At 61.0% G+C, this 57,671-nt stretch carries 47 protein-coding genes, 1 tRNA gene, 2 rRNA genes and 1 pseudogene (2 of these 51 cut by a window edge); 15 read left to right on the top strand and 36 right to left on the bottom strand.

The window, feature by feature from the left end; genetic code table 11:
• The 5 genes from ACTG2G_RS09960 to ACTG2G_RS09980 all read right to left on the bottom strand — a co-directional run.
• Positions 1 to 661: the 5' portion of a PfkB family carbohydrate kinase gene (locus ACTG2G_RS09960; RefSeq protein ID WP_421386785.1), read on the bottom strand. Its footprint begins 179 nt before the window's first position; only the first 661 of its 840 coding nucleotides appear in the window; the start codon lies at positions 659 to 661; its stop codon lies off the left edge, out of view.
• A gap of 106 nt (positions 662 to 767) precedes the next feature.
• Positions 768 to 1,739, bottom strand: coding sequence for a LysR substrate-binding domain-containing protein (locus tag ACTG2G_RS09965; protein ID WP_005356189.1), 972 nt, complete (start codon positions 1,737 to 1,739; stop codon positions 768 to 770).
• A gap of 183 nt (positions 1,740 to 1,922) precedes the next feature.
• Positions 1,923 to 2,651, bottom strand: a complete 729-nt coding sequence (locus tag ACTG2G_RS09970) for a glutamine amidotransferase-related protein (RefSeq protein WP_005341988.1) — start codon at positions 2,649 to 2,651, stop codon at positions 1,923 to 1,925.
• 83 nt (positions 2,652 to 2,734) lie between these two features.
• Positions 2,735 to 4,231 (bottom strand): CoA-acylating methylmalonate-semialdehyde dehydrogenase, encoded by a 1,497-nt coding sequence (locus ACTG2G_RS09975; protein ID WP_421386783.1) that lies wholly within the window; start codon positions 4,229 to 4,231, stop codon positions 2,735 to 2,737.
• Between the two features lie 81 nt (positions 4,232 to 4,312).
• Positions 4,313 to 5,644 (bottom strand): aspartate aminotransferase family protein, encoded by a 1,332-nt coding sequence (locus tag ACTG2G_RS09980; RefSeq protein ID WP_421172642.1) that lies wholly within the window; start codon positions 5,642 to 5,644, stop codon positions 4,313 to 4,315.
• Positions 5,645 to 5,830: 186 nt separating this feature from the next.
• Between ACTG2G_RS09980 and ACTG2G_RS09985 the strand changes: the two genes are divergently transcribed.
• From ACTG2G_RS09985 to ACTG2G_RS10005, 5 genes are all read left to right on the top strand, one after another.
• Complete coding sequence (locus ACTG2G_RS09985) at positions 5,831 to 6,373, top strand: cupin domain-containing protein (protein ID WP_042012327.1); 543 nt, start codon at positions 5,831 to 5,833, stop codon at positions 6,371 to 6,373.
• Between the two features lie 125 nt (positions 6,374 to 6,498).
• The gene (locus ACTG2G_RS09990; RefSeq protein WP_421386781.1) at positions 6,499 to 7,995 is read left to right on the top strand and encodes an aldehyde dehydrogenase; all 1,497 of its coding nucleotides are present in this window, start codon (positions 6,499 to 6,501) and stop codon (positions 7,993 to 7,995) included.
• Between the two features lie 167 nt (positions 7,996 to 8,162).
• Positions 8,163 to 8,291: a hypothetical protein gene (locus ACTG2G_RS09995; RefSeq protein ID WP_265324673.1), complete on the top strand. Its 129-nt coding sequence runs from the start codon at positions 8,163 to 8,165 to the stop codon at positions 8,289 to 8,291.
• Positions 8,292 to 8,410: 119 nt separating this feature from the next.
• A complete protein-coding gene (gene rarD / locus ACTG2G_RS10000) occupies positions 8,411 to 9,334 on the top strand; it encodes an EamA family transporter RarD (RefSeq protein WP_216952315.1) in 924 nt (307 codons plus the stop codon).
• 129 nt (positions 9,335 to 9,463) lie between these two features.
• Positions 9,464 to 10,573 (top strand): YeeE/YedE thiosulfate transporter family protein, encoded by a 1,110-nt coding sequence (locus ACTG2G_RS10005; protein WP_421386779.1) that lies wholly within the window; start codon positions 9,464 to 9,466, stop codon positions 10,571 to 10,573.
• Between the two features lie 129 nt (positions 10,574 to 10,702).
• Here ACTG2G_RS10005 and mgtA read toward each other — a convergent pair whose 3' ends face one another.
• The 3 genes from mgtA to ACTG2G_RS10020 form a co-directional block, all read right to left on the bottom strand.
• Entirely contained in the window at positions 10,703 to 13,465 is a 2,763-nt protein-coding gene (gene mgtA, locus ACTG2G_RS10010; RefSeq protein WP_439985393.1) for a magnesium-translocating P-type ATPase, read from the bottom strand.
• Between the two features lie 1,221 nt (positions 13,466 to 14,686).
• Positions 14,687 to 15,781: a porin OmpA gene (gene ompA, locus ACTG2G_RS10015; protein WP_421231123.1), complete on the bottom strand. Its 1,095-nt coding sequence runs from the start codon at positions 15,779 to 15,781 to the stop codon at positions 14,687 to 14,689.
• Positions 15,782 to 15,907: 126 nt separating this feature from the next.
• The gene (locus tag ACTG2G_RS10020) at positions 15,908 to 16,474 is read right to left on the bottom strand and encodes a TetR/AcrR family transcriptional regulator (RefSeq protein ID WP_182963048.1); all 567 of its coding nucleotides are present in this window, start codon (positions 16,472 to 16,474) and stop codon (positions 15,908 to 15,910) included.
• A gap of 76 nt (positions 16,475 to 16,550) precedes the next feature.
• Between ACTG2G_RS10020 and ACTG2G_RS10025 the strand changes: the two genes are divergently transcribed.
• Positions 16,551 to 17,003 carry an HPP family protein gene (locus ACTG2G_RS10025; protein WP_227342965.1) on the top strand — a complete coding sequence of 151 codons (453 nt, stop codon included), beginning with the start codon at positions 16,551 to 16,553 and terminating at the stop codon, positions 17,001 to 17,003.
• Between the two features lie 49 nt (positions 17,004 to 17,052).
• On the opposite strand, the gene ilvA is transcribed toward ACTG2G_RS10025, so the two are convergent.
• The 5 genes from ilvA to ilvG all read right to left on the bottom strand — a co-directional run bounded on the left by ilvA (position 17,053) and on the right by ilvG (position 23,442).
• Positions 17,053 to 18,573, bottom strand: coding sequence for a threonine ammonia-lyase, biosynthetic (gene ilvA / locus ACTG2G_RS10030; RefSeq protein WP_439985394.1), 1,521 nt, complete (start codon positions 18,571 to 18,573; stop codon positions 17,053 to 17,055).
• A gap of 3 nt (positions 18,574 to 18,576) precedes the next feature.
• On the bottom strand, positions 18,577 to 20,418 hold the full coding sequence (gene ilvD, locus ACTG2G_RS10035) for a dihydroxy-acid dehydratase (RefSeq protein WP_113994435.1): 1,842 nt from the start codon (positions 20,416 to 20,418) through the stop codon (positions 18,577 to 18,579).
• 145 nt (positions 20,419 to 20,563) lie between these two features.
• Positions 20,564 to 21,508: a branched-chain amino acid transaminase gene (locus ACTG2G_RS10040; protein WP_088870379.1), complete on the bottom strand. Its 945-nt coding sequence runs from the start codon at positions 21,506 to 21,508 to the stop codon at positions 20,564 to 20,566.
• A 12-nt stretch (positions 21,509 to 21,520) separates the two neighbouring features.
• On the bottom strand, positions 21,521 to 21,799 hold the full coding sequence (ilvM, locus tag ACTG2G_RS10045; RefSeq protein WP_005342011.1) for an acetolactate synthase 2 small subunit: 279 nt from the start codon (positions 21,797 to 21,799) through the stop codon (positions 21,521 to 21,523).
• Positions 21,796 to 23,442 carry an acetolactate synthase 2 catalytic subunit gene (gene ilvG / locus ACTG2G_RS10050; RefSeq protein ID WP_421386775.1) on the bottom strand — a complete coding sequence of 549 codons (1,647 nt, stop codon included), beginning with the start codon at positions 23,440 to 23,442 and terminating at the stop codon, positions 21,796 to 21,798. The genes ilvM and ilvG overlap by 4 nt, the downstream gene beginning before the upstream one ends.
• A gap of 384 nt (positions 23,443 to 23,826) precedes the next feature.
• On the opposite strand from ilvG, the gene ACTG2G_RS10055 reads away from it, so the two are divergent.
• The 3 genes from ACTG2G_RS10055 (at position 23,827) to ACTG2G_RS10065 (ending at position 27,339) form a co-directional block, all read left to right on the top strand.
• On the top strand, positions 23,827 to 25,341 hold the full coding sequence (locus ACTG2G_RS10055) for a YifB family Mg chelatase-like AAA ATPase (RefSeq protein ID WP_439985395.1): 1,515 nt from the start codon (positions 23,827 to 23,829) through the stop codon (positions 25,339 to 25,341).
• A gap of 126 nt (positions 25,342 to 25,467) precedes the next feature.
• Entirely contained in the window at positions 25,468 to 26,367 is a 900-nt protein-coding gene (locus tag ACTG2G_RS10060; protein ID WP_139742472.1) for an acyltransferase, read from the top strand.
• 6 nt (positions 26,368 to 26,373) lie between these two features.
• Positions 26,374 to 27,339: an acyltransferase gene (locus ACTG2G_RS10065; RefSeq protein ID WP_201953900.1), complete on the top strand. Its 966-nt coding sequence runs from the start codon at positions 26,374 to 26,376 to the stop codon at positions 27,337 to 27,339.
• Here ACTG2G_RS10065 and ACTG2G_RS10070 read toward each other — a convergent pair.
• Positions 27,264 to 27,770, bottom strand: coding sequence for a DUF523 domain-containing protein (locus tag ACTG2G_RS10070; RefSeq protein WP_317103160.1), 507 nt, complete (start codon positions 27,768 to 27,770; stop codon positions 27,264 to 27,266). The genes ACTG2G_RS10065 and ACTG2G_RS10070 overlap by 76 nt on opposite strands.
• Complete coding sequence (locus tag ACTG2G_RS10075; protein WP_201953894.1) at positions 27,767 to 28,417, bottom strand: NUDIX hydrolase; 651 nt, start codon at positions 28,415 to 28,417, stop codon at positions 27,767 to 27,769. Before ACTG2G_RS10075 ends, ACTG2G_RS10070 begins: the two co-directional genes overlap by 4 nt.
• A gap of 74 nt (positions 28,418 to 28,491) precedes the next feature.
• Here ACTG2G_RS10075 and ACTG2G_RS10080 point away from each other — a divergent pair, with 74 nt between their 5' ends.
• Together ACTG2G_RS10080 and pncB are read left to right on the top strand one after the other, a co-directional pair.
• Positions 28,492 to 29,127, top strand: coding sequence for a nicotinamidase (locus ACTG2G_RS10080; RefSeq protein ID WP_005357452.1), 636 nt, complete (start codon positions 28,492 to 28,494; stop codon positions 29,125 to 29,127).
• A gap of 101 nt (positions 29,128 to 29,228) precedes the next feature.
• Positions 29,229 to 30,407, top strand: a complete 1,179-nt coding sequence (gene pncB / locus ACTG2G_RS10085) for a nicotinate phosphoribosyltransferase (RefSeq protein WP_042062464.1) — start codon at positions 29,229 to 29,231, stop codon at positions 30,405 to 30,407.
• Positions 30,408 to 30,479: 72 nt separating this feature from the next.
• Here pncB and ACTG2G_RS10090 read toward each other — a convergent pair whose 3' ends face one another.
• From ACTG2G_RS10090 to rph, 9 genes are all read right to left on the bottom strand, one after another.
• The gene (locus tag ACTG2G_RS10090; RefSeq protein WP_005339604.1) at positions 30,480 to 31,088 is read right to left on the bottom strand and encodes a thiol:disulfide interchange protein DsbA/DsbL; all 609 of its coding nucleotides are present in this window, start codon (positions 31,086 to 31,088) and stop codon (positions 30,480 to 30,482) included.
• Positions 31,089 to 31,225: 137 nt separating this feature from the next.
• Positions 31,226 to 32,215: a serine/threonine protein kinase gene (locus tag ACTG2G_RS10095; RefSeq protein WP_421236315.1), complete on the bottom strand. Its 990-nt coding sequence runs from the start codon at positions 32,213 to 32,215 to the stop codon at positions 31,226 to 31,228.
• A gap of 103 nt (positions 32,216 to 32,318) precedes the next feature.
• Entirely contained in the window at positions 32,319 to 33,770 is a 1,452-nt protein-coding gene (gene ccoG, locus ACTG2G_RS10100; protein ID WP_005357450.1) for a cytochrome c oxidase accessory protein CcoG, read from the bottom strand.
• Between the two features lie 155 nt (positions 33,771 to 33,925).
• Positions 33,926 to 34,189 (bottom strand): YihD family protein, encoded by a 264-nt coding sequence (locus tag ACTG2G_RS10105; protein ID WP_005339598.1) that lies wholly within the window; start codon positions 34,187 to 34,189, stop codon positions 33,926 to 33,928.
• 30 nt (positions 34,190 to 34,219) lie between these two features.
• On the bottom strand, positions 34,220 to 35,374 hold the full coding sequence (locus tag ACTG2G_RS10110) for a GGDEF domain-containing protein (RefSeq protein WP_005339596.1): 1,155 nt from the start codon (positions 35,372 to 35,374) through the stop codon (positions 34,220 to 34,222).
• A 127-nt stretch (positions 35,375 to 35,501) separates the two neighbouring features.
• A complete protein-coding gene (cueR, locus tag ACTG2G_RS10115; RefSeq protein ID WP_005356117.1) occupies positions 35,502 to 35,891 on the bottom strand; it encodes a Cu(I)-responsive transcriptional regulator in 390 nt (129 codons plus the stop codon).
• Positions 35,892 to 38,321, bottom strand: coding sequence for a heavy metal translocating P-type ATPase (locus ACTG2G_RS10120; RefSeq protein WP_421386754.1), 2,430 nt, complete (start codon positions 38,319 to 38,321; stop codon positions 35,892 to 35,894).
• A gap of 178 nt (positions 38,322 to 38,499) precedes the next feature.
• Entirely contained in the window at positions 38,500 to 39,165 is a 666-nt protein-coding gene (gene pyrE / locus ACTG2G_RS10125) for an orotate phosphoribosyltransferase (protein ID WP_421286503.1), read from the bottom strand.
• 75 nt (positions 39,166 to 39,240) lie between these two features.
• Positions 39,241 to 39,957, bottom strand: a complete 717-nt coding sequence (rph, locus tag ACTG2G_RS10130; RefSeq protein ID WP_005339589.1) for a ribonuclease PH — start codon at positions 39,955 to 39,957, stop codon at positions 39,241 to 39,243.
• A gap of 147 nt (positions 39,958 to 40,104) precedes the next feature.
• Between rph and ACTG2G_RS10135 the strand changes: the two genes are divergently transcribed.
• The gene (locus ACTG2G_RS10135; RefSeq protein WP_005342032.1) at positions 40,105 to 40,968 is read left to right on the top strand and encodes a YicC/YloC family endoribonuclease; all 864 of its coding nucleotides are present in this window, start codon (positions 40,105 to 40,107) and stop codon (positions 40,966 to 40,968) included.
• Positions 40,969 to 41,088: 120 nt separating this feature from the next.
• Here the strand turns inward: ACTG2G_RS10135 and ACTG2G_RS10140 are convergent, their stop codons facing one another.
• Positions 41,089 to 41,994, bottom strand: a complete 906-nt coding sequence (locus ACTG2G_RS10140) for a LysR substrate-binding domain-containing protein (protein WP_019446199.1) — start codon at positions 41,992 to 41,994, stop codon at positions 41,089 to 41,091.
• A gap of 120 nt (positions 41,995 to 42,114) precedes the next feature.
• Between ACTG2G_RS10140 and ACTG2G_RS10145 the strand changes: the two genes are divergently transcribed.
• Complete coding sequence (locus tag ACTG2G_RS10145; protein ID WP_439985396.1) at positions 42,115 to 43,221, top strand: S-(hydroxymethyl)glutathione dehydrogenase/class III alcohol dehydrogenase; 1,107 nt, start codon at positions 42,115 to 42,117, stop codon at positions 43,219 to 43,221.
• 48 nt (positions 43,222 to 43,269) lie between these two features.
• On the top strand, positions 43,270 to 44,106 hold the full coding sequence (gene fghA / locus ACTG2G_RS10150; RefSeq protein WP_439985397.1) for an S-formylglutathione hydrolase: 837 nt from the start codon (positions 43,270 to 43,272) through the stop codon (positions 44,104 to 44,106).
• Between the two features lie 50 nt (positions 44,107 to 44,156).
• Here fghA and ACTG2G_RS10155 read toward each other — a convergent pair whose 3' ends face one another.
• Positions 44,157 to 44,879, bottom strand: a complete 723-nt coding sequence (locus ACTG2G_RS10155) for a head GIN domain-containing protein (protein ID WP_421386751.1) — start codon at positions 44,877 to 44,879, stop codon at positions 44,157 to 44,159.
• Between the two features lie 394 nt (positions 44,880 to 45,273).
• Here ACTG2G_RS10155 and ovoA point away from each other — a divergent pair, with 394 nt between their 5' ends.
• Positions 45,274 to 47,424, top strand: a complete 2,151-nt coding sequence (ovoA, locus tag ACTG2G_RS10160; RefSeq protein ID WP_421386750.1) for a 5-histidylcysteine sulfoxide synthase — start codon at positions 45,274 to 45,276, stop codon at positions 47,422 to 47,424.
• Positions 47,425 to 47,503: 79 nt separating this feature from the next.
• Here the strand turns inward: ovoA and ACTG2G_RS10165 are convergent, their stop codons facing one another.
• From ACTG2G_RS10165 to rrf (ACTG2G_RS10210), 10 genes and pseudogenes are all read right to left on the bottom strand, one after another.
• Positions 47,504 to 48,454 carry a bile acid:sodium symporter family protein gene (locus ACTG2G_RS10165; protein ID WP_421386749.1) on the bottom strand — a complete coding sequence of 317 codons (951 nt, stop codon included), beginning with the start codon at positions 48,452 to 48,454 and terminating at the stop codon, positions 47,504 to 47,506.
• 293 nt (positions 48,455 to 48,747) lie between these two features.
• Positions 48,748 to 50,193, bottom strand: a complete 1,446-nt coding sequence (locus tag ACTG2G_RS10170) for an amino acid permease (protein WP_421386748.1) — start codon at positions 50,191 to 50,193, stop codon at positions 48,748 to 48,750.
• 166 nt (positions 50,194 to 50,359) lie between these two features.
• Complete coding sequence (locus ACTG2G_RS10175) at positions 50,360 to 50,698, bottom strand: tRNA-binding protein (protein ID WP_026080427.1); 339 nt, start codon at positions 50,696 to 50,698, stop codon at positions 50,360 to 50,362.
• Between the two features lie 76 nt (positions 50,699 to 50,774).
• On the bottom strand, positions 50,775 to 52,220 hold the full coding sequence (locus ACTG2G_RS10180; RefSeq protein WP_206877759.1) for an amino acid permease: 1,446 nt from the start codon (positions 52,218 to 52,220) through the stop codon (positions 50,775 to 50,777).
• 102 nt (positions 52,221 to 52,322) lie between these two features.
• Complete coding sequence (locus tag ACTG2G_RS10185; protein ID WP_421386746.1) at positions 52,323 to 52,778, bottom strand: beta-galactosidase subunit beta; 456 nt, start codon at positions 52,776 to 52,778, stop codon at positions 52,323 to 52,325.
• Positions 52,775 to 55,849, bottom strand: a complete 3,075-nt coding sequence (gene ebgA, locus ACTG2G_RS10190; protein ID WP_421386745.1) for a beta-galactosidase subunit alpha — start codon at positions 55,847 to 55,849, stop codon at positions 52,775 to 52,777. Before ebgA ends, ACTG2G_RS10185 begins: the two co-directional genes overlap by 4 nt.
• A 321-nt stretch (positions 55,850 to 56,170) precedes the next feature.
• Positions 56,171 to 57,135 (bottom strand): annotated as a pseudogene (gene ebgR, locus ACTG2G_RS10195) (transcriptional regulator EbgR).
• Positions 57,136 to 57,299: 164 nt separating this feature from the next.
• A 5S ribosomal RNA gene (rrf, locus tag ACTG2G_RS10200) occupies positions 57,300 to 57,414 on the bottom strand.
• 27 nt (positions 57,415 to 57,441) lie between these two features.
• Positions 57,442 to 57,517: transfer RNA gene (locus ACTG2G_RS10205), tRNA-Thr, on the bottom strand.
• Positions 57,518 to 57,563: 46 nt separating this feature from the next.
• Positions 57,564 to 57,671 (bottom strand): 5S ribosomal RNA (rrf, locus tag ACTG2G_RS10210) (it continues 7 nt past the right edge of the window).

Genomic DNA, 57,671 nt, shown 5'->3' on the forward strand with positions numbered 1-57,671 from the left:
CAGATACTGGCCGGGCGGCAACCCGGATCTGCTCATCGCCGTGGATGGCCACTGCGCCCGCCTTTCCTTCGGTCAGCACCAGCCATTCGAGCTGCTCCCCCGCCAGCTGGCGGGCATGCTGCCAGGGGTCGCTCACCTCGCCGAGATCGGAGCGGGAGGCCACCAGCACATGGCTGGGACGGCGCGCTTGGCCGCCCTTGGGATACTGGGCCACCACGAAGCTCTTGCCGAGCATCTGGCGCATGTAGCTGATGATGGCGGTGCCGGGATAGTTCACATAGAGGCAGTCGATCCCCTCCAGCGGCAGATCGCCGGGCAGGTCGGGACGCCGCGGGCGGCGCAGTATGGTGCGCTCGCCGGTGGAGTCCACCAGGATCAGCAGCTCGCCGGTCTCGCCGCCAAAGCGCTCCACATGGCTGCAATCCAGCCCGTAACCGGCCGCCTGCTCCAGCAGCCAGTCGCCGGTCTCGTCCAGCCCGATGCGGGAGGCGATGGTCACCTCATGGCCCGCCCACACCAGCCCGATGCCGGTGTTGGCGGCGCCACCTCCCAGCCTGCGTCCCTGATCCACATATTGCAGCCGAGCCCCCGCCACCAGCGGTTCGGAGAGGGAGAGCACATGATCACAGTTGAGATTGGCAAGCAGCAGAATGCGGGACATAGAGACCTCGGACGATGGAGATAGCCCAAAAGAGACAGGCTGAACCCCGAGTAGAGCCCAGCCTGACAGAAGAGACAACCGGCAGCGATCGGGAATCCGATCGGGATCAATAGATGGGCAGCTCCACCCCGGCCAGCAGCTCGTCGATGCGCGCCTGACTCGGCTGCTGCATCACGCTCTGGATCACCTCCTTGGTGAGGTGGGGTGAGAAGGAGCTGATGAAGTCATACATATAGTTCTGCAGCAGGATGCTCTTGCTGAAACAGATCTGCGCCGGGCAGGGCTTGAACAAGTGCTCCAGATTGATGGAGACCAGCCCGGGGCTGTCGGTGTCGTTGGCCACCAGCGAGGAGATGATGCCGATGCCAAAGCCCAGCTCCACGTAGCGCTTGATCACCCCGGCGTCCATCACCGTCATGTAGTAACTCGGGGTGAGACCGGCGGCATGGAATACCTCGTCCTGCACCTGACGACCAGTGGCGCCACTCTCGTAGCTGAGGATGGGGTAGTGACAGAGCTGCTCCAGGGTCGGCTTCTTCACCTTGGCCAGCGGGTGATCCTGCGGCACCACCAGCGAGAGAGTCCAGAGGTAGGCGGGCAGCGCGATCAGCTCCTTGTCGAAGCCAATCTCGTGGGCAACGATGGAGAAATCGGAGTAACCCTTGCTGATCTGCTCCTTGCTCGCCGACATTACCGGATGGAGGTGGAACGAGATCTTGGGATACTTCTTGGTGAAGTAGGTGACTGACTTGGGCAGCAGGTAGCGGGCGATGGTGTGGGTGGTGTGAATATTGAGGGTGCCCACGGTCGGGTCCAGATACTCGCGGGAGATCGCCTTGATCTTGCTCTCGATATTGAGCATCGCCTCGGCACACTTGATGATCTCTTCCCCCACAGGCGTAATGCGGTGCAGGTGCTTGCCACGGCGCTCGAAGATCCGCACCCCCAGCTCGCTCTCCAGCAGGCCAATCTGTTTGCTGACCCCCGGCTGACTGGTGAAGAGCGCATCGGAAGCCACGGACACATTGAGGTTGTGGTCCCGGATCGCGATCAAATACTTCAATTGCTGTAGTTTCAAGGCGTCACACTCTCACACTGGTTTGGCTCAGACAGCTTTGGCTCAGGCTGGGACGGCAATCAAGCCAGACAAACAGGCCGCCACATGGGCGGCCAGTGTACCATCCGATCCCGATATCTCCGCGCTTGATCCTTCATTTTGCTACAAAATCTAGCATCCGAAGGGGTCGCTGACAAACCGGGCTCAGGCCGCGCCAGCCCGCAGCGGCAGGATCCCCAGAAACTGCAGCAGCCACTGCATCATGGTCGCCGAATCCACCTCCCCCTCCAGCGAAGAGAGGCTGCTCTGGTAGCGCTCGTCGGGCAACAGGCCGCGGCGCCGCTCGATCAGCGCCCGGTTATACTCCACCGAGAACTCCGGATGCCCCTGAATGGCGACGATGTGATCACCCTGCAAAAACATGAAGTTGGGACAAAAATCGTTGCCCGCCAGTCGGGTCGCCCCCGGCGGCAGCAGTGCCACCTGATCCTGATGGCTGGCCAGAATGCGGATCTGATCCCGCGCTGGCGCCATCCAGGGCTCATCTGCCAGCATGGGATGCACCGACACTCCCAGCCCCCATCCCTTGGTGGACTTTACCACCTCGCCACCGAGCGCCTGGGCGATCACCTGATGACCGAAGCAGACACCTGCCAACTTGACGTCGGCATCGTGCGCCTGGCGGATCCACGCCCGCAGTGCCTGAATCCAGGGAATATCGCTGTAAGCATCGTGGCGCGAACCTGTGATGAGCCAGGCATCGCACTCGTGCAGATCCTCCGGCAACTCGCCATCGATGGCTGACCAGACCCGAAACTCCAGCTCGGGTGCCAGCGGCTGAAACCCCCTGATAAACATCTCGGAGTAGACGGGGCCAAAACGATCCGCCAGATCGGGATCCAGCCGGTCACAATCGAGAATTCCCAATCGCATCTGTTGTTCCTTTACAGAGTTCGCCCCCGCCAATCAACGACCGGCGGGGGCAAGAGGTTAGGCCATGAGCACACGCCAGCGCGTCACTTCATGGTCGGCATGGAGAACTCGGCACCACTGCGCAGGCTCTGGGGCCAGCGCGCCGTGACCGTCTTCATCCGGGTATAAAAGCGAACCCCGTCCGGCCCGTGCATGTTGAGCGGCCCGAAGATGGAGCGCTTCCAGCCGCCAAAGCTGTGAAACGCCATCGGCACCGGAATGGGAACGTTCACCCCTACCATACCGACCTGCACCCGCGCCGTGAAGTCCCGCGCGGTGTCGCCATCACAGGTAAAGATGGCGGTACCGTTGCCGTACTCGTGTTCGTTGATAAGGCGAAGTGCCGTCTCGTAGTCCGGTATCCGTACGATGGAGAGCACAGGGCCGAAGATCTCCTCGCGGTAGATGCGCATCTCGGGGGTCACCTCGTCAAACAGGCAGCCACCGATGAAGTAACCCTCGTCGTGGCTCAGCGTGCGGCCATCGACCCGCAACACTGCCCCTTCGGCCACCCCCTGATCCACGTAGCCGCGCACCTTGGCCAGATGCTCCTTGCTGATGAGCGGCCCCATTTCGTTCTCCGGGCTCTGGCCCAGCCCCGGGCCCACCCGCAGTTTTTCCACCAGCGGCGTCAGCTTGGCCACCAGCGCATCGGCGGTCTCGTCCCCCACCACCACGGCCACCGAAATAGCCATGCAGCGCTCACCCGCCGCCCCATAAGCAGCCCCCATCAGGGCGGAGACCGCCTGATCGAGGTCCGCATCCGGCATCACCACCATGTGGTTCTTGGCGCCGCCCAACGCCTGTACCCGTTTGCCGTGAGCCGAGGCGGTGGCATAGATGTACTGGGCGATGGGGGTGGAACCGACAAATGACACGGCACCTACTCGCGGGTCGGTCAGCAGCACATCTACCACCTCCTTGTCACCGTTCACCACGTTTAGCACGCCATCCGGCAGACCGGCCTCCTTGAGCAGCTCGGCCATCCGCAGCGAGAGGGAGGGATCCTTCTCGGAGGGCTTGAGAATAAAGGTATTGCCGCAGGCGATGGCGACCGGGAACATCCAGAGCGGCACCATGGCCGGGAAGTTGAACGGGGTGATACCGGCGCAAACCCCGACCGGCTGCATCATGGAGTAGCTGTCTACCCCACGGCCGACGTTGAGAGAGTGTTCCCCCTTGAGCAGATGGGGAATGCCGCAGGCAAACTCCACCACCTCCAGCCCGCGGGTCAACTCACCCTGCGCATCGGAGAAGACCTTGCCGTGTTCACGGCTGATGAGCTGGGCCAGCTCGTCCCTGTGCTGCTCCATCAACTCTTTGAAGCGGAAAAAGACCCGGGCCCGCACCAGCGGCGGGGTTTGCGACCAGTCGGCAAAGGCACGCTCGGCGATGGCGATCGCCTCCTGACACTCGGCGGCGCTGGAAAGCCCGACGCTCCCCTGCTGCTTGCCGCAGGCTGGGTTGAAGATGGCGCCCTGGCGCCCGCTACGACTCTCCTGCGGCTGGCCGTTGATGAAGTTGCTGACCCTGTATGTCATGTATCCTCCGTGATAATTGATGTGGTGATTGCGCTGAACAAGACAACGCAAGGCCCCGCCAGCGCGGGGCCATCAAATGGGTTAGGGTTGTGCCTGCAGGGCATCCTGCAGCAGGGTGAAGAGATCATCGATCTGGCTGCGCTCGATGATGAGGGGTGGCGACAGGGCGATGATGTCGCCGGTCACCCTGATCAGCGCCCCCTTCTCGAAGCAGCGGACAAACACCTCATAGGCGCGCTTGCCCGGCGCATCCGGCATGGATTCAAGTTCGATACCGGCCACCAGCCCGTAGTTGCGCACATCCTTCACATGCTTGCAGCCCTTCAGCGAATGGGCCGCCTCCTCCCAGTAGCCCGCCAGATCCGCGGCGCGGCTAAGCAGGTTCTCGCTGCGATAGATCTCGAGGGTCGCCAGACCCGCAGCAGCAGCCACCGGATGACCGGAATAGGTGTAGCCGTGGAACAGCTCGATAGCCCCCTTACCTGCCGCCATCATGTCGTCATAAATATGCTTTTGCACCAGCACAGCTCCCATGGGGATAGCGCCGTTGGTGAGCCCCTTGGCGCAGGTGATCATGTCGGGGATGACATCGAACTCCTGCGCGGCGAAGGGAGAGCCAAGGCGACCGAAACCGGTGATCACCTCGTCAAAAATCAGCAGGATGCCGTGTTTGGTGCAGATCTCCCGCAGCCGCTTGAGGTAGCCTTTGGGCGGCATCAGCACGCCGGTACTGCCGGCGATGGGTTCGACGATCACCGCCGCTATGTTGCTGGCATCGTGCAGAAAAACGATCTTCTCCAGCTCGTCGGCCAGCGCCACATCCTCCTCAGGCAACCCTTTGGTGAAGGCATTTTTGGCGATGTTGAGGGTATGGGGCAAATGATCCACCCCGGTCAGCAGGGAGCCAAACCACTTGCGATTGCCAGGAATGCCCCCCACCGAGATGCCGCCAAAGCCAACCCCGTGATAACCCCGCTCGCGACCAATCAGCCGGGTGCGGGTGCCCTGACCGCGAGCCCGCTGCCAGGCCAGTGCGATTTTGAGCGCGGTATCAACCGACTCTGAGCCGGAGTTGGTATAGAAGACATGGCCAAAGCCCTGGGGAGCGATCTCCACCAGCCGGTTGGCCAGCTCGAACGGCAACGGGTGGCCCATCTGGAAAGTGGGGGCGAAATCGAGGTGGGAAATCTGCTGGGAGACCGCCTCGGCAATCTCGCGCCGACCATGGCCCGCGTTGCAACACCAGAGTCCGGCAGTGCCATCCAGTATCTTGCGGCCATCCTCTGAGTGATAATACATCCCCTCCGCCGACTTCAGGATGCGCGGCGCCGCCTTGAACTGCTGGTTGGCGGTGAACGGCATCCAGAAGGCGGACATGTCGGAGGGAGTATTGATGTCGCTGATCGGTTTCATGGTCACCTCATCCTTAAGGTGTTTAGCAACTATTGGCCATTGCCTATTAAATTAAACACCTGAATCCATAAAAAAGGGCTCATTATCGCCCTGTCTGATGCCACCCCTAGCTAGATGACTCTACAGGGTGGTATAAGATATTTAACACAAATTTAATAATAGTAAACAGTCAAGGAGTGTCTATCGATGGATATCGGTCACCGTCTCAAGGCGGTTCGCACCAAGGCGGCCCTCTCCCAGCGCGAGCTGGCCAAACGCTCGGGCGTGACCAACGGATTCATCTCCCAGATCGAAAAGAATCAGGTGAGCCCGTCAGTTGCCTCCCTGCGCAAGGTGCTGGAAGGGATCCCCATGTCACTGGCCAGCTTCTTTACTGACGAGACCGAAATGGACTCCGAAGTGATCTTTCGCGCCGCCGATATGCCGGATCTCGGCACTCACCCCATTAGCTACCGGCTGGTGGGCCACAGCCGTGCCAACCGTGCCATCGGCATGTTGCAGGAGGTGCTGCCACCGGGCGCCGACACTGGCGACGACATGCTGAGCCACGAGGGTGAAGAGTGCGGCATCGTCATCAAGGGCGAGGTTGAAGTGACCGTGGGTGAGCAGATCTACCTGCTGACACCGGGGGACGGCTACTACTTCGACAGCCGCACTCCTCACCGTTTTCGCAATGTGGGCGAGCAGGAGTGCGTATTGATTTCGGCCAATACCCCCGCCAGTTTCTAACAGGGTGATAAGGGGCCAGCCAGCCGCCAATGTTTAATGAATTGTTACAAAATGGATTTACAAGTGGCAGGATGTTTAGCATATTGATACGCGGACAATGACTTTTGCCGGTTCAAGGAGTGAACATGAGTGACCTGACCCTGGCCCAGTGGCAACACAAGGCCGCCCATCTGACCCTGCCCTCACAAGCCTTTATCAACGGTAGCTATCGGGATGCCGTCAATGGTGCCACCTTCGACTGTATCAACCCGGCCAACGGCAAGCTGCTGACCAAGGTAGCAGCCTGCGATGCCGCCGATGCCGAGCTGGCGGTACAGGCCGCGCGTGATGCCTTCAACGACAAGCGCTGGAGCGGCCTGCCGCCGAAACAGCGCAAGCTGATCATGCAGCGCTTCGCCGAACTGATGCGTCTCAACAAGGTGGAGCTGGCACTGCTGGAGTCGCTGGACATGGGCAAACCCATCGGCGATGCCATGGGCTACGATGCCCCTGCCGCCGCCAACTGCATCGCCTGGAACGCCGAAGCGATCGACAAGATCTACGATCAAGTCGCGCCGGTCGAGGAATCCGCCCTGGCGCTGGTGACCCGGGAACCGCTCGGGGTCGTTGCCGCCATAGTACCGTGGAACTTCCCGCTGGTGATGGCCTGCTGGAAGCTGGGCCCAGCGCTCGCTACCGGCAACTCGGTCATTCTCAAGCCTTCCGAGAAATCCCCCCTGACCGCCCTGCGTATCGCCGGCCTGGCCAAGGAAGCGGGCATTCCGGACGGTGTGTTCAACGTGCTGCCGGGCTTTGGCCACATCGTGGGCGAGGCGCTGGCCATGCATATGGATGTGGACTGCATCACCTTCACCGGCTCCACCAAGATCGGTAAACATCTGGTGGAGTGCTCCGGCAAGTCCAACCTCAAGCGCGCCTTTATGGAGTGCGGCGGCAAGAGCCCCAACATCATACTGGCGGATGCGCTGGACCTGGATACCGCGGCCAAGAGCGCCGCTGGCGCCATCTTCTACAACCAGGGCGAGGTGTGTACCGCCGCCTCTCGCCTGCTGGTGCAAAACAGCATCAAGCCGCAATTTATGGAGCGACTGCTGGCCCATGCCCGCGAGTGGATCTCAGCCAACCCGCTCGACCCTGCGACCCGCATCGGCGCCATGGTGGATCACATCCAGATGGAGCAGGTGCTGCGCTATGTCGAGATTGGCAAGCAGGAGGGAGCCAAGCTACTGCTGGGAGGCAAACGCACCAATCTTGAGAGCGGCGGCTTCTATATCGAGCCCACCATCTTCGACGAGGTGACACCCGAGATGCGGATCTTCCGCGAGGAGATTTTCGGCCCTGTGCTGGCAGTGACCGGTTTCGACACGCTGGAAGAGGCCATTGCACTGGGCAACGACACCGACTACGGGCTGGCAGCAGCGATCTGGACCGCGGATCTCAACAAGGCGGTGAAGGGTTCCCGCGCCCTGCGTGCTGGCACCGTATTCGTCAACAACTGGGATGGCGGCGACATGACCATGCCGTTTGGTGGCTTCAAGCAGTCTGGTAACGGTCGTGACAAGTCGCTGCACGCGCTGGAGAAGTACACCGAGCTGAAAAGTACCTGGATCCAGCTCGAATAAAGGTATAAATAGCCATCATCATCAGCAATGGGGGAGAAATCCCCCCTTTTGCATTTTGGTCTTCCATCAGGCGGCACAATCGATATAATCATCAAATAAGCAAACCATTAAATATAAAGACAAAAATGCTATTTTTTCTGGGAAGCGTACTTTTTCTGGTGATCGGGTTGCCCCTGCTGTTTTTCGTGCTGGGGCACGGCGAGGCCTACGTGACCTGGGGCCCCTGGATCTCCGCCATCGCCCTGATGTTGTGGCTGTTGATGGACGTCGACAAGATCCGTCGCGGCAAAGGCTGACCAGCTTCCAACCGTATTCTCAAACTTCGTTTATTCGCTTCTTTCCTCGATAAAGGATCGCTACACTGATTTTTTTGCGATGTTTTCCCGCATCCAACGCATCAGTAAAGGTCATCCGCATGCCGCAACAGATCCAGCGCCAGGGCGTCATCTACGCCCTGTGCGCCTATACCCTTTGGGGCATAGCCCCCATCTATTTCAAGACCATCTCTGCCGTCCCGGCCGCTGAAATTCTGACCCACAGGATGATCTGGTCCTGCGTGCTGCTGATGGTGCTCACCCTGGCTGGCCGCCAGTGGCACAAGGTGCAGGCAGTGCTGCGTCAGCCAAAAGTGCTGCTCACCCTAGCTTTTACCTCGGTCACCGTTGGCGGCAACTGGCTGCTGTTTATCTGGGCCATCAACAACGGCCACATGCTGGATGCCAGCCTCGGCTACTACATCAACCCGCTGTTCAACGTGCTGCTGGGGATGGTGTTTCTGAGCGAGAAACTGCGCCGCCTGCAGTGGTGGGCGGTGGCGCTGGCCTTTGCCGGGGTGACGATCCAGCTTATCGCCTTTGGCTCCCTGCCCTGGATTGCACTGGTGTTGGCATCGAGCTTCGCCATCTATGGCCTGGTGCGCAAAAAACTGGCCCTCGATGCACTTACCGGTCTGCTGATCGAAACCATGATCATGCTGCCACCGGCAGCAATCTATCTGTGGGGCATTGCCGACAGCCCCACCAGCCATCTCACCCAGAACGACTGGCACCTCAACCTGCTGCTGATCGCTGCTGGCGCCGTCACCACAGCCCCTCTGCTCTGCTTCACCGCCGCCGCGACACGGCTCAAGCTCTCCACCCTGGGCTTCTTCCAGTACATAGGCCCCAGCCTGATGTTCATCCTCGCTGTCACTCTCTACGGCGAGGAGCTGGCAATGGACAAGGCTCTTACTTTCGCCTGTATCTGGAGCGCGCTGCTGATCTTCACGCTGGATGGGCTGCGCAACGGCAAGCGTCCTGCTGCAACGAGCAATATAAAGCCTTCAAAATCAAATCAGTAGCTAACAAAGTCATCAGAAGCGATATGCCATTTTCTCGCCCCCTGACCTGTTAAACCGGTAGCCTTGGACTCAATGTGGGAATAGGATCCGCACTCCCTATTCTCCATCCAGCTATAAGGAATTACAGCTATGACTCGAAAATGGTCGCTCCCCATCGTGGCAATCGCGGGGGGAGCGTTACTCTGGCTTGGCAACACCTTTGGTATGAAATGGGCCCTGATGGCCCTGATCGGATTCGGCTTTGGCTTCACCCTCTCCTTCAGCCGCTTCGGCATCGTGTTCGGTTGGCGCGAAATGCTGACCAAGCGCAACAGTTACTATGTGCGGGTTCACCTGCTCACCATCGCCATCGAAATTCTGCTGTTCACCACCTTCCTCTCCTTTAGTCACGCCCTGTTTGGCGATGCCATGGTGGGCAACGTGATGGCTATCGGCATTCCCTTCATCGTCGGTGCCTTCCTGTTCGGCATCGGCATGCAGCTGGCAGGCGTCTGTGCCACCGGCACTCTTTACTGCTGCGGCGAGGGACAACCCCGCTTCTGGCTGGTGCTGCTCTGCTACGGCATCGGCACCCTGATCAGCAACCAGTTCCGCCCCGAACTGGAGGCCACCTTCTCCAGCCAAGTGGTGCTGGCAAAAGACCTGACCGGCAATATCTGGAGCGGCATGCTGCTCAACCTGGCACTGGTCGCCGCGCTGTTCTTGCTGTTTCGCAAGAGCGAGCTAAAACGTACCGGCGAGCTCAAGCCCCTCTTCAGCGGCGGCAACCTGTTCTGGCGCGACGGCCGCTTCACCGTGCTGACAGGCGGCATCATCATAGCTCTGCTCAACTCCACTGTCGTCGCCCTGCACGGCTCGGCCTGGACCATCACCGGCGCCGTCTATGACATGGCGCTGCGCGGAGCCTCCCTGTTCGGTCTGTTCGAGGGCAACCCCAAGCTGGCCCAGCCGCTGTTCATCAACCCCATGGTCGGCATGTTCTGGCTCGGCATTCTGGGGGCCATGCTGGCGCGCTGCATCAGCGGTGGCGGCACCTTCGCCCCGATGCGGCTCGGCAACAGCCTGGCCTCCATCCTCGGCGGCCTGCTGATGGGGATGGGCGCCATGTACAGCGCCTGCAACCTCGGCGGCTTCTTCGACGGTACCGCCTCCGGCAGCCTGCACGGCTGGGTCTGGATGCTGATGGCCCTCGCCGGCAGCCTGATTGGTATTCGCTTGCGCCCGCTGTTCAAGATCTAAGCCACAGGCCGGTACTCGCCAACAAGGGAGTCGGGTCACACCAAATAAAGAGAGCCAGTCCGCTTGCGCGGGCTGGCTCTCTTTTTTCTGTCGCGCCGGGATCACCCCGGCCTTTTTGCTAACTCTTCATCAGAACCACTGGCCGTGGCGCTTGATGTAGATGGTCTTGACGGTCTGGGTCAGCCCCATGTAGGCCAGCATGGTAATCACCAACCACATGAAGTACTTGGGCCCATCCAGATTGATGAAACCGAAGTGCTCAGCCACAGGCGAGAAGGGCAGGTAGCAGCCGATGGCAATGGCGATCGAGGTGGAGAGCAGCACCGGCAGGGTAGCGGTACTCTGCAGGAACGGGATCTTGCGGGTACGCAGCATATGTACCACCAGCGTTTGCGACACCAACCCCTCGATGAACCAGCCGGAGTTCATGATGGCCTGACCGTTGACCAGCGGATCCATACTGCCGTTGGCGGTGGCATAGAGGGCGCCAGCACCGAACACGAACCACATCAGGCAATAGGTACTGATATCGAACACCGACGAGGTCGGGCCAAGCCAGAGCATGAAGCGCTTGATGTTGCTCGCCTCCCACTTGCGCGGTCGCTTGAGGAACTCGGGATCCATCTTGTCCCACGGCAGCAGCATCTGGGAGACGTCATACACCAGATTCTGGATCAGCATCTGCATCGCCAGCATGGGTGCCCATGGCAGCCAGGCGGAAGCCACCAGCACCGAGAAGACGTTGCCGAAGTTGGAACTGGCGGTCATGTTGAGGTACTTGAGGATGTTGCCAAAGGTCTCGCGCCCCTTGATCACCCCCTCCTCCAGCACCATCAGACTCTTCTCCAGCAGGATGATGTCGGCGGTCTCCTTGGCGATGTCGGCACCGCTGTCCACCGAGATCCCTACGTCCGCATCCCGCAGCGCCGGCGCATCGTTGATGCCGTCACCGAGGAAACCGACGGTGTTGCCGTTGGCCTGCAGCGCCTTAACCACCCGCGACTTCTGCAGCGGGGTGAGCTTGGCGAAGATGGTGGTCTGCTTGACTACCTCGCACAACGCCACGTCATCCATTCCTTCGATATCCTTGCCGAGCAGCGGTAAGCCGGGCTCCAGCCCTACGTCACGACACACCTTGCTGGTGATGATGGGATTGTCACCGGTCAGCACCTTGACCGCCACACCATAGTCGTTCAGCGCACGGATGGCCGGTGCGGCCGAATCCTTGGGCGGATCGAAGAAGGTGAGGAAGCCGCGCACCACCAGATTGACCTCATCACTGGTACGATAGCTCTGCTTGCACTCGCCTGCCGAGATCTCGCGGGTCGCCACGATCAATACCCGATAGCCCTCGGCATTGAACTCCTCGCTCTGGCGCAGCAGGGCAAGGCGATCGGCGTCGGTCAGATCCCGCACCTCCTGGCCATCGGCGATCTGGCTGGAGACGGCCAGCATCTCTTCCACCGCCCCCTTGGAGACCATCAGCTGCTGGCCACGCTCATCCTGTACGATCACCGACAGACGGCGGCGCACGAAGTCGAATGGCAACTCATCCACCTTGCTGTAACCAGCCGGCTTGCAGCCAGCTCCCAGCACATCGGCATGCTCGATCACCGCGATGTCCATCAGGTTCTTCATGCCGCTCTGATGATAACTGTTGAGCCAGGCCAGCTGCAGGATCCGGTCGTCCCGGTTGCCACGCACGTCGTAGTGGTGCTCGAGGATGATCTTGTCCTGGGTCAGGGTACCTGTCTTGTCGGTGCAGAGCACGTCCATGGCACCGAAGTTCTGCACCGAGTTGAGCCGTTTGACCACCACCTTGCGCTTGGCCATGGCCACCGCCCCTCGCGCCAGGTTGGCGGAGACGATCATCGGCAGCATCTCGGGGGTGAGCCCTACCGCCACCGCCAGCGCGAAGGTGAGCGCCGACATCCAGTCACCACTGCTGATACCACTGAGCATGAAGACGATGGGCACCATCACCAGCATGAAGCGGATCAGCAGCCTGGTGACGCTGTTGACGCCGCGATCGAAACTGGTCTCGATGCGCTTGTGGCTCACCACGTTGCGGGCCAGCGAACCGAAGTAGGTGTCGCTGCCGGTGGCCACCACCACAGCCTTGGCTGTACCGCTCACCACGTTGGTGCCCATGAAGCAGATGTTGGGCTGATCGAGCAACCCCACGTCCCCTGTGCTGTTGCCGTCTGCCGACTTCTCGGCCACAGCTCCCAGAGTGTCATACTTCTCTACCGGCAGTGCTTCACCGGTCAGCACCGCCTGGCTGATGAAGAGATCGCGGGATTCAATCAGCTTGATGTCGGCGGGGATCATGTCTCCCGCCTGCAAGTGCACTATGTCTCCGGCCACCAGCTCGGTCATTGCCACCTCCTTGCGCTGGGGGGTAGCGCCCGGCGAGGGACGACGCTGTACAGTGGCAGTGTTGCGCACCAGTGACTTGAGCGCCTCGGCCGCCTTGGCGGAACGGTACTCCTGCCAGAAGCGCAGCAGACCGCTCAGGCCCACCATGACACCGAGGATGATCACCTTGACCCAGTCCTCATCACCCGGCTCGGCCATCAGCACGTCCATCACGTAACTGACCAGCCCAAGCACCATCAAGACCATCACAAACGGGTTTTTGAACGCCTGCAGCAGCTGGATCAATGGATGGGGCGGCTTGTCGTGGGTCACCTCGTTGGGGCCAAACTGGACCAGACGGTTGGCCGCCTCGGTCGCGGTCAGGCCGTCGATATTGCCGCGCACGGCAGTGAGGGTGTATTCGAGGCACTTGTCGGCCTCGTCGAGCACCCGGGAGGAGAGCTTCTCATTGGCACGGCCCGGGGCGACGAACCCCTGTTGCTTGTGCCGGCTGGCAGTATGTTGTTGCTTCATAACTTTAAATCCTGATTTTCGCTTGCAGAAGGGCCCTGTCGCGGGCCAGGCCAGGCGTCAGTACTGATATCGAAAGCTGTGAACCCGACTCGTTGCCGGCACGCTCAACTGGCGCGCACGGGGCGGCTCGTCAGACAAATGTCTGCCGTCGAGCTAACCTGCATGGTTGGGTCAGATCAGGGGTCAGAACACCGCATCCCGTCCCCGCAGGGGGGATCAGGAGTGGGGAGACGTGAACCCCGAGGGTCGAGGTTTGGGCTCTTCGGTCATACGATATCCTCCGAGTGGGGTGGAGAGAGGGCCGGACGAACCATGGACAGCGATACACACTGTCGTTGGCAGGCATGGCCGCGAGTCTGCATTATCAGCGGACCAATCCGGTGATCCCGCAACTAGAGCGGCATCACCCATAAAGAAAATCAGGATTACGACAGTTTGAAATAACTGGATGCGGGCAGGAAATAGTATCAGTGATATCTGGCGGGTAAGAACATCGGAGAAAACCACGCCTATAGAAATATTACAGCGCGACCCTTGCCACCGCCGAAATATATTAATCAATCACATCATTTATTTTAATGTGCAACCTGCCATATCGAAAACCAAATAGTTTTCAATATGAGATTATCCATCTTGTTATTTTACGCTTGATCCCTTCCCGACCACGGCACGGATGCATGGTTCCGACGCTGTGACGGCCCTGACGGGCAGTACCGGGATGCATGATGAAGCGTTCAATTGCAGGGGTCGCGAGGCGCGCATGGCTCGCAGATGAGCGGAACGATCCAGATTTACAACCGTAATCCCTGATGAAGGCGGGATAAAGAGGTTGTGAGAGTCGATGCTGACTCATATAGATGCTGCACTCTATGCTTGTGATTCGAGCAATCAGAGTGAGAGAGAAGATAAAATATTCGGCCTCAGCTCTGGTAAACCCGCATCGCGATTTGCAATCGGCTACAACTGTCGCAGTCCATAATATTTACCTGTCTATTGATAACACGCAGAGATTCTAACCAAAAGGATCTTCTGGCGCAAAGTTTAATTCTATTTTTTTATCCTGTAATTTCCTGGAAATATAATAACTATTCCTATTAGGAAAAGATTCGATAACTCATGATGTTGGCAAATCAGGTCTGCACCACCATCCGATCACGCTGACCATAGAAAACGGGAGGCCTGGCCTCCCGTTCTTCTCGAATCCCATCTCTAGCCGCAGCATCACTGCGCCGGCTGGGAAACCCCTTCCAGATGGATTTCAACCCGACGATCCGGTGCCAGACAGGCAATCAGCTCCTGTTTGGAACGGCTGGCGCAGTTGTTGCCAGTAACCGGATTGGCCTTGCCACGCCCTTCGACCCGCACCTTGTCAGCATACAAGCCTTTGGCTACCAGATAGCTGGCCACGCTCTGGGCCCGCTTCTCGGAGAGGGCCAGGTTGTAGTTGTCGGAGCCGATGCGGTCGGTATAACCGACCACGGTCGCGACGCCATCCTTCGGATTGGCCGCCACAATCTGGCTGAACAGGGCATCGAGCGCCTGATTGGCAGCCGGTTTCAGGGTCGCCTTGTTGAACTCGAACAGCACATCGGAACTAAGGCTGAAGGTCTTGGGCTCCACCACCACAGCCGGGGCAGGCTCGGCTGCCGGAGCTGGCGCCGGCACAGCAACCTCACCACCTTGCTGACCGAAACGATAGAGCATGCCGAACGAGATCAGGCCGTTATCCAGCTCGATGCCTGAGCGATCGAGAGAGGCATCTCCCAGCGGCGTAGTGTACTGGTACTCCAGACGGGCGGCCCAGTCACGATCGATGGCGTACTCGGCACCCAGCGCCCCGACAAATGCGGCGCCATGCTTTTTACCGGTCTCGCTGCTATTGGCGAAGCTGATCTCGCTATCCGTCCAGGCATAGGCACCGCCGAGCCGGCCATAAAGATCGAGCACATTCGTTGCCGGGAAGCTGATCTTCATGGTGGCCTGAATCATCTGGCTCTTGGCTTCGGTATTGAGGGTATTGGCGCCGGTGCCCGAGGTGGTGTCGTATTTGCCAAGCCAGTCATAACCCAGCTCGAACCCCAGGTTGGGGTTGAGCTGGTAACCGGCGAACAGACCCAGACCCAGATCATCCGTGTTCTCGCTGGTATTACCCAACGTCTGGGCAATCGACTCGGCATACTGGTTGTGGTCAACGCCATAGTAATTGGACCAACCGGCCTTGCCACCGACATACCAGGTATTGTCCTGAGCAGCGGCCTGCACGGCTCCGGCCGCCAGCAAACCACTGACCAATACGGCAAGCATGGATTTATTCATATTTTCGCCTCTGCAATAAGTCGTTATGGGCGCCTGAGTGCGCACTCTTCCCTGTGTGAAGCCGTCAGGCGGCCTCTCCGCTATTCAGGGTATCCCATCCGAACGCAGCCTCAAATGACCAGCATCTCAGGAGTGTGAAGCGGCCTGCATTATCGCGCCATCGTCGGCCAAAATGGTCTTTGCCAGCATTCTGGCCTGCTCCAACGCCAGTGGCTGCTGATAGCTGTGAGCCATCACGATCGCCCCCTCCAGCAACAGGCAAAGCTCGGTGGCCTGTGCCAGAGAACAGTTGAGCTGGTTTATCACCCAGCCCAATAACGCCTGCTTGTGGGCCATCACCAGCTTGCGCACCGGATGGCGTGGGTCGGCAAACTCGGCGCTGGCGTTGATAAAGTTGCAGCCATAGAAATCAGAGCGGCCAAACCACGCCGCGAAACCATCGAACAGCGCCTGGAGGCGAGCTTCACGTCCGCTCACACCGGCCAGCCGCTGGTCAAGCAAGGCGAAGAACTCCCGGTCACGAGCGAGCAGCACCTCCTCAATCAAGGCATCCTTGGTCGGGAAGTGGCGATAGAGGGTGCGCTTGGTACTCCCCGCCTCGGCCCAGATGCGATCTATGCCGGTGGCATGAAAGCCATGACGGTTGAACAGACGGTAGGCCGTCGCCACCAGTTGTTGACGCTTCTCACTCATGATTTGCCTCTTGAAGTACACCGATCTGTCTACCTAATGTGCCTAATCAGTTCTGGCAAACCAAGAGGAAAGCATGATGACAAAATGGTATGGCCCGTTATGGGCAGGTGTGGGCGCCGCACTCACCATCGGCATATTGGGATGGCTCAATCTGAGCTGGCATGTCGCGCTAGTCATGGCACCTTTCGGGGCCAGCTGTGTGTTGTTGTTTTCCCTGCCAGATAGTCCGCTGGCGCGCCCCAAAAACGTGCTGGGTGGACACCTGCTGACGGCCTGCGTCGGACTGGTCATCGGCCTGCTTCCCCTCCCTGCTGAAATGCAGATGGCTCTGGCAACCGGGCTGGCCATCGCCCTGATGCAGGGACTGAATATTCTTCACCCTCCGGCGGGCGCCAATCCCTTGCTGATCCTGATGACAGGACAAGAGCCAGCCTTCCTGTGGCAAACGGTGCTGCCCGGCACCCTGCTGCTGATGGCACTGGCCCATGGATTTCAATGGCTCAGACAGAAGTTCCCAATTGCAGCCTAAAAACAGAGGGAGGACAACGCCTCCCTCCTGCTTCATCGCGATCCCGCCATCAACTAGCCAGGAATAGCCGGTAGGCGGGGTCGTCGCTCACCTCTTTCCAGCCGTAGCCAATCTCGCGCAGGTAGTCGTGGAAGGCTGCCACGTCTTCATCCGGCAGCTCGAAGGCGCAGAGCACGCGGCCATAGTCGGCACCGTGGTTACGGTAGTGGAACAGGCTGATGTTCCAGCGACAACCCAGTGTCTCGAGGAAGCGCATCAGGGCGCCAGGCTGCTCCGGAAACTTGAAGCTGTAGAGACGCTCACCAAGGGGCCGGGCCGGGCGGCCGCCAATCATGTAGCGCACATGATTCTTGGCCAGCTCGCTCTCGGTCATGTTGACCACTGGATAGCCGTTGCCACCGAGCTGATCGATGATCTGGCCGAGCTCTTCGTCACCGCCGGTGAGGCGCACCGAAACGAACAGCGACGCCTGTTCGGCATCGGCGTAGCGATAGTTGAACTCGGTCACCATGCGCGGCCCGAGCTGACGGCAGAAGTCGAGGAAGGCCCCCTTGCGCTCGGGGATGGTCACCGCCAGCATGCCCTCGCGCTTCTCGCCGATCTCGCAGCGCTCCGACACGTAGCGCAGGCTGTGGAAGTTGACGTTGGCGCCGGAGAGAATGGCCGCCATCCGCCCCCCTTTGACCTGCTCCCGATCGCTGTAGGCCTTGAGGCCGGCCAGCGACAGGGCGCCCGACGGCTCGGCAATGGCGCGGCAGTCGTCGAAGATGTCTTTGAGCGCGGCGCAGATCTGGTCGTTGGAGACGGTCACCACCTCGTCCAGATACTGGTTGCACAGGCGGAAGGTCTCTTCGCCGATACGCTTGACCGCCACCCCGTCCGCAAACAGCGAGACCCGCTCCAGATTGACCGGCTCGCCCGCTGCCAGCGCGGCCTTGAGGCAGGCAGAACCCTCCGCCTCCACCCCGATCACCCTCACATCCGGCAGCAGCTGCTTGATATAGACCGCCACCCCGGCGGCCAACCCACCGCCGCCCACCGGCACAAAGACGTGAGTGAGGTGGGTATCCTGCTCCAGCAACTCCTTGCCGATGGTGCCCTGCCCGGCGATCACCTCGACGTCGTCAAACGGCGGGATCAGGGTGTAACCCTCCAGCTCGGAGAGGCGGCGGCTCTCGCCGTAGGCCTCATCGAAACTGTTGCCAAACAGCATGACGTTGCCGCCCTGCCGGCGCACCGCGTCGATCTTGATGTCCGGCGTGGTCTTGGGCATCACGATGATCGCCTTGATGCCGAGCTTGGCGGCAGACAGGGCGACCCCCTGGGCGTGGTTGCCGGCGGAGGCGGCGATGACGCCGCGCGCCTTCTGCTCCTCGGTCAGGGTGGCGATCTTGTGGTAGGCGCCGCGCAGCTTGAAGGAGTGGACCGGTTGCAGGTCCTCCCGCTTCAGGCTGACGTGATTGCCGAGCCGCTCGGAAAGTTTCTTCAGGGTTTGCAGGGGGGTGACTCGCGCCGCCTCATAGACGGGGGAGAGCAGCACCTTGCGTAGATAATCCGCCGCAGAGACCATGGTTTATTCCCCCAGCATCGAACGATCGCGCACCGCACCTTTATCGGCGCTGGTGGCGAACATGGCGTAGGCGCGCAGGGCAAAGGAGACCTGACGCTGGCGATCGAGCGGCTTCCAGCCACGGGCTTCGACGGCGACGCGGCGGGCAGCCAGCACGCTGTCGGCCACCTCCAGCACCATGCTGCGGGCCGGGATATCGATATTGATGATGTCGCCATCCTCCACCAGACCGATAGTGCCGCCAGAGGCCGCCTCCGGCGAGACGTGGCCGATGGAGAGGCCCGAGGTGCCGCCGGAGAAGCGACCGTCGGTGATCAGCGCACACGCCTTGCCGAGCCCCATGGACTTCAGATAGGTGGTGGGGTAGAGCATCTCCTGCATGCCGGGGCCCCCTTTCGGGCCTTCGTAGCGGATCACCACCACTTCACCGGCCTTGACGGTGCCGTCCAGAATGCCGGCAACCGCCGTATCCTGGCTCTCGAATACCCGGGCCGGGCCACGGAAGGTGAGGTTCTCCTCATCCACCCCGGCGGTCTTGACGATGGCACCGTTCAGCGCCAGGTTGCCGGCGAGCACGGCCAGGCCCCCTTCCAGGCTGTAGGCGTTGTCCAGCGAGCGGATGCAGCCTTCGGCGCGGTCCAGATCCAGCTCGGGCCAGCGGCAATCCTGGCTGAACGCCTTGGTGGTGCGAATGCCGGCCGGGCCGGCGCGGTAGAAGTCCACCACCTCCTGGCTGGGCTGGCGGCTGACGTCGTATTCGGCCAGCAGCTCCAGCAGCGAGGTGCCCAGCACGTTGCGGGTATCGCCGTGTACCAGGCCCGCTTTTTCCAGCTGACCCAGGATGGCGACCACGCCGCCGGCGCGGTGCACGTCTTCCATGTGGTACTTCTGGGTGGAGGGCGCCACCTTGCAGAGCTGCGGCACCTTGCGGGACATGCGGTCGATGTCGGCCATGGTGAAGTCGACGCCCGCCTCCTGGGCCGCCGCCAGCAGGTGCAGCACGGTATTGGTGGAGCCGCCCATGGCGATGTCGAGCGCCATGGCATTCTCGAACGCCGCCTTGGTGGCGATGTTGCGCGGCAGCGCCGAGGCATCGTCCTGCTCATACCAACGTTTGGCCAAGGTCACGATGCGCTGGCCCGCCAGCTTGAACAGCTGCTCGCGGTCGCTGTGGGTCGCCAGCAGCGAACCGTTGCCCGGCTGGGAGAGACCGAGCGCCTCGGTCAGACAGTTCATGGAGTTAGCGGTGAACATGCCGGAGCAGGAGCCGCAGGTAGGGCAGGCACTGCGCTCCACCTGTTCGCTCTGGGCGTCGGAGACCTTGGGGTCGGCACCCTGGATCATGGCGTCCACCAGGTCCAGCTTGATGATCTGGTCGGAGAGCTTGGTCTTGCCCGCTTCCATTGGGCCGCCGGAGACGAAGATCACCGGGATGTTGATGCGCAGGGCAGCCATCAGCATCCCCGGAGTGATCTTGTCGCAGTTGGAGATACAGACCATGGCGTCGGCGCAGTGGGCGTTGACCATGTACTCCACCGAGTCGGCGATAAGCTCGCGCGATGGCAGGGAGTAGAGCATGCCGCCGTGGCCCATGGCGATGCCGTCATCCACGGCGATGGTGTTGAACTCCTTGGCGACGCCGCCAGCGGCTTCAATTTCTCGCGCCACCAGCTGGCCCAGATCCTTGAGGTGGACGTGACCCGGCACGAACTGGGTGAAGGAGTTGACCACGGCGATGATGGGCTTGCCGAAATCCTGATCGGTCATTCCGGTGGCGCGCCACAGGGCGCGGGCCCCGGCCATGTTACGTCCGTGGGTGGTGGTGGCGGATCTCAACTTCGGCATGTCTCTACTCCCTGAATGCCCAGCGGGCTCATTATCTTTGGAAATGAAAAAGTGACTCTCGGATCGGGAATCGATCCTGGTGAGGACACAGCGCAGTGCCCTGACCGGAAGCGACTCGGGGAGGCATGACGCCTCCCCTCTCTCATCAGTCGTTGACGGGTGTCAGCCAGCCCCACTTGTCTTCGGTCTGGCCGTTGAACAGGCCGAAGAAGGCGTTTTGCAGCTGCTCGGTCACCGGGCCACGGCTGCCAGCACCCACCTTCATCCGATCGACGGAGCGCACCGGGGTCACCTCGGCCGCCGTGCCGGTCATGAAGATTTCGTCTGCCACATAGAGCGCCTCTCGGGGCAGCGCCTGCTCGCGCACCTCGTAACCCAGGTCACGGGCCAGCGTCATGATGGTGTCACGGGTGATGCCGGGCAGGATGGCGGCGGTAGCGGGCGGGGTAAACAGCACACCGTTCTTCACCAGGAACAGGTTCTCCCCCGCCCCTTCGCTCAGGTAGCCGTTCACGTCCAGCGCCAACCCCTCGGCAAAGCCGTTGCGCTTGGCTTCGCGACTGATCAGCTGGGAGGAGAGATAGTTGCCGCCGGCCTTGGCGCCGGTGGGAATGGTGTTGGGAGCGAGCCGGTTCCAGGAGGTGACACACACATCCACCCCGTTTTTCAGCCCTTCCTCCCCCAGATAGGCGCCCCACGGCAGGGCAGCCACCATCAGGTCGGCCTTGGCATCCAGCGGCGGGTGCAGCCCCAGCCCCACGTTGCCGACAAAGGCCAGCGGGCGCAGGTAGCCGCTCTTCAGGCCGTTCTCGCGCACCACGGTGCGGCAGGCTTCATTCACGTCGGACTCGCTGTAGGGGACGTCCATCCAGTAGATCTTGGCGGAGTCGAACAGACGGCGGGTGTGCTCCTGCAGACGGAAGATGCAGGTGCCTTTGGGGGTATCGTAGGCGCGTACCCCCTCGAACACCGAGGAGCCGTAGTGCAGGGCGTGGCTCATCACGTGCACCTGGGCATCCTGCCAGGGCACCAGTTTGCCGTTGAACCAGATGTATTGGGGGTGAGTGGCGGATTGGGAAGGCTGTGACATTGGCTTGGCTCCTTAAGCTCTGATCCGGGGTTGCTGTTCCAGTGCATCGACCCGGGAAACGTCCACCAGCTTCACCAGCTGGCTCCACAACTGCTGGATGGGACGCACCGACTCGACAGTAACCGTGATCCGCAGCTGTTGGCAATCCTGCTCCATGTTCAGAGCGCAGAGATTGAAGCCGCGGTGGCGCACCACCCGCAGCACCCGCTCCATCACTTCGGGTCTGGGCTGGGCATGGATATGCAGGGTGTGCTGTGCAAATGCTGGCTGGGCAAGGGTGTGCGGGTTCATGGGCGTTGCTCCATCATCTGGTGGTTGGCGACTCCCGGCGGAACCAGGGGCCAGACGTTTTCTTCCTCTGAAATGGCCACATGCAGCAGATAGGCGCCGTCGTGCGCCAGCAGGCGGTCAAGCGCAGGCGCGACCTCCTCCTTGCATGTGATAGTCTCACCCGGAATGCCGAAAGCGGCAGCCAGGGCGACGAAATCGGGGTTATCGGAGAGGATGGTCTCGCTGTAGCGGCCATCGAAAAACAGCTCCTGCCACTGGCGTACCATGCCGAGGCGCTGGTTATCCAGCAGCACCATCTTCACCTTGAGCTGGGCGCGGCGGATGGTGCCGAGCTCCTGCACGTTCATCATGAAAGAACCATCACCGCTCACCAGCACCACTTCATCCTCCGGGCGCGACATCTTGGCCCCGATGGCGGCCGGCAGACCGAAGCCCATGGTGCCGAGACCGGCGCTGGAGAGGTGGTTGCGCGGACTAGTGAAGCGCATGTGCTGGGCGACCCACATCTGGTGCTGACCCACGTCGCAGGCGACCACGCTGCTCTCCGGCAACCTGGCGGAGAGCTGCTTGAGCAGCGCCGGGGCATAGATGGCATGACCAGGATGGTCGTAGCGAAAGGCATATTCGCGGGCCATGGCGGCGCAGTGTCCACGCCAGGGGACGATGTCGAGAGTCATGGCGAGGCGTGGCAACACCAGCTTGAGATCCGTGGTGATACCCACCTCGGCGGCGCGGCGCTTGCCAAACTCGGCGGCATCCACATCGAGATGGATCACCTTGGCCTCGGGAGCAAACTCCTCCAGCTTGCCGGTCACCCGATCATCGAAACGGGCGCCCACCACCAGCAGCAGATCGCACTGCTGCACCGCATAGTTGGCCGCCTTGGTGCCGTGCATGCCGAGCATGCCCAGATAAACGGTACTGTCGGGGTCGAGCGCGCCGATCCCCTTGAGAGTGGTGACCGCTGGCATGCCGGTGGCGGCGGCAAAGTCACGCAACTGCTGCTCGGCATTGGCCATGCCCACTCCGCCACCGACGTAAAGCACTGGACGCTCGGCGGCAGCCAGCAGGGTGCGGGCCGCGGCCAGATCCGAGGGGTTGAGCACCTCCGGCTCTTCCACTGCAAACAGCGGGCTCTGGGCAGGCACCGCGGCCAGTTGCACATCCTTGGGGAGATCGATCAGCACAGGGCCGGGGCGACCTTCGGTGGCGATGGCGAAAGCTTCTGCCAGCACGCGCCCCAGATCGGCGGCATCGGTCACCATGAAGGAGTGCTTGGTGCAGGAGAGGGACATGCCGAGCACGTCGACCTCCTGAAACGCATCGGTGCCGATTGCGGAACAAGGCACCTGACCGCTGATGGCCACCAACGGCACCGAATCGAGCAGCGCCTCCGCCAGACCGGTTACCAGATTGGTGGCGCCGGGGCCGGAGGTGGCGATGCAGACTCCCACCTGACCGGAGGCGCGGGCATAACCCACCGCCGCCATGGCGGCGCCCTGCTCGTGGCGACAGAGCTGATGGGCCAGACCACCGTCATACAGGGCATCGTAGACCGGCATGATGGCCCCGCCCGGGTAACCAAACACCTGGGTCACACCCTGTTTCTTGAGAGCCTGTACCAAAAACTGCGCGCCGTTCATGTGGAAAATCCTGTCCTTTGGTCGAAAAAAAACCCCCGAGCTGTGAGGCTCGGGGGTCGCTTGTTTCGTTCTGTCCGGTGGTGGGTCTATCCCTTGTTCCGTGCAGCTAAACGAGCCCCGAGCGGTGAGATAATAATCACCACTAGGACCACAATAATGCTGACGAAACGGGAGGCCATGTTCATAGTTACAACCGGAAATCCTGTGAAATTGGGGCGGTTTTTACCGCGAATGGCTATTAGAACTAGCACGGTGTTTTTTATTGGGCAAGACTTTTTTCTATGACAACCCACTGATTTTGGCTATTCCCCAGCCAGAACTCTGGAATAAAAAACCAACAAAAAGCAGTTAGTCAGAACATATATCAACTCAAGGACGGGATTTATGTCATTAGCTGTGGTTTATAGCCGTGCCAGCCTCGGGATCGCGGCCCCGCAAGTTACAGTGGAAGTTCACCTCTCCAACGGCCTGCCCGCCTTCAACATGGTCGGCCTGCCGGAAACCTCGGTGAAGGAGTCGCGGGATCGGGTGCGCAGCGCCCTGCTCAACGGCAATTTCGAGTTCCCGAGCAAACACATCACGGTCAATCTGGCCCCCGCCGATCTGCCCAAGGAGGGAGGCCGCTTCGATCTGGCTATCGCTATCGGCATTCTCGCCGCTTCCAAGCAGATACCGGCAAAATATCTGCTCGATCACGAATTTTTAGGGGAGTTGGCCCTGACAGGCGAAATTCGTCCCGTACTCGGGGTACTGCCTGCCGTACTCGCCTGCCGGGATGCGGGACGCACCCTGCTGGTACCGCGAGAGAACGGCCCGGAAGCCTCCCTCATTCAGGATGCCGAGGTGCGCACCGCCCACCAGTTGCTGGCCGTCACCGCCTGGCTGGCAGGCCAGTACGAACTGCCGCTGCCGGATCCCCAAAGCGCGGAGAGCCTGCCAGATGTGCCGGACCTGCAGGATGTGATCGGCCAGTCCCAGGCCAAGCGTGCACTGGAGATTGCCGCCGCTGGCAGCCACAACCTGCTGTTCATCGGCCCGCCCGGCACCGGCAAGAGCATGTTGGCCAGCCGATTGCCCGGCATTCTGCCGCCGCTGAACGAGCAGGAGGCGCAGCAGACCGCCGCCATCCACTCCATCGGCGGCCTCACTCCGCGCGCCGGTCACTGGCACCACAGACCCTATCGCACGCCCCACCACAGCGCCTCCGCCGTGGCGCTGGTGGGCGGTGGCAGCCACCCGCGCCCCGGCGAAATTTCGTTGGCCCACAACGGGGTGCTGTTTTTGGATGAATTGCCCGAATTCGAGCGCAAGGTGCTCGACTCCCTGCGCGAGCCGCTGGAGACGGGCCACATCACCATCAGCCGGGCCGCCCGTCAGGTGGATTTTCCCGCCCGCTTTCAGCTGGTCGGCGCCATGAACCCCAGCCCCTGCGGCCACTATGGTGACGGCCAGACCCGCTCCAGCCCGGATCAGATCTTGCGCTACCTCGGCAAGCTCTCCGGCCCCTTTCTCGACCGCTTCGATCTGACTGTGGAAGTGCCACTGCTACCCAAGGGGAGCCTGACCGGCAAGGCGGAGCGGGGGGAGTCTAGTCAGCAGATCCGCGATCGGGTACTGGCGGCGCGAGAGCGCATGCTGAGCCGTAACGGCAAGCTCAACAACCTGCTTGATAGCCGCGAGATAGAGGATATTTGCCGCTTATCGGCGCAAGATGCCGAATTTTTGGAGAATGCCATCCAGAAGCTGGGGCTCAGCATCCGGGCCTGGCATCGCATCCTGCGGGTGTCACGCACCATCGCCGATCTGGCCGGGCAACCCGCCATCGGCAAGGAGCATCTTATCGAGGCACTCGGTTATCGCGCCATGGACAGGCTGCTGTCGCGACTGCGCAGCAGCTGACAGAAGGGAAAGGGTGAGTCCAACCCCGTAACGGCTCTGAATGGTCTCGCAGGCAATCGGCTGATATTATGGCCACAGATCTGACCACTTGATGGCCCTTTATCGACAGCAAGACGGACCCGACTCATGCCCAACAAGCTGACAGAGCGACTGCGCGGCAGCCTCTCCACCCTGCTCTATTTTTTCAACACCCTCTTCTGGTTTGTCCCCATCTTCTCGCTGGGTCTGCTCAAGCTCCTGCTCCCCCTCAAGGGGTGGCGCACCCTCTGCAACTGGCTGCTCGATGGCTGTGCCAGCTGCTGGATCGGTTTCAACAATCTGATCCAGAAAACCATCATCAAAACCCCTTTCGAGGTGGTCGGAGTGGACAAAGGGCACCGGAATGAGTGGTATATGGTGATTGCCAACCATCAATCCTGGGTCGACATACTGGTACTGCAGCGGGTTTTTAACCAGAAAATCCCCTTCCTGAAGTTTTTCCTCAAGAAAGAGCTGATTTGGGTACCTTTTCTCGGTCTGGCATGGTGGGCGCTCGACTTCCCCTTCATGCGGCGATATTCCAGGAAATTTCTGGAAAAACATCCCCATCTGAAGGGAAAAGACATTGAAACGACCCGTAAGGCCTGCGCCAGGTTCCGCCACATTCCGGTGAGTGTGATGAACTTCGTCGAAGGCACCCGCTTCACCGGCAGCAAGCATCAGAAGCAGGGCTCGCCCTATCGTCATCTGCTGCTCCCGAAAGCGGGGGGCATCGCCTTTACTCTGGCCGCCATGGGTGATCAGTTGCATCAACTGGTGGATGTCACCATCGCCTATCCGGACGGCATTCCCAGCTACTGGGATTTCATGTGCGGCCGGGTCGGGCAAATCAAGGTTCAGGTCCGCTATTTGCCGATCGACCGCAAGCTGGTGGGGGATTACTTCAATGACCCCGAGTTCCAACAAGAGTTTCAACAGTGGTTGAACGGGATCTGGCACGAAAAGGACCAGACCCTGAGCCAACTGCTGGCAACCAAGGCGCAGTAAACACTCATGCTATCCCTGCTTCCCGGCCCGCTGGTGCTGATCATCAGCGCGGGCCTGACCATCCTTTTCACCGCCTTGTGCGCCAGTCTGATCCTGCTGGTGTCGCTGGCCAAACTGTTGCTGCCGATCCCGGCCTTTGGCCGCGCCTGCAGCCGGCTCAACAACCGCTTCATGCGCCTGTGGCTGGCCTGCAATGCGCTGGTGATCCGCCTCACCACCCGCATTGACTGGCAGGTGGAGGACAATACCAAGCTGCGCAAGGATGGCTGGTATCTCATCATCAGCAACCATATGAGCTGGACCGATATCGTGGTGCTCGGCCACCTGTTCCGCGATAGGCTGCCGGTGCCCAAGTTCTTCATGAAGCACGAGCTGATCTACATTCCGCTGCTGGGGCTCGCCTGCTGGGGGCTCGATATGCCCTTTATGCGTCGCTACTCACGGGAGTTTTTGCTGAAGAACCCGCACCTGCGCGGCAAGGATATCGAGACCACCCGCAACGCCTGCGAGAAGTTTCGCCACATCCCCACTACCGTCATCAACTTCGTGGAAGGAACCCGCTTCACCGAGCAGAAACGGGACGCATCACGCTCCCGCTACCGCCATCTGATGCCGCCCAAGGCGGCGGGGCTGGCCTTTACGTTGGCCGCCATGGGCGAGCAGTTCGACAGCCTGATCAACGTCACCATCCGCTATCCGGAAAACGCCGAGACCCCGTTCAAGGACTTCCTGATGGGGCGGGTAAAACGCATTCAGGTGCGGATTGAAGAGCTGCCGGTGGATGAGGCGCTGATTGGGGATTACTTCAACGACAAGCAGTTCAAACGCGGTTTTCAGGAGTGGCTAAACCAGCGCTGGCAGGAGAAAGACGAGGTGCTGGAGGGGTGGCAGAGCGGTCAGGTGCCGCTGCCGGTTGCCGCCAAATCCGGGGAGGAATCCAAAGAGAGCGCAGAAGCCAACTCGGCCAACTGATTTTCGGAAAAGACAGCAATCCCGTGGCGGCGCAGCAGGGCGGTGGTCTTGCCCTCGCCCGCCACAGAGACCCCCTCAAAGCGGCCGTTATAGATACGGCCGCTGCCACATGAGGGGCTCCCCTCTTTCAGAAGGGCAAAGCGAATGCCCTGCGTCTGACAGATTTCCAGCGCCAGCTCGGCGCCGCGATCAAACTCGGCAGTCACATCCAGTCCGCTCGCCGTCACTACCCGCTCGCCCTGCCGCTCGGCAGGAGGGCGCGGGGTTGGCAAACCGCCAGCCACTTCGGGGCAGAAGGCCAGCGCCCGCCCCTCGGCACCCAGCGCACTCAGCCAGTCGCTGACGATCCCCTTGCTCTGACCGTCGTAACGCACCGGCTGACCCAGCAGGCAGGCACTCACCAGCACCTTGTGCACGCCGGTCTCACTCATGCTTCCGCTCCGTGCATCACCTGATCGAACATCACGCAGCAGGGGCTCTCCAGCCGGTAGAGGATAGCGGGACGCTGTTTGCCAGTGCGCTTGCGGCCGGTATCCACCAGAATGTCGGCGCGATGGATCCGCTTGCGAAATGCCGCCGTATTCATGGGTGTTTGCAGGATGATTTCGAAGGCGCGCTGCACCTCGGAGAGGGTGAACTCGGGCCCCAGCAGTTGCAGCGGCAGGGTGCTGTAGCGGCTCTTGATCCGCAACCGCTCCAACCCCTTGGCGATGAGCTGGACATGGTCGAAGGCGAGGCTCAGCCCCGGCAGGTTGGCGAGCGGATGCCAGCAACCGTGGATCGCTTCCACTTCCGGATCAACCAGACAGAGATAGACCAAGGTCGTGGACCAGCCGCGGGGATCCCGCTCCAGATTGCCGAGGGTGCAGACCTGCTCGCTGTAGCAGTGACCGAGCCCCCACTCCGCCAGCAGACGGCGCTGGGCGGCATCGAGATCCCGATCCTGGGTCTCGTCGATGCGCAGCGCAGGCAGTTGCCAGCAGTGGGCAAAGGGGGGGCGATCGCGGGTCTCGAGCAGCAGCTCGAGCCGCTCCTCATGCAACCGCAGCACCACCATATCCAGACTCATTCTCAGCATGCCGATCGCCCTGCTCGCCTTCCATTAATGTTTGGTAGATAATATCACACGAATAGTATGTGCAGGAGCCAATCATGGGAACCGTCGCCAGCCTGGATATTGATGCGCAGAAGGGCTTTACCCCCCTCTGCCCGAACGAACTGCCCGTCGCGGGCGGTGATGATATTGTGGCTGCGCTCAACGCTCAGGCCACCCTCGCCACGCTGCGGATCGGCAGCAAGGACTCTCACCCCGCCAATGCCGACTGGGCCGTTTCTGACCCCGCAGGCATGCTGTTGCCGCTGGACCTGCCCAACGCCGACCTCACTTGGCCGGTGCACTGCGTACCGGGTAGCAAGGGCTTCGAGCTGCTCGACGGCCTGCCCGCTCCCATCGACTATGACTTCTTCGTCTGGAAGGGGGTCGAACCGGATCTCCACCCCTACGGCACCTGCTTCCACGACCTAGCCGAACGGCGCAGCACCGGACTCATCGAATTTCTGCAAGCCCGCAAGGTCGATACCGTACTGGTCGGCGGTCTCGCCACCGACTACTGTGTCAAAACCAGTGTGCTGCAACTGCGTCGCGCCGGTTTCCGGGTGATCGTCCATCTCGATGCCTGCCGTGGCATCGCCCCCGCGACGGTTGCCAGCGCCCACACCCAGATGATCGAGGCTGGTGCCGAACTGGCCCAGACCCTGATCGATGTACAACGCCTGCTGGACGCCTGATATGCCACCGATTCTTACCAGCCTGCTCGACACCGACGCCTGCACGTTACATATGCGGCAGGGGAGCTCCATCGTGCTCACCAGTCTGCGAGGAGCCTGATATGCCCCCAATCCTCACCAGCCTGCTCGACACCGACGCCTACAAGCTGCATATGCAGCAGGCGGTGTTCCATCGCTATCCGGATGCCGAGGTGGTGGCCGAGTTTCACAGCCGCAATGAAGAGGATCTGCTGCCCATGATGGGGCAGATCGAGGAGCAACTGCGCCTCGCCGGCTCCCTGCGACTGACCAAGCCAGAGCTCGATTTTCTGGCCGAACGTCCCTTCTTCACCCCTGACTACCTCGACCACCTGCGCCGCAAGCCGCTCGACGCCTCGCTACTCAAAGTGTTCGAGCAGGATGGCCGCATCAATGTGCGGGTCGAGGGCCCCTGGCAGGATGTGATCCTGTGGGAAATCCCGGTGCTCGCCATCATCAGCGAGATGCGCAACCGCTTCCGCTATCCCCAGTTCGGCGTCAGCCACGCGCTGGAGCGGCTCGATCAGAAGATCGACAAGCTGGAGAAGGAGCTGAGCCGCGACGAGATGAGCGAGTTCAACCTCATCGACTTCGGCACCCGCCGCCGCTTCTCTCACGCGGTACAGGATGCGGTAGTGGGTCGCCTCAAGGAGCGGCTGCCGGCGTTTCGCGGCACCAGCAACTACATGCTGGCCCAGAAGTACAAGCTGCCCGCGGTCGGCACCCAGGCCCATGAGTGGTTCCAGGCGCACCAGCAGCTCGGCTTCCCGCTGGAGCACAGCCAACGCGCCGCCCTCACCAGCTGGCTGGACGAGTTCACCGACCATCTCGGCATCGCCCTGACCGACTGCATCACCATGGATGCCTTCCTGCGCGACTTCGACTTCGAGCTGGCCAGCAGCTATCAGGGCTTGCGCCACGACTCCGGCGATCCCGTGGTGTGGGGCGAGAAGGCGATCAGCCACTATCAGCGCCTCGGCATCGACCCCACCGACAAGACCCTGGTCTTCTCCGACGGGCTCAACCTCGACAAGGCGGTGCAGCTGTTCCGTCACTTCCGTGGCCGCATCAACACCAGTTTCGGCATCGGCACCAAGCTCACCTGCGATCTGCCCGGTGTCAGCCCGATGAACATCGTCTTCAAGCTGATCGAGTGCAATGGCGGCCCGGTCGCCAAGATCTCCGACAGTCCGGGCAAGACCCTCTGTCGGGATGCGGAGTTTATCCGCAACCTCAAACAGGCGTTCCACGTCGGGGTCTAATCTTCGAGATCGCCAGAAAACAAAAAGCCCGCCGGTTCACACCGGCGGGCTTTTTTATCGACTCAAGGGGTATCAGTCTTTCTTGGCCAGCAGGAACTGCACCAGCTTGTTGAACTGCTCTTGAGAGGTGATGGATTCAATCTTCACCATGTACTTGCCGTTCACCAGGAAGGCCGGTACACCGCGAATGTTGTAGCTCTCGGTGTTGCGATCGAACTGGGAGACCATGCCGGAGACGGCGAAGCTGTCGACGGCACCGTCGAATTCTTCAGCCGGTACGCCGTTGTCCACGAAGATCTTCTTCACGTCGTCACGGCTCATCGGCGGCTGACGCTGGGTGTGGATCTTGGTGAAGATGGCCGGAGTCAGCTTGGCTTCGGCATTGAGCAGGCTGGCAACGGCATAGGCACGCTGCATCTCGGGGCCCATCTCGCGACCGAGGAAAGCAACCGGGTTCTTCTTGAGGGGCACACCCTCTGGCAACCCGGCCTTCAACTGTTCAACGATCGGTTCGAAGGTAGCGCAGTGCGGGCAGTAGTAGGAGAAAAACTCCATCACTTCCGGCTGAGCACTGCCAGTCTGTTTGACCACATCGTAGTTGACGCCTTCCTTGAACTCGGGGGCGGCGTGAACCATGGGGATCATCAGCATGGCAGCAAGGAAAAATAGAACTTTTTTCATGATGTTTCCTGTTAAGGGATCACTGTGAGGCACGCCCGGCGAACCGAAGCAGTGCCAAGCCTATTGTTTCGCCATGCTGACGTCAATGGTCAGGGCCGGAGATCGAGTCCCGCTTGCCGTGCAAGATCCCTTCTATTTCACCAGTTTGGCATCAGACTCAACGGCGGTGCCTTCAGTGCTTCCAGCTGATCGTGCAGTGTCGCTATCTGTTGACGCCAGTAGTGATCGGTATTGAACCAGGGGAAGTGACGGGGGAAGGCGGGATCTTCCCAGCGCCGTGCCAGCCACGCCATGTAGTGAACGATGCGCATCGCCCGCAGCGGCTCGATCAGCGCCAGCTCCCGCGAGTCGAACTCCATAAACTCCTCGTAGCCCGCCAGCAGGGTGTCGAGCTGGATCTGCTGCTCGTGGCGCTCGCCGCTAAGCATCATCCAGAGATCCTGAATCGCGGGGCCGGTACGGCAATCATCGAGGTCGACAAACATGGGGCCATCGCGCCACAGGATGTTGCCCGGGTGGCAATCACCATGCAGGGAGATCTGCGCCACATCGAGGGTCATGGCGTCGCTGACATGTTTGATCAGCTCGTCGAGCACCCCGAAGAATTGCTTCGCCAGCCCGCTTGGCAGCCACTCGCCAGACGCCAGCAGCTGACGCGGTTCGTGCAGCATGCTCTCCACATCGAGCCGTACCCGATGGTGGAACGGCTTGCTGGCACCGATCTGATGAATGCGGCCGAGGAAACGCCCCACCCACTCAAGCTGGTCGAGATTATCCACCTCGAACTGGCGGCCACCGACGCTCTGCCAGATGGCAAAGAGGTAGCCCTCGTGCTCCAGCAGGGTCTCGCCCGCGAAGGCGAGCGGTGCGGCGACCGGGATCTCAGCCTCTGCAAGGCGGGTGGCAAACTCGTGCTCCTCGAGGATCTGGGCCCGGCTCCAACGGCCGGGACGGTAGAACTTCACCACATAGCGGCGACGATCCTCATCCTGAAACTGGTAGACCCGGTTTTCGTAGCTGTTGAGCTCGATAAGGCCGGAGTCGAGCCGCAGGCCACTGAGATCGAGCGCATCCATGATGAGGTCGGGATTGAGGTCGGAATAGTTGAAACGCATGTCATCCACCATAAGAAAGGGGCGCCGTTGCGCCCCATTCTATCACTACTGACCGGCATTGCCGTGCTCGCTGGTGACCGGACTGGTGTCACGCCCCGCCCGCAGCCACACGCAGTTACAACCGGCTGATAAACTTGCTGCCCTGGCGCAGATTGCCCTTGCTGTCATCGGGCGCCGCCCCCTCCCGTTTCAGCACGAACTGGATATCCAGCGCCGGCCGTTTCAGGTTGTAGGGATCGACCGCCAGACTGACCGGCAAGGTGTAGATCTCGCCCGCCTTCAGGGTCACTTCACGGGGGCCGAACCACTGATACTCGGGCAAGCCCTCCACATCCAGCTGGTAGGTCTGGGACTGCAGGGTCTTGTTGAGGATCTTGAGGGTGTAGGTGTTCTCGATAAGCCCCTCGCTGTTTTCGCGGAACAGCTGGTTGCGATCCCGCAGGATATCGAGCCCCATCGGCATGATGGACATGGCGTTGTAGACAAAGACTCCCAGCATCACCGCCATCACCAAGCCGTAACCGATCAGCTTGGGCCGCGCCACATGAGTGGAGTCGTTGGCCAGCTTGTGCTCTGTGGTGTAGCTGATGAGCCCTTTCGGGTAACCCATCCGCTCCATGGTCTGGTCGCAGGCATCGACGCAGGCGCCGCAGTTGATGCACTCGTACTGCAGGCCGTCGCGGATATCGATACCGGTCGGGCAGACCTGCACGCAAAGATCGCAGTCGATACAGTCGCCCAGCCCCATCGCCTTGGGATCCGCCTTGCGGGAACGGGCGCCACGGGTCTCGCCACGCTTGGTGTCATAGCCGACGATGAAGGTGTCCTTGTCGAACATGGCGGACTGGAAGCGGGCATAGGGGCACATGTGGATACACATGATGGCACGCATCCAGCCAGCATTGCCGTAGGTAATGATGGTGAAGAAGATCACCCAGAACAGCACCCATCCGCTGGCCTGCAGGGTGAAGAGGTCCGGCACCAGTTCAGTTACATCCTGGAAGTAGGCGACGAAGGTCAGGCCGGTCACCAGCGAGATCGCCAGCCAGGCCAGATGCTTGGCTCCCTTGCGGGCCAGCTTCTCGCCGCTCCAGGGCGCCTCGTCCAGCTTGCGCCGCTTATTGGCGGGCCCTTCCAGCTTCTCTTCAAACCAGATGAACATGAAGGTCCAGACCGTCTGCGGGCAGAGATAGCCACACCAGACCCGACCGAGGAAGGTGGTAATAAAGAAGAGTCCGAAGGCGGCGATCATGAAGAGCCAGGCGAGCAGGGTCAGATCCTGCGGCCAGATGGTGGCGCCAAAGATATGGAACTGCTGGTGACCGAGGTCGAACAGCACCGCCTGTCGCCCGTCGTAACGCAGCCAGGGCAGCAGCACGAACAGCGCCACAAAGAACCAGCCCATGGCCTTGCGCATCCGCTGCCAATACCCTTTCTGGGCCCGCACATAGATGCGGTTGCCCGGGTTGAATCTGTCGTCGCTGGCTTTGAACGTATTGGGGTTGAAGGTCCCGGTTACGCCCTTGTCGGTGACGTCCTTGATATCGATTTTATCGTGGTCGGCCATTGCAAGACATCGCTCCCTTATTTGTTATGGAGCGGATTATATCTTAAACAGCATGCTAATTGTGTGGATTAGATGTATCTAATATTGGGGTTGGATCGCAATTTTCGGCAACAAAAAAGCGCATCACCCCGAGGTGATGCGCTTCCGCTAAAGATTCACTTGATTCCGCGAGCTTTGAGCAGTGCCTCTTTGAAATCGGGCACATGATCCTTGGCCAGACCGGGGATCATCGCCTGCTTGTCGGATTCCCGCATCTTGAGGTGATAGATCAGCATGTCGTCGGTCAGCTCGGACAGAGGCCCTTCAAATCCTGCTTCTTGGGCCAGTTTGGCAACAAACTGCACCAGGCTGAGATCCTGTTCCTTGATCCAGGCAGGCTGCAACAACTCCAGCAGCTCTTCGATACGATGACATTGCATAGACAACCTCTTTAATCTGTCACGTTAAATTCAGGCAACCTTACCCATCAAGGCTACTTCGATTCGATCCCGCCCATTATGCTTGGCCTGATACAGGGCCGCATCCGCTTTTTGGATCAAATCGGCGATTTTCATGCTGTTGTCCGGTATCAGTGTCGCAACACCAAAACTACATGTGACCCGACCGGAGACCAGCGATTTCTGGTGCGGGATGGCCAGCTCCTTGAGTGCCTGCCGGACATTGTCCGCCACCTGCAGTGCCCCCTGCATGCCGGTGCAGGGCAGCAGCAATGCAAACTCTTCGCCACCGTAACGGGCCGCCAGATCATCCTCGCGCCGCTCCACCTCGGCCAGCAAGCCAGCCACCTGTTGCAGGCAGTCATCCCCCAGCTGATGGCCGTAGAGATCGTTGAACTGCTTGAAGTAATCCACATCCACCAGCACCAGCGACAACGGCGCCCGGGCGCGATGGCAGCGCCGCCAGGCACGCTCCAGAGAGTCGTCGAGATGGGCGCGGTTGGCGATGCCGGTCAGGCCGTCGAGGCGGGAGGTGAGACGCAAATGCTCGGAGACCGCCTTCAGTTCGGCAACCAGCTCGGCGTTCGAGAAGCGGTGGTGGAGCGAGGCGATCTGATCCCGCCGCATCCGGCGCAGCAGGGTCGGCAGAAAGACAAACAGATAGCCCGCCAGCATGCAGGAGACAATCCGCTCCTGCTCGTTGCCATTGCCCAGCTCGAACAGCATCGCCATGCCCAGCGGCAGGGCGGAACCATAGAGGGTACGGCGGCTGCCAAACAGCATGATGGCGCTGCCGGTAAGAATGAGGCTGGAGAGCATCATCATGGCGGCCCGGTAGGTATCGGGCAGCTTGTCCATGTAGAGCAGCACCCCGAGAGCCCAGATGATGGAGGTGATGGTGGCTCCGATAAAGAGCTCCCGCTCCAGCACCGGCAACGGCGTCTGGTGCAGGCGGGCTCGGCGCCAGCGCAGGTGCCAGCCCCGACCCAGCAGCCACAGGAAAGTGCCTGCCAGCCAACCGAGCGCTTCGATGGCGGGTAGATAGTCGTGAAACAGCAGACTCCAGCCAAATGCCAACACGCCCAAACAGGGGAGACTGAACGATGCATGGGTATAGAGCTGGGCCATGATGGCCTGCTTAACCTGGCGTGTCACACTCTGGGTCAACTGAGTACTCCTGTACAAGAGCCGAGCAGTCTACCATTACCCCCTGACCCGCAACAATAAAGCGCCGCTTATTAAGAAGTTAATCAATCAATAACGATTTCTTCTGCGCTGGCAGGTGAGTCCTTGCTCACCCCTTCTCCAATTCGTCGAGGATCGGGCACTCGGGATTTTCATCCCCGTGGCAGCAGCAAACCAACCCTTCCAGGGAGGTAAGCATGGCCTGCAGCCCGGCAATGCGGGCGCGCAGATCGACGATCTTCTCCTGCGCCAGCTTCTTCACCTGGGCGCTGGTTCTGTGTTCGTCCCGATAGAGCGCCAGCAGCTCCTGACACTCCTCCAGATTGAAGCCGGTCTCCCGCGCCCGCTTGACGAAACGCAGCTCGCGCAACGCCCCCTCGGTGTAACTGCGATAGCCGTTGTCACTGCGTACCGGGGCTGTGATGAGGCCAATGCTCTCGTAATAACGGATGGTCTTGGCGGTCAGCCCTGTGGCCTTGGCAACCTTGCTGATATTCATTTATGCCTCCTTACTGATCGGGTTGGATGCTGGCCCGTGCGCCGCCCTGGGCTGCCAGCGTTTCAATAACAGGGAATTGCTCAAAACGGTAATGCTGCTCAGGGCCATGGCCGCCCCAGCCAGCTCGGGGCTCAGGTAACCCAGCGCCGCCAGCGGAATACCGATGATGTTGAACACGAAGGCCCAGAACAGATTCTGCTGTATGGTGCGCCAGGTCGCCGCCGAGATGTCGATGGCATCGGCCACCAACCGCGGGTCAGATCGCATCAGGGTGATGGAAGCAGTCTCCATCGCCACGTCGGAGCCGGAGCCCATGGCGATGCCGACGTCCGCCGCCGCCAGCGCCGGGGCATCGTTCACCCCATCCCCCACCATAGCCACCAGCCCGCGGGTTTGCGCCCGCAGCGCCTCTACTTTCTCCACCTTGCCAGCTGGCAGCACGGAGTCAAAGGCCCCGTCCAGTCCCAGCTTGGCAGCGATATGGGCCACGGGGGCCGGCGCGTCGCCGCTCACCAACCAGCTGGCAATGCCGCGCTGACGCAGATTGGCGATGGCATCCGGACTCTCCGGGCGCAGGGTATCGGCCAGCGCCGCGATGCCGGCGACCGTGCCATCAACGGCAACCCAAACCCGGGTCGCCCCATCGGCGGCTTGTTCATCCTGTTGCGGCTGATCAATGCCGAGCTGGGCCAGCAGGGAGCCATTACCGATGGCGACCCTATGGCCCGCCACCTGACCGACAATACCGGCACCGACCCGCACCTCCACCGCTTCCGGCTGGGGCAGCACGGCATCCTGACCGACCGCCTCGCGCATCGCCAGCGCCAGCGGGTGTTCGCTCGCCTGCTGCAGGGCGGCGGCCAGATGCAACTGCTCGTCATTGCCGCTCCAGCTGGCCAGCACAGGCTTGCCTTGAGTGAGCGTGCCGGTCTTGTCGAAGATCAGCGCCTTGATGGCGTGGGCCTTCTGCAGGGTATCGACATCCTTGATCAGAATGCCGTGGCGCGCCGCGACTCCGGTACCGGTGACGATGGCCGCCGGGGTCGCCAGCCCCAGCGCACAGGGGCAGGCGATCACCAGCACCGCCACAGCCGCCAGCAGGGCCTGAGCGAAGTCGTTGCCGATGGCGTACCACACCAGCAGGGTGAGCAGGGCTATGGCCATCACCACCGGTACGAACACGGCGGAGACCTTGTCTACCAGTTGCTGCAGCGGGGCCTTGCCCATCTGGGCACTCTCCACCAATGCGATAATCTTGCTGAGACTGGAGTCCTCCCCTACGGTAGTGGCTTCAATTTCCAGCACGCCGGAGCGGTTGATGGCGCCGCCCAGCACCTTGTCGCCCGCACTGCGCGGCACCGGCAGGCTCTCGCCGGTGAGGATCGACTCATCCAGCTCGCTGGCGCCGCTCACGATTTTGCCATCCACCGGCACCCGCTCACCCACCAGCACCCGCAGCCGATCGCCGCGCAGTACCTCATCGATGGCGACGCTCTGCCAGCTCTCGCCACGCCAGACGGTGGCAGTTTCCGGTCGCAGCGCCATCAGTTCGCGAATGGCGGACTGGGTGCTGCGGCGAGCTCTCGCCTCCAGCAACTTGCCGAGGGAGATCAGGGTAATGATGATGGCGCTCGCCTCGAAATAGAGCTTGCCGCTGGCGGCCATCCCCAACGTCAGCAGCAGATAGAGGCTATAGAAGTAGGCCGCGCTGGTACCGGTTGCCACCAGCACATCCATATTGGCTGCGCGGTTCTTGATGGTAAGCCAGGCGCCGCGATAGAAACGGGCCCCGATCCAGAACTGCACCGGGGTGGCGAGCAGCAGCTCCAGCCAGGCGGGCAGATGCAAGGGGAACAGTCCGGCCATGGCCAGCATCCCTACCAGCAGCGGTAGGGTGAGCAAAGCCGAGACGATGACCCGGGTTTGTGCCTGACGGGCTGTGGTGGCCTCCTGCGTTTCCCGCTCCAACAACTGCTGGCGACGGCCGCTGGCCGAGCCTTGTGCCAGCTGGGCGCCAAAACCGAGCGCTTCGATCTGCTCGCGCAAAGCGGCAGGCGTCCGCATCCCGGGGACCAGCACGATGCGGGCCTGCTCGATGGAGAAGTTGACGTCGGCAGAGATGACGCCGGGCAGCGCGGCCAGCATCTTGTTCAGTCGAGCCGAACAACCGGCACAAGTCATACCGGTAATTTGAAATAAAAAGGTCTCGCTGCCGTAGTCGTAACCCTGACTCTTGATGCTGTCGAGCACCGCAGGCAGGCGATCGGGGCTGGCCAGCTCGATGGCCGCCTGCTCCAGCGCGAAGTTGACGGTGGCTGATACCCCGTCGAGTTTGTTGAGGCTGGTCGCGATACGGCCTGCGCAGTTGGCGCAGCTCATGCCGCTGAGCGGCAACTGCAGATGAATGGGTGATTGAAGATGAGTGGTCATGTTGTTCCTCCCCGGAACCCGTCGGCACCACAAAACGCCGACTGGCAAACCCTAACCTTTACTGTAAGGGCAAGCTCAAGCCACATGATCCACTTTTTGCAGATGAAAAAACGGCGCCCGTTTGCTGCCAGAGAGCAAACGGGCGCCGCATTCAGCTATTGCGCGGTGTGAGCGGAGCTCAGATACCGTACTGGGCGCGGTAAGCCTTCATGGCCGCCAGTTGCGCCGCCAGTTCCGGCTGCTCGGCCTGCTTCTCTTCCAGCTTTTCTTCCAAATAAGCGATCAGGTCGCTCATCTGGATGATGGCGATGATGTGGGCGCCGTAGTCACGCTCCACCTCCTGAATGGCGGAGAGCTCGCCCTTGCCCTTCTCCTGACGGTCCAGCGCGATCAGCACGCCCGCCAGCGAGGCTCCGTTGGCCTGGATCAGATCCATGGATTCGCGGATGGCAGTGCCGGCGGTGATGACGTCGTCCACCAGCATGACGCGCCCCTTGAGCGGGCTGCCCACCAGATTGCCGCCCTCGCCGTGATCCTTGGCCTCCTTGCGGTTGAAGCACCAGGGCACGTCCACATCGTGCTGCTCCACCAGCTGCACGGCGGTAGCGGAGGCGATGGGGATCCCCTTGTAGGCCGGGCCAAACAGCACATCAAACTCGATACCGGCATCCATCAAGGCGGCGGCATAGAAGCGGCCGAGACGGGCCAGATCGCGGCCGCTGTTGAACAGACCGGCGTTGAAGAAGTAGGGGCTTTTACGACCGGATTTCAGGGTAAATTCACCGAATTTGAGGACCTGTTTTTCCAGGGCGAACTCGATAAATTGACGCTGGTAGGCTTTCATTCTGGCTCCTTGCTTGGCTTGTCGTTTACTTGTGTGGGGGTATAAAAAAACGCGGTCAATGCCGCGTTTTTAAAATCAGGAGAGCGACTGCTTCTGCAGCGCAATGATGTCGGCGATGCCGCCCTTGGCGAGCGCCAGCATCTCCAGCAGCTCTTCGTGGGTGAAGGGCTCGGCCTCCGCGGTGCCCTGCACCTCGATGATGCGACCATCTTCGGTCATCACCACGTTCATGTCGGTCTCGGCGGCGGAGTCTTCGATGTACTCCAGATCGCAGATGGCTTCGCCCTGATACATGCCGACGGAGACGGCGGCGATCATCTGCTTGAGCGGGCTCTGCTTGATCATGCCCTTCTCGACCATCCAGTTCAGCGCATCCACCAGCGCCACGCAGGCACCGGTAATGGAAGCAGTGCGGGTGCCGCCATCGGCTTGCAGCACGTCACAGTCAACTGTGATGGAGTGCTCGCCCAGCGCAGTCAGGTCTACCGCGGCGCGCAGGGAGCGGGCGATCAGACGGGAGATCTCCAGAGTACGGCCACTCTGCTTGCCGGAGGCCGCTTCGCGGTTCATCCGGGAGTGGGTGGAGCGCGGCAGCATGCCGTATTCGGCAGTCACCCAGCCCTGGTTCTTCCCTTTCAGGAAGCGCGGCACGCTGGTGTCAACGCTGGCGGTGCAGAGCACGCGAGTGTTACCGAACTCCACCAGCACTGAGCCTTCTGCATGTTTGGTGAAATTGCGGGTAATGGTAACCGGGCGAAGTTGCGCGGCACTGCGATCGCTTGGACGTGACATGGAACGGACCTCTGGGCTGGCTCAAATTGGCGGGGGATTATAAGTGATCCCGCCCCAAATATCAGCCGCTAAAACCACGGCATCGGCTGACGAGCAGTGCCGGGCTGAGTATACTGGCCGCACACTTCATCAAGCCCGGAACAATCAATGATTCACAGCATGACCGCCTACGCCCGCAAGGAATTCAAGGGCGACTGGGGCACAGCCGTTTGGGAAATTCGTTCGGTCAACCAGCGCTATCTGGAAACCTACATTCGCCTGCCGGAGCAACTGCGCAGCCTGGAACCGGTTCTGCGTGAGCGTTTCCGCGCCAAGCTGCAGCGCGGCAAGGTGGAGTGCAACCTGCGTTTTGAAGCCGCTCAGGCCGCTGCCAGCCAGCTGCACATCAATGAAGAGCTGGCCAAGCTCATCATCGACAGCGCCAGCTGGGTAATGAAAGAAGCGGGCCAGGGCCAGCTCAACCCGGTCGACGTGCTGCGCTGGCCGGGTGTCATGGCTGCCGCCGAGCAGGACATGGACGCGGTCGCCACCGAGCTGCTCGGCGGTTTTGACCAGACCATGGAAGATTTCCTCGCCTCCCGCGCCAGCGAGGGGGCCAACCTCAAGGCGCTGATCGAACAGCGTCTGGCCGGTATTCAGGTGGAAGTGAAGAAGGTGCGCGTCCACCTGCCGCAGATCATCGAGTGGCAGCGCCAGAAGCTCACCGACCGTCTGGCCGAAGCCAAGGTTGAGCTGGATCCGGCCCGCATCGAGCAGGAGATCGTGCTGCTGGCCCAGAAGATCGACGTGGCCGAAGAGCTGGATCGTCTGGAGATGCACATCAGCGAGACCAACAAGATCATGAAGAAGGGTGGCGCCTGCGGTCGTCGTCTCGACTTTATGATGCAGGAGTTCAACCGCGAGTCGAACACCTTGGGCTCCAAGTCCATCAATGCCGAAGTGACCCAGTCCGCCGTCGAGCTGAAAGTCCTCATCGAGCAGATGCGCGAGCAAATTCAGAACATCGAGTGATGAGTCGCTGACTATCCGGTTGTTACCTGCAAAAGAGCCCTTGATTCCTCAAGGGCTCTTTTATTTTCAGGCCATCGCACCTGTCGCCCGCCGCCGGTGAGTCAACGGCTGGGGAGCACCCTAGCCTATCGGCATCACCAGCGCTGGTTGGTGAGGGTCGCTCAGCCGCTCGGCCAGATAGTCCACCAGCAGCCGCACCTTGGGGGAGAGGTGGCGGTTATGGGGATAGAGGGCCCAGATCCCCTCGGCCGGGGCCCGCAGTTCCGGCAGCAGCTCGATCAGCTCGCCTCGGGCCAGATGGTCGCTCACGTAGTAGTCCGGCAGCTGGATGATGCCGATCCCCTTGAGCGCCGCATCCAGCAGGGCATGGCCGCTGTTGCACTGCAACAGGCCGCGCACCCGCACGCTGTGGGGGCGGCCATCCAGGGTGAAGTGCCACTCGTCGCTGTTGCCCACCAGGCAGGTGTGGCGGGTCAGCTCGGAGAGGCTGTTGGGCATGCCGTGGCGGGCGGTGTAGGCCGGTGAGGCGCAGACATAGGGCACCCGCTGCGCCAGCTTGCGCGCCACCAGCGTCGAATCCTTGAGGTGGCCAAGCCGCAGCGCCAGATCGTAGCCTTCATGCACCAGATCCAGCAGCTGGTTGGTGAGGTTGAGGGTCACCTCCAACTGGGGAAAGCGCACCATAAAGTCATTCACCAGCGGGGCGATGCGGCTCTCGCCGTAGGAGACGGGGGCCGTGATGCGCAGCGACCCTTGCGGCACCGCCTGATGGCGCCCCACCGCCAGCTCCGCCTCGTAGAGGTTGTCCAGCAGCTGGCGGCAGTGGCGATAGTAGATCTCGCCAAGCTCGGTGAGCCGCACCTGACGGGTGGTACGCAGCAGCAGCTTGGCCTGCAGCCGATCTTCCAGCTGTGCCACCTGACGGCTGACCTGCGCCACCGACACTCCCAGCTTGCGCGCCGCCGGGGTAAAGCCCCCCTGCTCCGCCACGCTGACAAATTCACAGATCCCTTCCCAACCGAACATTATTACCTGTGTGTAAAAGTGATTTGAGATTTGCCCTCATTATCACCAAATCGGCGGGAAACTACACTGAATGTCCGAACTCATCTCTGTTCACCCTGCTCAACAAGAAGGATGTCATTCATGGCACAGGTTCAAAGCATCAAGTGTAAAGCCGCCATCGCCTGGGGCCCGGGTCAGCCCCTCTCCATCGAAGAGGTCGAGGTCATGCCGCCGCAAGCGGGCGAGGTGCGGGTGCGCATCGTCGCGACCGGCGTCTGCCACACCGATGCCTTCACCCTCTCCGGTGAGGATCCGGAAGGGGTCTTCCCCTGCATTCTCGGCCACGAGGGGGGCGGCATCGTCGAATCCATCGGCGAAGGGGTCACCAGCGTCAAAGTCGGCGATCACGTGATCCCGCTCTACACCCCCGAGTGCGGCGAGTGCAAATTCTGCAAATCCGGCAAGACCAACCTCTGCCAGAAGATCCGCGCCACCCAGGGCAAGGGGCTGATGCCGGACGGTACCACCCGCTTCTCGAAAGATGGCCAGCCCATCTATCACTACATGGGCACCTCCACCTTCAGCGAATACACGGTACTGCCGGAGATCTCCATCGCCAAGGTGGACCCGGCCGCCCCGCTGGAAGAGGTCTGTCTGCTCGGTTGTGGCGTCACCACCGGCATCGGCGCCGTGATGAACACCGCCAAGGTGAAAGAGGGTGAGAGCGTCGCCATCTTCGGGCTGGGGGGCATCGGCCTCTCGGCGGTGATCGGGGCTCGTCTGGCCAAGGCCGGTCGCATCATCGCCATCGACATCAACGAGAGCAAGTTTGAACTGGCACGCAAGCTGGGCGCCACCGACTGCATCAACCCGAACGATTACGACAAACCGATTCAGGAGGTGATCGTCGAGCTGACCGATGGCGGCGTCGACTTCTCCTTCGAGTGCATCGGCAACGTCAAGGTGATGCGCGCGGCGCTGGAGTGCTGCCACAAAGGCTGGGGCGAGTCGGTCATCATCGGCGTGGCCGGCGCCGGCCAGGAGATCAGCACCCGTCCGTTCCAACTGGTGACCGGTCGGGTCTGGCGCGGCAGCGCCTTCGGCGGGGTACGCGGTCGCAGCGAGCTGCCGAGCTATGTGCAGCGCTACATGCAGGGTGAGTTCCGCCTCGATGACTTCATCACCCACACCATGGGGCTCGATCTGATGCACCAAGGCAAGAGCATCCGCACCGTCATCCACTACTGAGCATGATCACCCCGCCCGCTATCGTGGGCGGGGTGCAGGAGTCCTTTGATGAATCTGGAGATTATCAGCAGCAACAAGAGCTTCGGCGGCTGGCACAAGCGCTATCGCCACCAAGCCAGCGTGCTCGGCTGCGAGATGAATTTTGCCATCTATCTGCCGCCTCAGGCCCTCACCGGCCAGAAGGTACCCGTGCTCTACTGGCTCAGCGGCCTCACCTGCACCGATGAGAACTTTATGCAGAAGGCGGGCGCCCAGCGCATCGCCGACGAGCTCGGCATCGCCCTGGTGGCGCCGGACACCAGCCCCCGCGGCGACGGCGTAGCGGATGATCCCGGTTATGACCTCGGCATGGGGGCAGGCTTTTACGTCAATGCCAGCCAGAGCCCTTGGCAGGCGCACTACCAGATGTATGACTACGTCACCCGCGAGCTGCCTGACTTGATAGAGACCCACTTCCCGGTCTCGACCCGGCGCGCCATCAGCGGCCACTCCATGGGCGGTCACGGTGCGCTGATCGCCGCGCTGCGGGAGCCCGGTCGCTACCGCTCGGTCTCGGCCTTCAGTCCGATCTGCCACCCGAGCCGCTGCCCCTGGGGCCAGAAGGCGCTCGGGGCATATCTCGGCAGCAATCCGCTGTTGTGGCAGGAGTGGGATGCCTGCCAGCTGCTGCGCCACCAGCCGGTCACGCCGCTGCCAACCCTGGTGGATGTGGGGCTGGATGATCCCTTCCTCGCCGAGCAGCTGCATATCGATGCGCTGGCCGAGGTGGCCGCCAGCAAGGAGTGGCCACTGGAGCTCAACCTCCACGAGGGCTATGACCACAGCTACTACTTCGTGGCGAGCTTTATCGAGGCGCACCTGCGCTTTCACGCCCGCCACCTCTGATCAACACAGGCCCGTTGCGGGCCTGTTTCAGTTGTGGTGATCGGTTGATATCAGCTGCCGGCGCGGGTCACCCCGCCGGAGCCCACGATCTGCTGCTCCACCTCGGGGTCACCCCAGTAGGTGATGTTGCCAGTCCCTGCGATGCCGATCTTGAGCGTTTGCTGGGCCCTCACCTCCACATCACCGCTGCCGGCGATATTGACCTCGACCTCCTTGCCGCGCATTTCACTGCCGAGCACATCGCCAGCACCGGCAATGTTCAGCTCGATGCTGGCGGCAGAGCCGCTCCCCAGATCCAGGCTGCCTGCACCAGCGATGTAGCCTTTCAATCGCTGTACCTCCAGCTGGCTGGCGACGATACCACCTGTTCCCGCCACCGACAGCTCCAGCGCCTCGCCCTTGAAGCCGTGCAGATCGCCGTTGCCGGTACCTGCCAGCGCCATTTCACTGAGCTCTGGCAGGGTGATGGTGATCTCCAGCGGTTCGGTAGGCCGCAGTCGGTAACCATCCTTCACCTCGATCTCCAGCTTGCTGCCGCGCTCGGTCAGCTCCAGATAGGGCAAGAGATTTGCCTGCCCCTTGATGAGGATGCCGCGCTGCTCCCCTGCCACCAGATGGAGGGTAGCTGGAGTTCCCGCCAGCACTCGGGTCACCCGCTCGCCCAGTACCTGCTGGCGCTCGACCGGGACACCTTCCCCCTTGATCTCGGTGTCGGCAAAGACGTTGCAACCTCCCATCACCAGCGCCACCAAGACGCCAATCATCCACCGCATAACTGTTCTCCTTTTTATTTATTGATAAGCCACCTGACTGGCCCCGTTCGAAACCACAAAAATAGAGGCCGTATGAAACCACAGTTAGCAATGGCCATGCCAGACCATAACTATATGATTTTCAATAAAAATAAAATCAACAGTAAGATGTGATACGCACAAGAAGATCCATTTAGACCACCATTTGGCGAATTTGACCACCCCCTAACAGGCAGGTGGAGAGCTGGCTGGCGGGTCGTCCTGCCGGTCACTATGCTGACAGCCCGTGGAAGTTTTTGATTGCCCTGCCGGTCTGTTGAGCCAATAGTGGTACTTCGTGCGTACCAAGCTCTCCATTGCGGTAATGTCATTACCACTGTCTTGTCAGTCTTCACTGCCAACAAGGAGTCAGAGCGTGACCCAAGCAAGCCCTCTCTATGCCACCGCCACCGGTCTGCCGGAACCGACTCGCACCCCGTTGCTGACCGGCAGCGATCCCGAGCAGAAACGGCGCGAGCTGCTCGCCTACTTCTGCCAGACCTTCGATCTCTACGACTCGCTGTTCGACTGTCTGGCCGATGAGCGGGCCTGGTTCAACAAGGCGATCCCGCTGCGCCACCCGCTCATCTTCTACTACGGCCACACCGCCGCCTTCTTTATCAACAAGCTGCTGGCGGCACGCCTGATCGAGCAGCGACTGGATGCCCGCATCGAGGCCATGGTCGCCATCGGGGTGGACGAGATGAGCTGGGACGATCTGGACGAGACCCACTACGACTGGCCCAAGGTTACCGAGCTGCGCAGCTATCGAGCCAGAGTCCGTACACTGGTGTGCGACTTCATCCGGCAGATGCCGCTCACCCTGCCCATCGACTGGCAGAGCCCGGCCTGGGTGATCCTGATGGGGATAGAGCACGAGCGCATCCACCTCGAGACCTCCAGCGTGCTGATCCGCCAGTTGCCGCTCGCCTGGGTGCGGCCGCAGCCTTATTGGCCCGCCTGTACCGAAGCCCGCCACCGCATTGATCAGGTGCCCGCCAACAACCTGCTGCCGGTGGCAGGCGGCAAGGTGCGCCTTGGCAAGCAGGACGCCACCTACGGCTGGGACAACGAATATGGCGAGCGCCATATCGAGCTGGCCCCGTTTCAGGCCAGCCGCATGCTGGTGAGCAATGCCGAGTACCTCGCCTTCGTCCAGGCGGGCGGCTACGGCCAGCAACAGTGGTGGGATGAGGAGGGATGGGGCTGGTGCCAGTACGCCAAGGCGCAGATGCCCACCTTCTGGGTGGGTGATTCCACCAAGCCCGAACAACTGCAGCTGCGGCTGATGACCGAGCAGGTCGCCATGCCTTGGGACTGGCCAGTCGAGGTCAACCAGCTGGAAGCGGCCGCCTTCTGTCGCTGGAAGGCGGCCCAGACCGGACTCCCCATCCAGCTGCCGAGCGAGGCGGAGTGGATGCTGCTGCGCGAGCAGCTACCCGGCGATCAGCCGGACTGGACACAGGCCCCCGGCAATATCAATCTGGCCCGTTTTGCCTCCTCCTGCCCGGTGGATGCCTGCCCGCAAGGGGAGTTCTTCGATCTGGTGGGCAATGTCTGGCAGTGGACCAGCACCGCCATCGATGGCTTCGACGGCTTTAAAATCCACCCGCTCTACGACGACTTCTCCACCCCCACCTTTGATGGCAAGCACACCCTGATCAAGGGGGGCAGCTGGATCAGCACAGGTAACGAAGCGCTCAAATCATCCCGTTACGCCTTCCGGCGTCACTTCTTCCAGCATGCGGGTTTCCGCTATCTGGTCTCCCGTTATCAGGAACCCGTTATCGTGAATCCCTATGAAACCGACACGCTGGTCGCTCAGTACCTCGACTTCCAGTACGGCCCGAGCCACTTCGGGGTAGCCAACTACGCCAAGACGCTTGCTGATCTTGCTGGCGAGCTGTGCAGCAACCACCAGCGGGCGCTGGATATCGGCTGCGCCACCGGCCGCGCCAGTTTCGAACTGGCTCGCTACTTCCAGCATGTGGACGGGGTGGACTACTCGGCCCGCTTCATCGATGTGGCGCTGGCCCTCGCCAGTCAGGACAGTTTCCGCTACGCCATTCCGCTGGAGGGTGAACTGGTGGAGTATTGCGAGGCGCGCCTGTCGAGCCACGGGCTGGGGGCGAGTCAGGCTGAGCGCATCCACTTCAGTCAGGGGGATGCCTGCAACCTCAAGCCCAAATATGACCACTACGATCTGGTGCTCGCCTCCAACCTGATCGACCGGCTGCGGGAGCCCGCCCGCTTCCTGCGGGACATAGCACCCCGGCTGCGCAGCGGTGGCCTGCTGGTGCTCACCAGCCCCTATACCTGGCTGGCGGAATATACCCCGCCCGCCAACTGGCTCGGCGGCATTCGCGAAAACGGCGAGGCGCTCACCACCTATCAGGCGCTGCAACGGCTGCTGGCGGCGGAGTTCGAGGAGCACTGCCCGCCGCGGGATGTGCCCTTCGTCATCCGCGAAACCGCCCGCAAATACCAGCACACGGTGGCGCAGCTCACCGTCTGGCGCAAACGCTAATCCGCCGATCGGCATGCAGATGAGAAGAGGGAGGCCAACGGGCCTCCCTCTTGTTATGGCAATAAAAACGGCGCGAGTATCAATGCCCCTGCTCGTGATAGCGGCGGGCCAGCACGGCGCAGACCATCAGCTGGATCTGGTGGAAGATCATCAGCGGCAGCACCATCACCCCGACGCTGGCGGCCGGGAACATGACGTTGGCCATCGGCACCCCGTTGGCCAGACTCTTCTTGGAGCCGCAGAAGACGATGGTGATCTCGTCCGCCTTGTCGAAGCCGAGGCGGCGGCTGATCCAGACGTTCCAGCAGAGCACCAGCGCCAGCAAGACGCAGCTCAGCAGCACGATACTGGCCAGATCGTACCAGCCTACTTGATGCCAAATCCCCTGCACCACCGCCTCGCTGAAGGCGACATAGACCACCAGCAGAATGGAGCTCTGATCCAGCTTGCCGATGAGCGGGCGATGGCTGTCGACCCAGCGGCCAATGAGCGGGCGCGACAGGTGGCCCACCACGAACGGCAGCATCAGCTGCATCATGATGGACTGGATGGAGTGCCAGGTGTCGACCCCCTCCCCTTGCACGTGGATCATCATCCCCACCAGCACCGGCGAGAGGAAGATGCCGAGGATGCTGGAGGCCGAGGCGCTGCACACCGCCGCCGACACATTGCCCCCCGCCATCGAGGTAAAGGCGATGGCCGACTGCACGGTGGCAGGCAGGGCGCAGAGATAGAGGAAGCCGAGGTAGATGGCCGGGCTCAGCCAGCCCGGCACCAGCGGGGTGAGCAGCAGCCCCAGCAGCGGAAACAGCAGGAAGGTGCTGAGCATCACCACCAGATGAAGCCGCCAGTGGCCGAGGCCTGCCAGCAGGTTCTGGCGCGACAGCTTGGCGCCATGCATGAAGAACAAGAGCGCCACCGCCAGCTTGGTCAGCAAACCGAACCAGACAGCCACCTGCCCCTCGCAGGGAAAGAGGGAGGCAAGGGTGACCACCGCAATCAGCACAACAGTAAAGGGATCCAGACGCACGAAAGGTCTCCATCAGAAGGGCATCCTGCAGCCGTGGCGACAGTCAGGATTGGGGAGGACAAGAAACAGAGCGGGAGATGTCTGGCACCTCCCGCTAAAACGAACCTCCAGCTTACCCCGATAACGGAGAGGCGCAACGTTGTGCAGCGGTTAATTGTTCATCAATGCTTAACGCCTTTGCTTTGTCGAATAGCGGAAGTTGCTGACCCGCGGCCAGATAGCGCCAAACCGGCGCTAAATGGATAAAAAAACGGGCGACCAAGGCCGCCCGTCCCGCTTTTTCGCTCAGCCGATCAGCGCTGGCTGGCCAGCTTGCCGCTGCCCGTTTTCTTCTCATTGCCGACAAGCTTGCGAGCCTGCCGCGTCTCGAAGCGGGAGATCCACCAGTAGGCCAGTGCCGAGAAGACCGCGGTCATAAAGACGTTGATGAAGAAGGCGCGCACCAGATCCACCCCGGCCGGGAAGGCGGAGGCGCTCATGCTCACCACGAAGATGGCGATCAGCACCGACACCACGCCCATCCCGAACTTGCGCGACCCCATGCGGAAGTCGCGGGGTGTGTCGTCATGTTTCCAGCGGAACACGAAGTAGGCCACCATGATGAAGATCGGCGGCAGCATGGCGGTGCCGGCGGTGAGGTTGATGGCGGTGTTCATCATCTGCTGCACCGACTCTGAGCCGAAGCCGTTGACCACCAGCATCGCGAACACGAAGACAAACTGCCACCAGGCGGCGCGCACCGGCACGCCGTGCTTGTTGAGCTGGGTGGTCTTCTCGCCGTAAACCCCCTGCGGGATCTCGGAGAAGTGGATCTTCACCGGCGCCGAGGTCCACATCATCATGGAGCCGAACATGGCGATGAACAGCACCACGCCGACAAAGCGGCCCACCAGCGCCTCGGAAAGCCCGAAGTACTGGGCCATGCCGGTGAAGATCTCCACCATGCCGCCGGCATAGGTGAGGCTCTCGCGCGGTACGAACACGTTCACCAACAGGGAACCGACCGCATACATGGCACCGATGACAATGCCGGCACTGATGATCACCTTGATGAAGGACTTCTGGCCGCCCTTCACGTCATTGAGGTAGGCCGCCGCCGTTTCGGCACCGCCCGCCGCCTGGAAGATCCAGCACATGATGCCGAGGGTCGCCCAGTTGACGGTGGGAGTCATCGCCTCCAGCGTGATGGGCTGGGCCGGCACATGATCGCCACTCAGAGCCATCAGGGCGCCCAGCACATAGATGGCGAACAGGGCAAATACACCGTAGGCCACTATTTCGGCAATCTTGCCGAGCCAGCTCGCTCCCTTGGTGGAGATGTGGGTCGCCGCCGCAAACAGCACGATGGAGATGATCGAGGTGACCATGGGCGAGAAGCTGTACTCATAGCCCAGCATGGCGTAGGAGGCGTAGGCGATGACGTTGGGCAGCAGGGAGACGAACCAGAACAGGTTTACGAACCAGTAGAGAAACGAGCCCAGATAGGCCATCCGGGTGCCGAGCGGTTTTTTAAGCCAGTCGTACATCCCCGACTCGGAGTTTTTATTGGCCGAGACGAACTCGGCAATGATGAAGACGAACGGAATGAAGTAGACGATGGTCGCCAGCAGGAAGATAGGGGCGGAGCTGAGCCCCAGCTCGATGTTGTTGTTGACGATGTTGCGCACGTTGAACACGGCGGCAAAGGTCATCGACAACAGGGCAAACTTGCCTATGGTGCCGCGTACGGATTCAGACATGGTGTCCTCCAGTGGACTCGCGCTCCCTGCGGGTAACGCTGTGACTCTGTGATGTGTTCGGCAAGGGTCTGTCGGCCCCGCGCTTTACTCTCTTGTTATGATCGGGCCGCGTGGACGGCCTCGTTGGTAAACCGGTGCCGTATCCCGCACCGGCTCGCAATACCAGTCAGACGATCGGGGTGCCCGGCGCCATCGGCACCCGCGGCTGCAACAGCACGCTCTGGCTCTCGTCCGGGGTCTCGGCGCAGAGCAACATGCACTCGGAGCGCTCACCGCGCATCCTGGTGGGCTTGAGGTTGGTCAGTACTACCACCTCGCTGCCCATCAGCTCCTCTTCGCTGTAGTAAGGCACCAGACTGGTGACAGTCTGCAGCGGCCGCTCGCCACCCACGTCGATCTGGACGATGTAGAGTTTGTCGGCCCCGGGGTGGCGCACCACCTCCAGCACCTTGCCCACCTTCATCTCGACCCGTTTGAATTCGGCAAACTCGATCGTCTCGCTCATGCTCTTTTCCTTTTCTGGTTCAACGGTTTGCGGGTGGCCAACGGCCACCCGGTTTGATTGGGATTAAAAGCCGTGCCTATGGCGTCTGCATGGCAACCTGCGCCGTCGGCTGGGCCTCTTTCGCGCGCGCTTCGGCGCTGAGGGAGGCCTCGTATCTGTTGTATTTCCACCAGGCGAAGCCGAGGAAGATCACGATCCCGCCGACGTTGTAGAAGATGATGGTCATGATGTCGGCGCCGGTCGGGAAGGTGGAGGCGAGGAAGCCCACCGAGAAGATGGCGATCAGCACCGAGACCACGGCGATGCCGGTGGTGCGCGACCCCATCCTGAAATCCCGCGGCAGGTGATCGAGCTTCAGACGCAGATTGAGGTAGGCCAGCATGATAAACAGCGGCGGCAGCATGGAAGCGGCGGCGGTCATGTTGATGACGGTGTTCATCAGATCCTGCGCTGTGTTGGAGCCCAGGGTCGGGATCACCATCAGCGGCAGCACGATGAGATACTGGATCCAGGCTGCGCGGGCGGGCACGCCGTTCTCGTTCAGCTCGACGGTTTTCTTGCCGAAGATGCCGGCCGGGATCTCGGAGAAGAAGATCTTCACCGGGGTCGCCGTCCACATCAGCAGGGAGCCGAACATGGCGGTGAAGGAGACCAGCCCGACGAAGCGGTTCATCAGGATCTCCGGCAAACCGAAGTAGGCCGCCAGCCCTTCAAACACCTGCACCGAGCCGCCGGTATATTTCAGGGTACCGCTCGGCACGAACACGTTGATCAACAGCGAGGCGATGGAGTAGAGCACGCCGATAAAGATCCCGGCGACGATGATCACCTTCACGAAGGATTTGGATCCCCCTTTCACGTCATTGACGTAGACCGCCACTGACTCGGCGCCACCGGCTGCCATAAAGATCCAGGTGGTGATGCCGAGGAAGGCCCAGCTGAAATCGGGGACCATGGCCTCTACCGTGATGGGATCAGCCGGCTGCACGCCGCCCACCAGTGCCGCACCTGCTAGCAGGATGTAGGAGAGGGTCAGCAGCAGCATCAGGGACGAGGTCACCGAGGTGATGGGGCCGAGCATCTTGGCGCCGTTGGTGGAGACGTAGGTGGCAAAGGCAAACAGCACCATGCTCAATGCCGTGGTCGCCACCGGAGTGAGAATGTACTCGTAGCCGAGGAAGGCATAGGAGGCGTAGGCGATGACCCGCGGCAGCAGCGAGGTGAAGAAGAACAGGTTCACGAACCAGTAGGTGTAGGCGGAGATAAAGGCCCAGCGCCCGCCGAGGGAACTCTTCACCCAGGCATACACCCCCGCTTCGGAGTTTTTGTTCAGTGACACAAATTCCGCAATGATCAGGCAAAACGGAATGAAGTAGAAAATGGTGGCCAGAAAGAACATCGGGGCCGAGGCCAGACCGATTTCGATGTTGTTGTTGATGACGTTGTTGAAGCTGAATACCGCTGCGAAGGTGAGCGACAGCAGACCAAACTTGCCTATCGTATTGCGTTTGGAATCAGACATGGTGCATCTCCAGACCTGTAGTTATCTAGCGAAAGAGCGGGGCATTGGTTGTAGGGTGAGCCCCGCCCTTCCGGCTTTTATCAGTGCAGAACCGGCGGCTTGTTATTTGTTCTTGAAGTAGCCGCCTTCGACGGTGACCTTGATGATCACCTTGCGCACCGGCCCGTCGCCGACAAACCTGTAAGCCTCGTCGTTCTCGAAGATCACCACCTGCCCGTTGCCCACCTGCTGGCGCTCACGCACCTCGCCGGCCAGCCACTCGCGGTCGGTGGTGTCGTCATAGGCCTGCTCGACCCGCAGATCCGGCTTGGCAGCCCACTCCACCGTCTCTTCCCCTTCCAGGTAGTAGTGGACGTCGAAGTAGCGGCGCTGCCCCTCGAACAGTGAGGTGGCCGGGCTGGCCCCCTCCTGCAAGCGGTAGGTGAGGGAGTCACCGATGGAGTGGCAGATGCCGGGCTTGAGGTTCGGCAGGTTGTTGATGGCCTCCACGCAGCGGCCCCACTTCTTGCCCTCCCGGTAGATGTTTTTGAACAGGGTCAGGTTGTCCAGGGTGATCATGCGAGGTTCCTCCCGCCGTTGATGGTGAGATCGAGCCCGGCCAGCGCAGCCGGATTGAGGTTGCCACGGGCGATGGGCAGCAGGGTCAGGCCGAAGCTGAACGGCTCGAAGCGCACCCGCCAGGAGTCCAACACCTCGGAGCCCCAGGAGTTGGAACCGAGCCCCAGCACCTTGTGATCCAGATTGAGGGTGAGATAACCGCAGGGCTCCAGCTCGTTGATGTGCTGCGCCGCGTGGATATGCTCCCAGCTGTAGGGCCAGACGCTCAGGTTGATGGGGGCATCGGGCCGCACGTAGAGACCGGCGCCGTGACGGTTGGTCAGGGTCGCCCAGCGCACCTGCTGGCGGTTGCCGTTGTCCTGCGGGAAGGGGTAGTGCTCCCACATCTCGCCGACTGTGCTCTGGAAGCTGTCGATCCAGTTGCTCTGGCGGCTGTCCTGATAGTTTTCACCCGGCCCCATGCCGTAGTAGTGCACCCGGTCGAGATCCTGACGAATGCCCAGCTCGAAGCCGATCTTGGGGATGATGTCGTCATAACCGCCGTAGGGCTGGCCGTAGAGTGCCACGTGCAGCTGGCCATTCGGGCTCAGGGTGTAGACGTAACGGCAGCGCATGCCGAAGTCGAACACCGGCGGCGCGATCAGGCTTTCCACTGTCACCTCGACCGCCTCACCCAGCTGACGCCAGCTTAAGGTGCGGAAGTGCTCCTGCATGATCTGCAGGTGGTTCGGGTGCCACAGGCTCTCGTACTCCTGCTTGTGGTTGTCGATCATCGGCTTGAAGAAGGTGAGACGCGGCGCCCGCTCGATAAGCTCATTGCCATCCAGCTGCCAGCTCACCAGCTTGCCGTCGAGGCGCGAGAAGCGCAGGACGAAGCCGCTGCCGCTCAAGGTCAGCGCGAGCCGCTCGTCGGCAATCTGCAACGGAGTGGCGTTGGGATTGGCAAAGGGCTGCAGCTGGCGAGTCGACTCTTTCAACCGGAACTGGTACTGGCCCAGCTGGTGCTCCGCCGCGCTGTAACGGGTGGCGGTGGCCTTGATGACCCGCAGCTGGACGAAGGTTTCCCGCCCATCGAGGGATGGCAGTTCGAGTTGCAACTCTGTGGTGGCACCGGGAGCCACCCCTTCCAGCCGGATTTGCTGGCTGGCCAGCAGCTCGCCTTCGGCCTTCACCTCGACCAGCAGGCGGATGTCGTCGAGAGTGGAGAACCAGTAGCGGTTTTCCACTGCCAGCTTGCCGCTGGCCAGATCCAGAGCGCGCACCTTGACCGGGCAGATCACCTGCTTGTATTCGCGCAGGCCAGGTCCCGGGGTCTGATCCGGATAGATGAGGCCATCCATGCAAAAGTTGTAGTTGTTGGGGTAGTCGCCGTAGTCGCCGCCGTACTTGTAGACGGGGCGGCCCTGCTCGTCCTGATCCAGAATGCCGTGATCACACCACTCCCAGATGTAGTGACCCTGAATGTGGGGATGACGGTCGAACACCTGCTGATATTCGTTGAGGCCACCCGGGCCGTTGCCCATGGCGTGTGCGTATTCGCAGATAATGCGCGGCTTCTCCATCGGGAACTCGCCGAAGCAGTTCATCTGGGAGACGCGCGAATACATGGTGCTCACCACATCCACCACCTCGGCATCGCGATCCTCTTCGTAATGCACCAGCCGGGTCGGGTCGATCGCCTTGCAGCGCTGGTACATGGCTCTGATGTTGCAGCCGTAGCCGGACTCGTTGCCGAGCGACCAGATGATGATGGAGGGGTGGTTCTTCTGAGCGTGCACGTGGCGTTCGATGCGATCCACGAACACCGGCTCCCAGAAGGGGTCATCGGTGATGCGGCTGAGATCGCCGACGTTGGCAAAGCCGTGGGTCTCCACGTCGGTCTCCGCCATCACAAACAGACCGTACTGGTCGCACAGCTCGTAGAAGCGCGGGTCATTCGGGTAGTGGGCGGTGCGCACCGAGTTGAGGTTGTGCTGCTTCATCAGCACGATATCGCGCTCCACTCGGTCCATACCGACCGCACGGCTCTTGAGGTGGTCGTTGTCGTGACGGTTCACCCCGTGCAGCTTGAGGTAGTGGCCGTTGACGTAGAAGAGGCCATCCTTGACCTTGATTTCACGCACCCCGACCCGCTGCGGGATCACTTCCAGCAGCTCGCCCTGACCGTTGTAGAGGGAGAGTTGCAGCTGGTAGAGGTAAGGGTCTTCGGCGCTCCACAGATGGGGGTTGGCCAGATCCAGCGTGAAGCGGCAGTCACACTTGCCATCGATGGCGAGATGGTCGAGCGAGCCGCTGGCGATCTCGCTGCCCTGATCCAGCAGGGACCAGACCAGACGGTGATCACGGGCGGCCGCCCCCAGGTTCTCGAGCTGGATATCGCAGCTCAGGGTAGCGCTCTGATTGTCATCGGCCAGCGCGGTGCGGATGAAGAAGTCCTGCACATGGGCGGCCGGTTTGCCCACCAGATAGACGTCGCGGAAGATCCCCGCCATCCACCACATGTCCTGATCTTCGATATAGGTGGAGTCGGCCCACTGCATCACCCGCACTGACAGCAGGTTCTCGCCAACCTTGGCGTAGGCACTGATATCGAACTCGGCGGTGAGACGGCTGCCCTTGCTGAAGCCCACGTAGTGGCCGTTCACATAGACCTCGAAGTAGGTCTCCACCCCGTCAAACTTGATGATCACCTGCTCGCCGCCCCAGGCCGGGCTCAGCGTGAAGCTGCGCTGATAGGCGCCGGTGGGGTTGTTGGTCGGCACGAAGGGCACGTCGATGGGGAAGGGAAAACCTTCGTCGGTGTACTGCAGCTGGCCATGTCCTTCCATCTGCCACATGTTGGGCACAGTGATCTGGTCCCACTCGCTCATGGGGCTGTGATAGAAGGCCTCCGGCACCTGCAGGGGGTGGTCGAAGTAGCGGAACTGCCACTGGCCGCCAAGGCTCAGAAAACGGCGGCTCAGCTCGCGCTGCATGGTGGCCGCCAGCGCGTGGTCGGCATAAGAGAAGAAGTAGGCACGCGGGGCCAGCCTGTTTTCACCAACGAATTGGACGTTTTCCCAGTTATTCACATGTCCTCCCGGAACAAGGCAACGTTAACTGGGTAAACTCTAGATAAACATTTACTAAATATCAGCTTTGGATTGGTAAAGTTTTAACCTGATCACAATGAACAGATGGTTTTGTGAGCGAGATCAGAAGCGGGAGATAAAGGAGGGCAAGATATGGATGAGTGGCATAGATGTTGATAGCCTTTGGCTGAACTGCAATAAAATCAACTATAAAACAATATGATATGACGTCACGGGATGATATGGGAAATAAGTTTACTTGGGAGAGGAGTCGCACCACCGCAAGATGGCACGACTAAAACGCAGAACGTTTTACTAAAATCAGCGAGTAGTGCCACGCAGGGTCAACTTGCTCGGTACCAGCACCCGAAGGGGAATATCCCGCTCGTCTCGCAGCCGCTCAACCAGCAAATTGACCCCCTGGGAGCCCATCAACTCGGAATGGATCCGCACCGTAGAGAGCGGCGGGAAGGTGAACTTGGCGGTCGGGATATCGTTGACGCTGATAAGCTCGATCTGCTGGGGAATCGTAGTCCCTTCTCATGAATGGCACGCAACACACCAATCGCGATGGAGTCGGAGGCGACAAACAGCGCCTTGGGCCAATCCCCTGCCAGCATCTCCTTCGCCAACTGGTAGCCGGAGGCGCTGGAGAAATCGCCGCGATAGAGATCGCTCTCCTGCACCACCCCCAACCGCTGGCCATACTCCCGGAAGGCCAATTCACGCAGATCCGGGCTCTCATCCTGGCCACCGATATAACCGATGCGCTGATGCCCCTGCGCGATAAAGTAATCGACGACCTGCTGGCTGATCAGGGCAAGATCCACATCGACCGAGTCGAACTCTCCCTGTGAACGGCAGTCGACAAACACCAGCTGGCTGGAACAAGCCCTTAGCTGGACGAGACGTTCGGCTGTGAGGGTACCGACCACCAGAATGCCATCCACGGCGCTCAGTTCGCGCCCTTCACCGCAGTTGTAGAGATGGGTCAGTTCGATATTGAGGCGGGCACTCTGGGTCTCGATGCCATAACGGATAGCGAGATAGTAAGGGTCGTTGACCTCGGTACTCTGGGGATAGGCATAGACCACCAGAAAGTGCAGCTTGCTCTTGTGCACCCCCTTTCGGGCGCTGCTGGTCTTGTACTCAAGCCGTTCGGCAATCTCGAAGATCCGCTGCTTGGTCTCTTCCTTGACGCTCAGGCTGGGATCCTCGTTCAGTACCCGGGATACCGTGGCGAGAGAAACCCCCGCTTCCTGTGCAATTTCCTTCAACGTAGCCATCAATACCTCGCTGGCAGCATCACGTGTTAATCGGCAACGGCTAAAGAGTAACGGGCAATCCCTTGATAGCCCAGCACTTTTACTAAAATGCCGGCGGCAGTGCAGTTTTTGGAAGACAGAAATGCAAAAAGGCCTCCCGAATGGGAGGCCTCTTCTAAATAGGTGCCTGACAGTGTCCTACTCTCGCATGGCGAATGCCACACTACCATCGGCGCTACCGCGTTTCACTTCTGAGTTCGGCATGGGATCAGGTGGTTCCACGGCGCTATTGCCGTCAGGCAAAAGCTTTTAAAACTAACTTGAAAATGGTGCTGATACCCAGAATCGAACTGGGGACCTCATCCTTACCAAGGATGCGCTCTACCGACTGAGCCATATCAGCACACTAACCGGTAAAGACCACGCTGGGCGTAATCTTGAAATTGGGTGCCTGGCAGTGTCCTACTCTCGCATGGCGAATGCCACACTACCATCGGCGCTACCGCGTTTCACTTCTGAGTTCGGCATGGGATCAGGTGGTTCCACGGCGCTATGGC

It is taken from the genome of Aeromonas sp. 55A, from assembly GCF_051919665.1.
In the GTDB taxonomy this organism is placed as follows: domain Bacteria; phylum Pseudomonadota; class Gammaproteobacteria; order Enterobacterales; family Aeromonadaceae; genus Aeromonas; species Aeromonas veronii.

Excerpts from the sequence above, each read along its gene's own strand:
- ACTG2G_RS09975 (WP_421386783.1), bottom strand. The coding sequence starts at position 4,231 with ATGACATACAGGGTCAGCAACTTCATCAACGGCCAGCCGCAGGAGAGT.
- ACTG2G_RS10090 (WP_005339604.1), bottom strand. The coding sequence starts at position 31,088 with ATGAAAAAAGTTCTATTTTTCCTTGCTGCCATGCTGATGATCCCCATG.
- ACTG2G_RS09985 (WP_042012327.1), top strand. The coding sequence starts at position 5,831 with ATGGATATCGGTCACCGTCTCAAGGCGGTTCGCACCAAGGCGGCCCTC.
- ACTG2G_RS10055 (WP_439985395.1), top strand. The coding sequence starts at position 23,827 with ATGTCATTAGCTGTGGTTTATAGCCGTGCCAGCCTCGGGATCGCGGCC.
- ACTG2G_RS10105 (WP_005339598.1), bottom strand. The coding sequence starts at position 34,189 with ATGCAATGTCATCGTATCGAAGAGCTGCTGGAGTTGTTGCAGCCTGCC.
- ilvD (WP_113994435.1), bottom strand. The coding sequence starts at position 20,418 with ATGCCGAAGTTGAGATCCGCCACCACCACCCACGGACGTAACATGGCC.
- pyrE (WP_421286503.1), bottom strand. The coding sequence starts at position 39,165 with ATGAAAGCCTACCAGCGTCAATTTATCGAGTTCGCCCTGGAAAAACAG.
- ACTG2G_RS10065 (WP_201953900.1), top strand. The coding sequence starts at position 26,374 with ATGCTATCCCTGCTTCCCGGCCCGCTGGTGCTGATCATCAGCGCGGGC.
- ACTG2G_RS09970 (WP_005341988.1), bottom strand. The coding sequence starts at position 2,651 with ATGCGATTGGGAATTCTCGATTGTGACCGGCTGGATCCCGATCTGGCG.
- ACTG2G_RS10025 (WP_227342965.1), top strand. The coding sequence starts at position 16,551 with ATGACAAAATGGTATGGCCCGTTATGGGCAGGTGTGGGCGCCGCACTC.
- ACTG2G_RS10140 (WP_019446199.1), bottom strand. The coding sequence starts at position 41,994 with ATGTTCGGTTGGGAAGGGATCTGTGAATTTGTCAGCGTGGCGGAGCAG.
- cueR (WP_005356117.1), bottom strand. The coding sequence starts at position 35,891 with ATGAATATCAGCAAGGTTGCCAAGGCCACAGGGCTGACCGCCAAGACC.
- ACTG2G_RS09980 (WP_421172642.1), bottom strand. The coding sequence starts at position 5,644 with ATGAAACCGATCAGCGACATCAATACTCCCTCCGACATGTCCGCCTTC.
- ACTG2G_RS10170 (WP_421386748.1), bottom strand. The coding sequence starts at position 50,193 with ATGTCTGAATCCGTACGCGGCACCATAGGCAAGTTTGCCCTGTTGTCG.
- ACTG2G_RS10060 (WP_139742472.1), top strand. The coding sequence starts at position 25,468 with ATGCCCAACAAGCTGACAGAGCGACTGCGCGGCAGCCTCTCCACCCTG.
- ilvA (WP_439985394.1), bottom strand. The coding sequence starts at position 18,573 with ATGGTCTCTGCGGCGGATTATCTACGCAAGGTGCTGCTCTCCCCCGTC.
- ACTG2G_RS10040 (WP_088870379.1), bottom strand. The coding sequence starts at position 21,508 with ATGTCACAGCCTTCCCAATCCGCCACTCACCCCCAATACATCTGGTTC.
- ACTG2G_RS10120 (WP_421386754.1), bottom strand. The coding sequence starts at position 38,321 with ATGACCACTCATCTTCAATCACCCATTCATCTGCAGTTGCCGCTCAGC.
- ACTG2G_RS10135 (WP_005342032.1), top strand. The coding sequence starts at position 40,105 with ATGATTCACAGCATGACCGCCTACGCCCGCAAGGAATTCAAGGGCGAC.
- ACTG2G_RS10145 (WP_439985396.1), top strand. The coding sequence starts at position 42,115 with ATGGCACAGGTTCAAAGCATCAAGTGTAAAGCCGCCATCGCCTGGGGC.
- mgtA (WP_439985393.1), bottom strand. The coding sequence starts at position 13,465 with ATGAAGCAACAACATACTGCCAGCCGGCACAAGCAACAGGGGTTCGTC.
- ACTG2G_RS09990 (WP_421386781.1), top strand. The coding sequence starts at position 6,499 with ATGAGTGACCTGACCCTGGCCCAGTGGCAACACAAGGCCGCCCATCTG.
- ilvG (WP_421386775.1), bottom strand. The coding sequence starts at position 23,442 with ATGAACGGCGCGCAGTTTTTGGTACAGGCTCTCAAGAAACAGGGTGTG.
- ompA (WP_421231123.1), bottom strand. The coding sequence starts at position 15,781 with ATGAATAAATCCATGCTTGCCGTATTGGTCAGTGGTTTGCTGGCGGCC.
- ACTG2G_RS10070 (WP_317103160.1), bottom strand. The coding sequence starts at position 27,770 with ATGAGTGAGACCGGCGTGCACAAGGTGCTGGTGAGTGCCTGCCTGCTG.
- pncB (WP_042062464.1), top strand. The coding sequence starts at position 29,229 with ATGCCCCCAATCCTCACCAGCCTGCTCGACACCGACGCCTACAAGCTG.
- ACTG2G_RS10075 (WP_201953894.1), bottom strand. The coding sequence starts at position 28,417 with ATGCTGAGAATGAGTCTGGATATGGTGGTGCTGCGGTTGCATGAGGAG.
- rarD (WP_216952315.1), top strand. The coding sequence starts at position 8,411 with ATGCCGCAACAGATCCAGCGCCAGGGCGTCATCTACGCCCTGTGCGCC.
- ACTG2G_RS10005 (WP_421386779.1), top strand. The coding sequence starts at position 9,464 with ATGACTCGAAAATGGTCGCTCCCCATCGTGGCAATCGCGGGGGGAGCG.
- ACTG2G_RS10020 (WP_182963048.1), bottom strand. The coding sequence starts at position 16,474 with ATGAGTGAGAAGCGTCAACAACTGGTGGCGACGGCCTACCGTCTGTTC.
- ACTG2G_RS10095 (WP_421236315.1), bottom strand. The coding sequence starts at position 32,215 with ATGGTGGATGACATGCGTTTCAACTATTCCGACCTCAATCCCGACCTC.
- ilvM (WP_005342011.1), bottom strand. The coding sequence starts at position 21,799 with ATGAACCCGCACACCCTTGCCCAGCCAGCATTTGCACAGCACACCCTG.
- ACTG2G_RS10180 (WP_206877759.1), bottom strand. The coding sequence starts at position 52,220 with ATGTCTGATTCCAAACGCAATACGATAGGCAAGTTTGGTCTGCTGTCG.
- ACTG2G_RS10185 (WP_421386746.1), bottom strand. The coding sequence starts at position 52,778 with ATGATCACCCTGGACAACCTGACCCTGTTCAAAAACATCTACCGGGAG.
- ccoG (WP_005357450.1), bottom strand. The coding sequence starts at position 33,770 with ATGGCCGACCACGATAAAATCGATATCAAGGACGTCACCGACAAGGGC.
- fghA (WP_439985397.1), top strand. The coding sequence starts at position 43,270 with ATGAATCTGGAGATTATCAGCAGCAACAAGAGCTTCGGCGGCTGGCAC.
- ACTG2G_RS10175 (WP_026080427.1), bottom strand. The coding sequence starts at position 50,698 with ATGAGCGAGACGATCGAGTTTGCCGAATTCAAACGGGTCGAGATGAAG.
- rph (WP_005339589.1), bottom strand. The coding sequence starts at position 39,957 with ATGTCACGTCCAAGCGATCGCAGTGCCGCGCAACTTCGCCCGGTTACC.
- ACTG2G_RS10155 (WP_421386751.1), bottom strand. The coding sequence starts at position 44,879 with ATGCGGTGGATGATTGGCGTCTTGGTGGCGCTGGTGATGGGAGGTTGC.
- ACTG2G_RS10080 (WP_005357452.1), top strand. The coding sequence starts at position 28,492 with ATGGGAACCGTCGCCAGCCTGGATATTGATGCGCAGAAGGGCTTTACC.